Consider the following 43,201-nt stretch of genomic DNA (forward strand, 5'->3'; position numbering starts at 1 on the left):
CGCTTCTACCGGTCGAAGCTGTACCGGCTCCTGACACGCATCAACGCCTATCTGATGCGCTGGGTCCGCTCGAAGTACAAACGGCTGCGGGCAAGAAAGAAGGCCCACCAGGCGTGGCTGAGGGTCACCAAGCAGTACCCGAGGCTGTACGCGCACTGGCGCTGGATCGTCACCATGCCCGCTGTCTGGTGACCAGGGTGACAAGAGCCGTATAAATCGAGAGGTTTACGTACGGATCTGTGGGAGCCGGGAGGTGAGATTCCTCCCGGCTACCCGACCGCATGAAGCCGGTTTGGTGGCGGCGGTTGACCCTAGGCGGCCCCCGCTGCTTCCCCATGCGCAGGAGGCAGACTCGGTGTAGCTGCTGTGGCGTGCCGTTGAGGCAGATTGCCAAACGCGATCAGCAGGTAGCCTGCGGCCACCCAGGTGAGTAGCACGACGAGAGGACGTGTCAGGCCGACGCCGTGGAAGTAGAGAAGGCTACGGTCCGGTGGCGATGAACGCGTTCGGCGGGAGGATCGTCCCGATAACCCCCATCCAGTGGGGCAGAAACCAGCCCGGTGTGCTCGCGCCGCTCGTGGCGTTGCCCAAGGTCATGGTGGTCAGTGCGACAACGCCGATTCTGGGCATGCCCAGAATGCGCACCATTCCCAGCCCGGCGGCGATGATGGCGGTGAGATAGAGCGCCGCCAGTGCGGTCATCTGCCAGAGGTTTCCTGATAGCACCGCCGCGGCGATGCCCACCGCGCAGGAGCGCTATAGAGGTTGATGGACCGGCTCAGTGAGCAGGTCGAAGACCTGGTTCTCACCGCTACCACACAGGCATGGATGTCATGTCAGAAGCAAGGTCTTGCCGGTGAAGCGGCGTGCTTCGATGTCGGCATGTGCGGTGGCGGCCGCTGCCAGCGGATAGCTCTGACCGATGACCGGAGTCAGCCGCCCTGCGGCGGCTTCACCCAGCACGTGCGTCACCCGCCGGTGGTTGTCCGGCCAAAACTCCGGCAATTGCGACATGTCCACCACCGTGAGCCGCCGCCGGTCCGCGTCACTGATCACGGTCTGCGCGCCGCTGGTCATGCCGTACCCCGAGAACCGGCCCCCGTCCGCGAGCAGGGACACTGCTGTCGCGCCGGTTTGGCCGCCGATTCCGTCGAACACCACATCCACTCCGTGCCAGCCGGTGAGCGTGCGCACCTGGTCGGGCCAGGTCGGCATGGAGTAGTCGACCGCCTCGGCGCCCAGCTCCACCGCGACGGAGCGCTTCTTCGCTCCATGGACGGCGGCGATGACCGTCGCCCCTGCCGCGAGAGCAAGCTGCACGAGGAGATTGCCGAGACCCCCTACCCCCGGCGCTACCAGGACCCGCTCTCCCGTCCGCACCGGGGTCTTTTCCAGCAAGGCCATAGCGGTGCTGCCATCGTCCATGACGGCCATGGCGCTGCGCAGGTCGAGACCCACTGGCACCGGGAAGGCGGTCTCGAGCGCGGCGACCACCGTTTCGGCGTAGCCTCCGCCGTACCCGTCGCTCGCCGCTCGGGCGACCAGCCTGGCACCCAGCCAACTGCCGTCCACCCCAGCCCCGACCGCGGCGACCGTACCCGCAACCGCACCGCCAGGAACATATGGCGGGTCCACCGCGAACACCTCGGGACCGTTGCCGGCGCGAATCAGGGTGTCCATCCAGGTCACACCCACGACAGCAACATCGATACCGAGTTGTCCTGCTCCCGGCGAGGGTGTGGGCAGGTCTACCAGTTCCAGAACATGAGGGGCGCCGAATCGGGTTGCCGTGATCGCTCGCATGGGTTCAAGCATCCAACCTCAACTCGACTTGAGGTCAAGCACACAAGGGGATCGACGACCTGGCGATCTGGCCTGGCTTCTTCACCAGCTGGTCGGGGGCATCCTGAATCAGCACCCTCATCCATATGTGAGCGACGCCCTGCCCCGGCTTATGACGCGGTTGGCCATGCTGGAGGGCGTGGCCCGTCGAGCAGGATCAAAGGGCGGCTTTCGTCGTATCCTTCCGGCCCCACGGCCTCTTGGGCCGGCGGCACTCTCAGGCGGCTCGCGGAGCCACCGCTGGCTTTCGGGTCCATGCCTGCGGCCTTGTCCTGGTCAGCCGCCTGGTCATGAGCGTGATCGAGGCAACGGCCAGGTGTGCTTCGCTGTGCGAGGGCTTGCGTTCGAAGTCGATCACATAGCGTCGGGCATTCATCAGCCAGGACAGAGACCTTTCGACGATCCACCGACGCGCAAGCACTTTGAATCCCGTCCGACCAGGCCGCTTGGTTACGATCTTCAAGGTGAGGCGTAGGAAACGGCGTTGCGGTCAAAAGGAGCGAGCGGGTGGCCCTGCGACTCATCCTCGGACTCGAACCCGGCAAACCGTGGGGCATCGCGGCCGGCCTCGCCTTCCTCGGCGGCCTGGTCTGGCTCGCCCGGCACATCCTCGTACAGCGCGGCAAAGAGTAGGTAGGCGCCCGCAGGTCGACTAGGGAACCGCCATACACGCTTCTACGCTCCGCTCGTGGCGGACATCAGCTACCTCGAGGGCTGGGGCATGTGGCTGGACGGCAGGTCCACGCTAGGTAACGACTTGTTCGGCGTACCCATGGTCTGGTGGGGCCGCGGAGGGAAGATCGCGACCTTCGCCGGCGGCTTGACCGTCGTGCTCGACCTGATTGGGGCGGAACGTCTACGAGCAGCGGGCCAAGCGATGCGTCTCCGTAGGCAAAGAGTGCGGCGCAGGTCCTTGTTCGGATCCGAGGACCTGTTCAACGCGATTCGCGGGCTGATAATGCTCGGCGCGTTCGTCGCCTTGCTGTTCGGTCACAGGATCAAGGGTTCCTGGGCCCACGCCATCAGCTTTCTCGGCGCCGCTGTAGTCTGCGTTGTTGTCTATCCGCTGGTCTTCATGGCCGTGCAGGCTGGCATGGCCGCGATCGCGGCCACCCTTGACAGGCCTATGCCAGCTCACTGGATCAGGGTGGCGGCTGTTGCGACAGTCGTCCTGGGCTTCCACTTCGACCTGCTCGCCTCATAGCCCGGTTCAAATACGCGTTCGAGCGCTGGGTAAGCTCGCCGCATGTCCAACCCGCCACCCGTCCACCTCCCCGGGCCGCTGGTGCGACACGGGCTCGCTCCTTGCCTGGCGAATCACCGACGGCAAGCGCGAGTACTACGTCGGGAACCCCGCACCGAGTGGCTACCCGCCAGTGGCGTCGAGCAGATCGAGGGGCCAGGACTACACCCAGGTGCCACGCGAGCAGTAGCTGCGGGAGGTGGCCATGCCACGCTTCCGCCCATCCGGCCAACCCGCCAAGAGCCGCCGACAGACCAGTCGGCTCTGCACCGACAAATGGGGCGAAGGTTGCCCCGCACACGGCGGTAAAGAATGCCGTTGCACCCCGCCTGGCGTCACAGCGGGAACTGTGAGCGCGAATGCGGCTCAACCCGATGAGCTACACGGTCGACGGCGGCGCAGGAGCCGACTGCGTGGATGTCGGCTGAGCTCCGTTAGGGACGATTGACACTTCGGGATCTTGAGGGGGCGGAGTCACATGGCGACGGCCACCGCGTGATCATTCGTGGTTTGTGAAGACAACAAAAGACCGTGCGGTGGCCGCGAGCCACAGCGTAGATCCTGATGGCTGGATGGTCATCTTCAACGAGATGATGACCCGGATCGCCGGCCGGTTCGGCCGCGTCGAGCCCCGCCGGGCCGCGACCGCGTACGTGCGCGGACTACTGGCGCGACCTCGACCGTAAGAACTGCTGGAACCTGGCCGAGCACGCCGGACCCGGCCAGGCCCCAGAGGCTGCAACGGTTGCTGCGCACCGCCCGGTGGGACGCCGACGCCGTGCGCGATGACGTGCTGATCGTGGATGGGACAGGGTTCGTCATAAGGCACCGGCTCGGCTGGAGTGCAGCGGCAATACAGTGGCACCGCGTGCCGAATCGAGAATTGCCAGGTCGGGGTATTCCTGGCCTACGCCACCCCGAGTGGGCGGGCGCTGCTGGACCGGCGGCTCTACCTGCCCGAGCACACCTGGCTGGCCGACCCGGACCGCTGCCGGGCGGCCGGTGTCCCGGACGAGGTCGGCTTCGCGGCCAAGCCCGCCCTGGCCACCGCCATGGTGCTGGCCGCGCTGCAGGCCGGCGTGCTTGCTCGCTGGGTGAGCGGCGATGAGGTCTACGGCCAGGACCCGCGCCTGCGCGCCGCGCTGGAGCAGCGCCGGATGGGATACGTGCTGGCGATCGCGGGCAACCGGCGCGTCGAGCTCGAGGGCGCCCAAGTGAGCGCGGCCGAGGTCGCCACTCGGGTGGCCGACCGGCGCTGGCACCACTACCGCGCCGGGCAGGGCGCCAAGGGGCCACGCTGGTACGCCTGGACCCGCATCGACGAGACCGGCGACCACAGCCAGGGGTATCGGTGGCTGCTGATCCGCCGCAACCTGACCACCGGCGAACTGGCGTTCTACCGCTGCTACGCCCCTGCCCCGCACCCGCTGATGGCCCTGGTCAAGATTCGCATGGATTCGCTGGGCTGTGGAAGAATCTTTCCAGGCAGCCAAGGGCCAGGTCGGCCTGGACCACTACCAGGTGCGGGGCCGGACAGCCTGGCACCGGCACATCACCCTGGCCCTGCTCGCCCTGGCCGTGCTGACGGTCGTCGCCACCGCCCAGCCACCCAGCACCACCGACGACCGCATCCCACTGACCCTGCCCGAGATCCGCCGGCTGCTCGCCGCTCTCGTACTAATCCGGCACCGCCCCCTCACGGACATCCTGCGCTGGTCACACTGGCGCCGACGCCACCAAGCCATCGCCCGGCACTGCCACTACCAACGCAGATCCGACCCATGATCGCGAAATGTCACTGGAGTATCAGCCGAGCGGACCGTCCCCGGGCTCGCCGGCACCGGCGGCCCTGGGGGCGAGCCCTGGTACGGCGGGGGACCTACCCGGCCCTCCGCCCAGCGCTACGAGCGTGAATCCGCGCACGGGAAGGAAGCCGATGAGCGACGACTGGCGACCGCTTCGGCGGGCCTGCTGGCGCTCCTGATCCAGGCGTACCTGGCGTACGTCCCCTGGCTCCTGGAACACGTCGGCGGGGCCTGGTGAGTTACCACCGGATCCCGGCCGAGATGCCCGGCCCGGCGGCCGGGCACCGGTCGTCGGGTCACTTGACGATGATCTGATGGGTGGCCTGGGCCGGTCCGGTCCCGCCGTCCCCCGCATAGCTCGCGAGGTAGCTGTACCTGCCGGCGTTGGCGGGCGTGTCGGTGAACGTGTACGTGCCGTCGGCGTTCACCCTCACCGGCGGGAGCTTGACGGTCTTACCGCTGGTGCCCTTGACGTACAGGGTGCGCTGCACGGTGAGCGTGGACCCCGGAGAGGGCGGCCTGTCGCCCGCCGTCAGGACGCCGCTCAGCTCCACGGCCGTGCCGGCGACGCCGGACTGTGGCCCTGTCAGGGTGAGCGTGGCTTCGCGCTTGACCGTCACGGTGACGGAGGCGCTGCTGCGGCGGTGGCCGTCGTCGCCGTCCCAGAACACCCAGTAGATCACCTCGCCGATGTACGGCGGCAGCTCGAAGACGGGCGTGTCCTGGAAGGTGAACGTGCCGTCCTGCCGCGTCGTCACGCCGGTGATCGGCAGTTTCGTCCAGCCGGGCAGGTACTGGATCACCGTGAGCGGCTTGAGCCCGAGCGCCTCGCCGTCGGCGCGGGTGAGCCGCCCCTCGACGGTGATCGGCGAGCCGGCGCACGCGTCCGCGGGGGCCGTCACCGTGAGCTTGGTGGCCGGTAGCGCGACGCCCGTCACCCGCCACAGCAGCAGCCGGTCCGTGGAGCTGCGCAGCAGTGCGAAGACGTCCGTGCCGGAGAACGCGACGCCGTCCGGGAGCAGTTCGGCGTCCGGCTGGTCGGCCGCGAACAGCTCCGCGCCCGTCGCGGCGTCGTAGAGGGTGAGGTCGGTGCTGCCCCACTGGCGTCCGGCTGCGACGTACGCGCCGTCCGAGCCGAGCGCCACGGCGGACGGGTACCCGTCCCAGCCGTCGCCGTAGGTGCCGGTCGCCGCCAGGGTCCTGGTGTCGTACCTGGTGAAGTGACCGGGGGTGTCGGCCGCGCTGAACAGGGTGCCGCCGTCGGAGCTCAGGGTGAGGTCGCGCAGGGAGTCGATGCGCCACTCCTCGCCGTCGATCGTGCCGCGCAGCGCGGGGGCGCCGTCGCCGAGGTCGTAGACCAGTATGTCGGCGTGGTGCAGGGCGGTCTGGCCGACCACGAGCGTGTCGCCGGCGGCCGCGAGCACGGGAGGCCGCAGGTGCTCGCCCCCGACCGCCACGGGCGCCGGGGCGCTCGCGCTGAGATCCAGGCCGACGACGCCGCCGGGGCCGTTGTCGCATCCGTGCCCCACCCACAACCGCTCGCCCAGCAACGCCAGAGTGGACGGGCAGGGGTGGGCCGACAGGTCGATCCGGCGGGTGACGGCGAGGCTCGCGGTGTCGATCTCGGCGACCTCGTTCGAGCCGGTGAGAGCCGCGTACAGGCGGGTGCCGTCCGCGTTCACGGCCAGCTCTTGGACGCCGGGCAGGCCGGTGACGACGCCGCTGGTGAGGTTTCCGTCAGTGTCGGCCACGATGATGCGGTCGCTGGCGGGAACGAACACCTGGCCGCCGCCGACGGCCAGGTCGGCGGTGTAGGAGTCGGTGACCCCGAGGTCGGTGGTGGTGCCGGCCGCCGAGGCGGCGGGGGCCGTGACGGTGAGCAGGCCGGTGATCAGGCCGGCGGTGCCGCAGTAAGCGGCTAATCGGCGAAGCAGGGATGGGGACACGAGAGCCTCCTGCCGGGATGTGAACATGTGTTCTAATAACGTCTCATGGGTGCTCTTACGTCAAGATCATTCGGTCGCGCGACACCAAACCGTGATCAAGCACCCTCCGGCGTTCGAGACCGGGACGATTGTCGGTGCCCGCTGACATAGTCGTCGCCATGACGATTCCCCTCACGTGGGTCCGCGTCCGCGGCCACGAGCTGGCGCTGGACGGGATGACCCTGCGCTGCCGGAAGACCGGCGGCCAACTGCTGGGGTCCGTGCCCAGGGCCGTGCGGTCCAACCGGGTCGGTGAGCAGTTCGCGGCGCTGCTTGAGCACCTGGACGGGCACGAGAAGGAGTGCCGCGCCACCCTAGAGTCATGGATGCTGAACGGGCTGCCGGGCTCCTCGCCGGGTGTGGCCCAACCCCTGATGGCGGGCCTGCCTGCGGCACCTGGTGGTCCGCGTAGAGGGGCGGGCCGAGCTGCTGGAGGAGGTGTCCGAGGACGGGCGGGTGAGCGTCAGGACGGCAGACGGCGTCCCGTACGAGTCGCCGCCCGGCGCCCTGGTGACTTCGGCGCACCCCCTCCTGCTGGACGACCAGAGGCCGTGGCGGCGGCTGCTGGCGGAATGTGACGCCGTTCAGGGCATTGAGCAGGTGAGCCGCCGGGTCCATCGCGGGCGGGAGGGCCATGACCCCGAGCCATGTGACCCCGACCCCTCAAGATCCCGAATTGTCACTGGAGTACTAAGAGACTCCTATACCGCCCGGGCTGGTGGGCTCGCTGTACCGGCTGGCCGTCGAACCCGGGGAGACGCTGCTCTGTCAGCATGGTCGTCGGAACTGATGTTCGTCCGCCATCTCGCGAAATCACTGGCTGGACGCCAACTGCCCTTTCGCATCCTGTGACGTGAGGTCGCGCAGCTCATCCAAGTACGCACGCACCTCCGGCTGGTCGGCATGCTCTTTGCCGACCGCGCACGAGCTCCCTGGACGACATGATCAGGTGCGGGACAGATCTTCGCTCGGCCTGGAGCGATCGGCGGCCATAGCCCACCGCTTGCTCGACATCGCCGCGCCGGGCAGCGATCACCCCGAGTGTCAGCCGTGCCTCCGAGATCCGCATCGGCGCGAGTTTCTCGCCGTCGGCGCTCGTGTGCGCCCGGATCACCTCGCTCGCGTACAGTTCGGCCCGATCGTTCTCGCCCAGGATGCGGTAGGCGTCCATGGAGTAGCAGTCGTACTTCAGCGGGTCGATGTTGACGTGGTTGTCCAGGTTGTCCGGCACCGGAAGGCTTTCCAGGATCTTGCGGCCCTGGTCGAGTGCGACCTCCACTTGGCGCCGATCGCCGACCCGCGCCCACGCTTTCGCCTTCTGAGCGTGCGGCCACCGTGACGGTCGACGCCGCCGACGGCCCACTGCACGCGGCTCGGATCGCCAACGAAGAGACGTCCGGGCTCGCCGCCGCCATCGCGACCGCGCTTGGAGTCGAGCCACCACTCGTACCCGCGCGGGTGGGTGTGCCGGCAGCCGCAGCAGCTTGAAGCCGTCGAGGAGCCGGGTCGAGGAGCTCCAGAAGACTCCGGAGCCGGCGTAGGCGTCGATGAACTGCGCGGCGACGGCCGGGTCCTCGCAAGACGGCCCTGGTGCTGGAACACCAGAGGCCGCCGTATCCTGCCGGCCCGCCCGCCGCTCAGGCGCGAGCACCGACCAGACTTCGATGTCGTGCCGCTTACCGGGGTAGGGACTACTTTCGCGCAGCACGCCGTCCTTCGTCGTGCCGAGCCGCCGGGCCACGGCGATGCTGGCCTCGTTCGCCGCCGAGACCAGCCACTCCCCGCGGTGGATGCCCCGCTCCTCGATGGCCCAGTCGATGATCACGCGCGGGCCTGCTCGCCAGGCCCTTGCCCGCCGCCGACGGCGCCAGGCGGCAACCTGCCTCGGCGGTGCGCGCGCGACGTCCATGGTCCGGAACAGGACTCCGCCGACCAGCTTGCCGTCCGTCCAGATAACGCAGATACGCCCGGCGTCGGCTGCGGCCTTCTCCGCGTACGCCTGGAGGTACGAGATGATCAGGAATGTATGCCTGCGCCGTCCAGCAGGGCACCGACCGTCGCGACGGCGAGGCCGTCGAGTCCCTGTGCCTGCACGACCGCTCGCGCGCCGGCCCCGTCGAACACGATGGTCAACTGCCGTGCCAGCAAGGTCGGGTCCTTGGCCCCGGCGCGCTCGGCCTCCTGTTGGAAGAACGCGGTCAGCGCGTCCTTGCTCCGGCGGGCGACCAGGCTCGCCGGGTGCTCAGGCGACTTGACCTCCACCGCCGCCGCCACATACGGGCAACCCCGGAAGTCCGGTGCCGCCGCCGCCTCCTCCAATCGCTCGAACACATGCAGGATCCGCGCGCGCGGCGGCCGGTCGTCGGCGGCGGGCGGAAGCAGGAACGCCTGATAGGCGGGCGCACTGCGTTCGAGGCTCGCCGCCATCACCTCGTCCTTGCTGGCGAACAACTGGTACATCGAGCGCTTGGACACCCCCGCCCTGCGGCACAACGCCTCGATGCCCACGCCGACCCCCTCCCGGTAGAAGAGCTCTGCCGCGGCGTCGAGCAGGCGGTCGCGAGTCGAGGCAGGAGCACCCGGTGTCGTCGACGCTGGCATCGGTTTCATCATGTGCCCAGGCTACCCCTCAACTTGCGATCTGGAAACCGATCGGTTTACGGTGGCGGAAACCGATCGGTTTACGGAGGGAATGGCTCATGACCAGCATCAAAGGCTCGGTGGCCGTCGTCACTGGCGGCAGCCGCGGCATCGGCAAGTCGATGGTCGAGGAGCTCTACACGCGCGGCGCCGCCAAGGTGTACGCGACCGCCCGCGACCCGCGGACCATCACCCACGCGGACGCGGTCCCGCTGGCCCTCGAGGTCACCGATCCCGGCTCCGTGGCGGCAGCCGCCGAGCAGGCCCGCGACGTCACCATCCTGATCAACAACGCCGGTGCCTCGGTGAGCGCTTCGTACCTCGATTCCCCGATGGACGACGTACGCCAGGATCTCGAGACCAACTTCTACGGGCCGCTGCTGGTCACACGGGCCTTTGCCCCGATCATCGAGCGTAACGGCGGGGGTCACATCCTAAACGTGCACTCCGCCCTGTCCTGGCTGGCCGACGGCACGCCCTACAGCGCCTCCAAAGCCGCCTTCTGGTCGCAGACCAACTCCCTGCGTCTGCAGTTGCAGCCGCGTGGCATCGCGGTGACCGGGCTCCACATGGCGTACGTGGACACGGACATGACCTCAGGCATCGACGCGCCCAAGGCCAATCCCCGTGACATCGCGGTGGCCGCGCTCGACGGCATCGAGGCGGGGGCACACGAGGTACTGGCCGACGACACCACACGCTGGGTCAAGTCGCACCTGTCCGCCGACCTGGAAGCCATGTACGCGCAGCTGAAGAAGTAAGTAGCACGCACTCAGGGATTCCGAGGAGGTCCTTGTGGACAGGTCACCGCAGGAGTCGCCCGCCGAGGCCAACGCCGCACTCCTCGACTTCATTACCCGCATCGACGGCTCAGCTCCCCGATGACCCTACGCAGACCCCGCCTGGCCGGTGCCGTTCGGCTGGAGCAGGGCACTGGACTCACCCCTTGGTCCGCGCTTGCGGGCCCGCAACGCCACAAAGGCGGCTTGGAGGTTGGACGCATGGCACAGGTGACACAGCGACCGTCGGGGCAGCCGTCCGGCGAGGACTCCCCGACAGGTGAGTCCTCCGCAGGGGACCGTGTCCGTCGACGGACCGTTCAGACAGGCGGGCTGGAGGTTCCGATCCTTGAGGCCGGGAGCGGGCCGCTCGTCCTCTGCCTCCATGGCTTTCCCGACCATGCCGCCAACTGGGCGGGGCTTCTCGACCGCCTCGCACAGGACGGGTATTGGGCGGTCGCTCCCGCGCAGCGCGGATACTGGCCAGGCGGCGCGGCACCCGACGGCTCCTATCGCGCGTCAGCGACCGGGCAGGACGTCCTGGACCTTATCGAAGCGCTCGGGCGCGAGCGAGCGGATCTCATCGGTCACGACCTTGGTGCTCGGGCGGCGTACGCGGCAGCCAACCTCGACGCGGCGCGCGTCCGCAAACTTGTCGGCATGGCGGTCCCCTACGGCCCTCAACTGCGAACCGCCTGGCTCGCCAACGGTGACCAGCAGCGACGCAGCTGGTACATGTTCTTCTTCCAGACAGCCCTGGCGGAGCCGGCCATCGAGCTCAACGACTTCGCCTTCATCGACCGGCTCTGGCGAGAATGGTCACCCGGCTACGAGCTGCCGGATGCGCAGCGTTCCGCGCTCAAGGAAACTCTCCGCGGTCCGGGAGTCCTGACCGAGACCCTGGGCTACTACCGCCAGTTGTTCTCGCCCCCCGCGGACGAGGCGACCCAAGCCCTGGAAGCGCGGGCAAGCGGTCCGATCACCGTCCCGTCGCTCTACCTCCACGGGGCCGACGACACCTGCATGGCCGTGGAGTTGAGCGACGGCATGGACACCCTGTTCAAGAACGGCTTCGAACGCATCGTCGTACCCCGTGCAGGCCACTTCCTCCACCTTGAGCAGCCCAAGACCGTGGCCGACCACATTCTGGGCTTCCTGAACAACTGACCAACCCCCAACAGACCAAAGGACAAGTCGATGCCAGAACGCGATCCCATTCTGATCACAGGTGCCGGAGGCGAAGTGGGCTCTGTGAGTAGAGTGATGGTCCAGATGCTGCTTGCGCAGGGCAACCGAGTGCGCGCGTTCGTGCGACGCGACGACGAACGCGCGCACGCACTCCGCCGAGCAGGGGCGCGGCGTCGGCGCTTCCAGTAAGAACTATCGGTTCTCCGCGAATGTGCAGGTCATCATCGATGCCGACACCCGGCTCGTCGTCGCGACAAGCCGACCGGTGCCGGGCAACAAGGCCGACGCTCACGCGTGGCGAGACTCCGGCCTGCCGGCCCTCTGCGAGGGTGTCACGACCCTGGCCGACGGCGCCTACCTCAACACCGGCCTCGTTGTCCCGCACCGAAGACGGGCAGGAAGAGCTCTGCTGCGGGCCCAGGAGGAAGACAACGCCGAACACCGGCGCATCCGCGCCCGTATCGAGCACACCTTCGCCCGGATGAAGAACTACAAGATCCTGCGCGACTGTCGACAGAAGGGAACTGGTCTCCACCACGCCGTCCAGGCCGTCGCACACATGCACAACCTCGCCCTCACGGCATGAGCACGATTGCCCGAAAATCGTCCTGACCTGCCTGCACATAGATTTCTGCAACACCCTTTAGCGCGGCGGCCCTATGACCTGAGACACGCGGCGGTGTCGCTGTGGCTCAACGCTGGTGTGCACGCCCCCGAGGTCGCCGAGCGGGCCGGGCACACTGTGGACGTGCTCCTGAAGATCTACGCCAAGTGCATCGACGGCGAGCGCGAGGTGGCCAACCAACGCATTGAGAAAGCGCTGGGGGAATCATGATTCCCCCAATGCCTGCTGCGGAATCAGTACGGCATGATCATGTCGCTGAACGGCCTACCTCCTACGCAGACGCAGGTCAGAGGGCTCCTGGCTCGCCGGTCACGAAGACCAATGCGTGTGGTGTTGTCGACGTGGGGATCGCGCGGGGACGTAGAACCCTTGGCAGCACTCGCGGTGAGGCTGCGGGAACTCGGCGCGGAGGCACAGGTGTGCGCGCCGCCGGACGAGGAGTTCGCGGCGCTGCTGGCGCGTGTCGGCGTGCCGCTGGTGCCGCTGGGCCCCACGGTGCGCTCGGTGGTCGCCGGCCCGAAGCCGCCTTCGGCGCAAGCCGCGTTCCGGCTCGCTCCCGAGCTGGTCGCCGCGCGGTTCGACACGCTCACAACGGCCGCCGAGGGATGTGACGCGCTGCTGGCGACCGGCCTGATGCCGGCCGGTGCACGCGACGTGGCCGAGAAACTGGGCATCCGGTACGTGTGCGCCTGCTTCCATATTCTGGGACTGCCGTCGCGGCACTTCCCTCCGGGGGCGCGGCCGGGCAAACAGTCCCCGCCGGGCGAGACCGACAACCGGGTGCTGTGGGAGCAGGACGCCCAGCGGGTGAACGCGTTGTACGGCGAGGCGCTCAACAGCCACCGGGCGGCGATCGGCCTGCCGCCGGTGGACAACGTCCGCGACTACGTCCTCACCGACCGGCCGTGGCTGGCGGCAGACGCGACCCTGTGCCCGTCGCAGGGTATGACGGACCTTGACGTCGTACAGACCGGGGCATGGATCCTGCCCGACGAACGCCTGCTCCCGGAAGAGCTGCAGGCGTTTTTGGACGCCGGCGAACCGCCGGTGTACGTGGGCTTCGGCAGCATGGCCGCGTACGCCCCGAAGGACATCGCCCGGGTGGCCATCGAGGCGATCCGCGCGCACGGCCGCCGCATCCTGCTCGCCCGCGGCTGGGCCGACCTGGCCCTGATCGACGATCGGGACGACTGCTTCGTCGTCGGCGAGGTCAACCAGCAGGCACTGTTTCCCCGGGTGGCCGCCGTCGTTCACCACGGCGGCGCGGGCACCACGACGACGGCCGCCCGGGCCGGCGCGCCCCAGGTCGTGGTTCCCCAGATCGCGGACCAGCCGTACTGGGCCGCCCGGATCGCCGAGCTGGGCATCGGCGTGGCACACGACGGCCGGACCCCGACCGTCGAGTCCCTGTCAGCCGCGCTCACCCTGGCCCTGGCGCCCGAAACCCGAGCACGAGCCAGGGCCGTGGCGGGCACGATCCACACCGACGGAGCGATGGTGGCCGCGAAACTGCTCCTCGACTCAGCCAGCCGGTAAAGGCCGCCCGTGCCCGCGTGAACGCCCGGCCTGCCGGGCGTTGTGGCGGACAACGATCGGGCCCGCCGGCTCGCCCGCCGCCCTGGCCTGGAACAGCGCGGCGATCTCCCGCTCGTCGTGCGCCGTGCGGGGCCGGTCCCCGTGTCCGGGCGCGTCGATGGCGGCGACGTGGAAACCGCCACGGGACCGGGGACGTCTTCCTGTCCCGGCCGCCACCGTGCCCGATGAGCGCCAGGGGTGCGCGATCGGAGCCGGAGGCGGGCGTGTCTAGGCGCGGCCGGTCACCTCGTCGCCGGCGGTTCGGGGGAGAAGCAGGGTGGGGATCGCCAGGAGGGCCAGGATGATCGAGAGAAGGACGAACGCCACGCGGTACGGCCCGGCCGCGCCTGCCACCCCGGGTATCGTCTCGCCCAGCCGTACGAGCAGCGCGCCGATCGCCACGCCGAGGCCCGCGCCCAGCTCCTGCAGCGTCGACAGCAGCGTGTTGGCGTGGTTCATCCGGTCCTGGCCGACGTCGGCGAAGGCCACGCTGTTGTACGCGGTGAACCCCGTCGACCGTACGATCCCGCTCACCAGCAGCAGCACGAGGATCACCGGCAGCGGTGTCGTGGGCTCGAGGAACGCCATCCCGACCAGGCACGCGGCGCCGATCACGATCGACCAGAGCAGGACGATGCGGATCCCGAGCCGGCGCATCAGCGACGTGGTGGCGGGCTTGATCCCGACGTTCCCCACGAACAGTGCGATCACCACCAGCCCAGCCTGCGCCGCCGACCAGCCGAACCCCACCTGGAACAGCAGCGGCAGCACGAACGGGATCGCGATGATCACGCCGCGGTAGACCGACCCGCTCGCCGCCGTGACCCGGTACGTCGTCACCCGCAGGATCCGCAGGTCGACGATCGGGCGCGGAGCGCGCAGCAGGTGCCGTACCGCCAGCCCCAGACCTGCGACCGCGACCACCAGCGCCACCGCCGTCGACGGCCCGAACCCCGAGCCGAGCCCCTCCAGCGCCACGATCAGCCCCGCGACGCCCACCGCCATGAGGGCGAACCCGGCGCGGTCCAGCGGGTCACGGGCGTCGGCGCGCAGGTCGGGCACGATCCGCAGCGCCACGACCAACGCCGCGAGCCCGAGCGGCACGTTGATCACGAAGATCCACCGCCAGGACGCGTAGTCGGCCAGCAACCCGCCGACGACCGGCGCCAGCACCGGCGCGAGCAGGCCCGGCCAGGTCAGGTACGCGATCGCCCGGACCAGGTCGGACTTCTCCGTCGTCCGCAGCACCACCAGCCGGCCGACCGGCACCATCAGCGCACCGCCCGCCCCCTGCACCACCCGCGCGGCGACGAGCGCGGGCAGCGTCGGGGCGAGCGCGCAGCCGAGCGAGGCCAGCACGAACAGCACGATCGCCACCACGAACACCCGGCGCGGGCCGAACCGGTCGGCCAGCCAGCCGCTGATCGGGATCAGCACCCCGATGGTGAGCACGTACGCGGTGATCGCGACGTTCACGTCGATCGGCGCGATCCCGAACTCCGCGGCGATACGCGGCGCGGCGGGCGTGATGACCGTGCCGTCGAGTATCTCCATGAAGAACGTGCCGGCGACCAGTAAGGCCAGACCTCTCTGGAATTCCACGTCGGCAAGGGTATAGACGGCGCAAAACCGGATATTCGGCACCCTCCCCACGGCTTCCCCAGGCCACAGACGAACACCGTCCTTCGCCGAGGAGGCAGGCGACTCGAGCGAAGACCATGAGGTTGAACCCGGAGGGGATCGGCCAGACCCCAGGGCTGGGAACCTGGCTCACGCGCACGCAGCCGATCCCCCTGCACGTCGTCCCCAAGGAGACGCCCGGCTCCGTGAAGGTGGGATCAGTTGCCCGCCGATGGGAGCACGGCGACGGCTTCGACCTCGACGAGCTGGTCCTTGTAGCCGAGCACGGTCACGCCGAGCAAGGTGCTGGGCACGTCGTGCTCGCCCATGTACTCCCGATACACCTCCCACACCGTGCCCAGGTCACTCTGCTGGGAGGAGGCCACATAGACCGTGGTCTTGACGACATCGGTCAGCGACGCGCCCGCCCCTTCCAGCGCGGTCACGAGGTTGCGCATCACCTGGTGCGCCTGGCCGGCGTAGTCGCCGACCGCGACGGTCGCGCCGTCGAGATCGAGGGGACACGCGCCGGCCACCCAGACAGAACGCACCGGCGCGTCGGCGACCGCGGCATAGGCGTACTCCACCTGCTGCGTGAGCTGGTGGTTGCGGATCAATCTGACGCTGCTGCTCATGTCATGCTCCATTCCGAAGATTTCACGCGGGCCAGCTCGGCGAGCGGCCCAGGATTGCCACGATCTCATCCAGCCGCGACCCGCCCGACCACGGGAGCGCCGGTGCGAAGGCCGCCCCGGGCGCGAGGCGCGCCTGGCCAACGGGTACGGCTTGCGCCACGGCAAGGGCGGCGTCCAGCAGGTCCGGCGGGAAGTCGACCGCGACGCCCAGCGCCTTGGCGAGATCCCAGGAATGCACCACGTAGTCGATGAAGTGGAAGCTGATCGCCTGCGCCCCGGGGAAGGCGCTCCCGCTGGCGAACTCGGGCAGCGGGAACATGCGCTCCAGCACGCCGTCGGCGGCGAAGGCCGCCAGGACGTGTTCGGCGGAGGTCCGGTAGCTCGCCACGGGGTCGTCGCCGAGGGAACGCAGCTTCCACCGGGCGAGATCGCCGTCACCCCTGGACGCCGCGGCGAAGCCGTAGTGCTGGGTGGCCATGTGGGCGAGCAGGCCGTACACGGTCCATCCGAGGCAGGGCGTCGGACGGGACAGATCCTCGGGCCGCACTCGATCCGCCAGTTCGACGCTGGCGCGAACGGCCTGCGCGTCGAGTGCGACCATGAGGTCATTCATATGCATTCGCATATGATCTGAGGATGCATATGATCTGTCAACCGGATATCTTGGACCTGTGACGGCCCGCCGCGATCTCGCCGAGATGCTGCATCCTCTCCTGCAGTCGCTCATCGCGGCGGAGCTGCCGGTGCTGGCGGCCCATGGGGTCTCCATGTGGGGATACACCGTGCTCGGCGCCCTGGACGACGGCTCCGTACGTACGCAGGCCGCTCTGGCCGAAGCGATCGGTGCCGACAAGACCCGCATCATCGGCACCCTCGACAAGCTGCAGGCGGCCGGGCTGATCACCCGCGAGCCGGACCCGCACGACCGCCGCGCGCGGATCCTCACGATCACCGCCGAGGGCCGCGAGGTGCGCGGGTCGGTGCGGGCCGAGATCCAGGCGAACGAGGAGCGCCTGCTCGCCCGCCTGCCCGCGGCCGACCGCCACGGCTTCCTCCGCGCCCTGCAGGCGCTCCACCGGCTGCCCCGCGAACAGATCACCGAGAGGTCGCCGCTCGACCGGCGGCCCACCCAGCGATCGAACGCGACCCACGACAGTTGAGGAGCGGCCGATCAGCTGGGCTGGCCGGTCGGCATGATGGTGACCTGCTGAAGGTTCACCCGCGGCGGGAGGCTCGCGAGAAACCCGACGGTCTCGGCGACGTCCTGCGGCGTGAGCCACTCCATGGTCTCCTTGGCGCCCTCCAGCCACGCCCGGGCCCCCTCGTCGGTGACGTGGCTCTGCAGCTCGGTCGCGACGATGCCCGGCTCGATCGCCGAGACCCGCACCCTCTTCGCGCCCAGCTCGACCCGCAGGTGGCGGGAGAGATGGGTGACGTACGCCTTGGTCCCGGAGTAGACGGCGAAGTTCGGGAAGATGTTCTGGGCCGCGATCGACGAGGTGTTGATCAGGTCGGCCACTCCGCGCTCGGCGGCGGCCTTCACCAGCTGGGGAGTGAACGCGGCGATGGCGTTCATCAGGCCGGTGATGTTGAGGTCGATCTGGCGCTGCCACTGGGCGGTGGCCAGCTCCTCGATCGGTGCGGGGAGCATGACGCCCGCGTTGTTGAACAGCAGGTCGGCGCCGCCCAGCTCGGCCGCCACCCGGTCGGCGGCCGCCTGCGCCGCGGCCGCGTCGGTGACGTCGACGGCCAGGGCCAGCGCCCGGCCGCCGTTCTTCTCGATCCGGGCGACCAGGTCGTCCAGCCGCTCGGCGCGCCGCGCCAGGACGACGACGCGGGCGCCCAACTCGGCCAGGTGCTCGGCCGCCGCCTCGCCGATGCCGCTGGAGGCGCCGGTGACGACCGCGACGCGGCCGGTGAGGGGACGGGCAGAAGTCTGCGTGGTCATGGTGGATACCTTCCAAGGTGGGTGAAGTGACAGGTGGCCGCGGCTGGCATCGCCGCAAGCTCCCTCATCAGGACACCACCCGCCAGGCCCTCGCAGGCCGTCAAAATGGGCCCTCACCAGGCAGGTCTCCGCGAAACTGGTACTGTCAGGGCCACCCCGGCGAGGACCGGCCGTGCCAGGCTTGGCCACACTGGAGACATGGACCGAAGCAGCGAGATCGCCGACTTCCTGCGCTCACGGCGCGCCGGGATCACCCCCGAGGAGGCCGGGCTGCCCTTCGACGGGCGCACCCGCCGGGTGCCCGGGCTGCGCCGCGACGAGGTGGCCCGCCTGGCCGGGGTCAGCACCGAGTACTACACCCGGCTCGAGCAGGGCCGCGGCGGCTCCCCGTCGCCCGAGGTCGTCGAGGCCATCGCCCGGGCCCTGCGGCTCAACCCCTCCGAGCGCGAGCACCTCACCAACCTGCTGGTCCGCCCCGCCGACGCGCGCCGGGCTCCGGTCAGCCCGCAGCGGGTCAGGCCGGGCCTGCACCTGATGCTGCACACCCTCGACCACGTGCCCGCCTTCATCCTCGGCCGCCGCACCGATGTCCTGGCCTCCAACCGCCTCGCCCGCGAGGTGCTGACCGACTTCGACGCCCTGCCCGCGCCCCGGCGCAACCTGGCCCGCTACTACCTGCTGGACCCCGAGGCCCGCGAAAGGGTCGGCGACTGGGAGCGGATCGCGGCCGAGACCGTCGCCGTCCTGCGCCTGGAGGCCGGCCGCTACCCCAACGACCGCCAGCTCGCCGACCTCGTCGGGGAGCTCACCCTGAAGTCGCCGGAGTTCTCCACCTGGTGGAACGACCACCGCGTGCTGCGCCGCACCCACGGTGCCAAGACCTACCACCATCCCCTCGTCGGCGATCTCCACTTCTCCTACGAGTCCTTCCAGGCACCCGGCGACGTCGACCAGACCCTGTGCGTCTACAACGTCGAACCGGGCTCGGCGACCGCCCAGGCCCTCCAGCTCCTCACCAGCTGGACGGCGCCACAGCAGCAGGCGCACCCCCGGCCCGGAGCCTCCTGACGCTGCCCGGTGCTCGCCCGGCGGTTCGCGCCGAGCCCGGCCGTCGTCCGTATCAAGAAGGTTCGGCGGGTTGCTTGCGCAGGCGCCAGGCGGCCTGGGCGCCGAGGCTGGTGTCGATGTGCTCGCGCATCACGTCGGCGGCCGACTCCGCGTCGCCCGCGATCACGTACTCCAGCAGGGCCTCGTGCTCGGCGGCCTTGCGGTCGCGGGCGGCCTGGCCGCGCTCGACCTCCAGGGCGAGGCGGCGATAGCGGTCGGCCTTGTCCCACAGGCCGTCGAGGGTCTGGATGAGCAGGTCGTTGTGGGAGGCCGCGTAGAGGGCGGCGTGGAACTTGCGGTGGGCCACGAACTGCTCGTAGCCAGGGTTGCCGGGCAGCGGCTTGAGGCCCTCGTGCGCGGCGCGCATGGCGGCGATGTCGGCCTTGGTGCGCCGTTCGGCCGCCAGCCCGATCGCCAGCGGGTCGAGGGAGCGGCGCAGCTCCAGCAGGTCGCGGGCCTCCTCGGCGGCCAGGGGCGCGACGCGGGCGTCGCGGTGGGCGTCCAGCTCGACCAGCCCCTCACTTTTGAGCCGGCGCAGCGCCTCGCGCAGGGGAGTGGTGCTGATGCCGATGTCGCGGGCCAGCTGCGCCTGCGCGATGACGGAGCCGGGAAGCAGCTTCCCGGACAGGATCAGCTCTTTGACGCGCAGGTAGGCGAAGTCCGCCTTCGTCGTGTAGAGCTCGGCCGCTGATTCGCTCATCGCTGTCCTGTCTCGTCGGTGACCGTTATAACCTACACCGCCATTCAGTCTTGTCGGCAAGAGTCGGGACTGCCCGCCAGAAAGCCAGAGCGCCGGATCGTAGCCGCTATAAGGCATCTAAGAGGCTCTTCGCGTTACATTCCGGAAACGAGGGCTTGACGTCATAGGTTATAACGAAGCAGAGTGTGCGGCATCGCAGGCGACGGCTGGTCGGTCGCGCCTGGTCTAGGAGGAAGCACATGACCACCTTCCACCCCACGTTCCGCGCCCTGGGCGTCGCCGTACTCGCACTCGGCCTCCTCACGGCCTGCGGCGGTGGAGGCAGTAATGGAGACGGGGCGGCGAAACAGCCGCCGCCGAACACGATCGCGACGGGACAGGCCCCGTCCTACTACCCGAGCGACTACGCCCAGCTCATCGAGGCGTCCAAGAAGGAGGGCGGCACCCTCACCATCTACTCCAACACCGACCAGGAGAACTGGGCGCCGATCTTCCGGGACTTCGAGAAGAAGTACCCCTGGGTGACGAAGATCGCGGCCAACAACCTGGACAGCGACGAGGTGTTCCAGCGGGTGCTCAGCGAGCAGGCCACCGGCAACTCGCCGGCCGACCTGGTCGTGTCGAACGCCGCCCAGGCGTGGGCCGACTTCGCCGCCCGGCCGGGAACCCTGATGGAGTACGCCTCGCCGGAGAAGGGCAAGCTGCCGGACTTCGGCGAGCTGCTGCCCAACGTGTACGCCATGTCGGCCGACCCCATGTCGATCGCGTACAACACCTCGCTGCTGCCCGAGAAGCCGACCGGGCTGAAGAGCCTGGCGACGATCCTGGCCAAGGACCCCGCCCAGTACAAGAGCAAGATCACCACGCGGGACGTGAGCGGCGCGTTCGGCTTCACCGTCTCGCACGCCTTCGCCGAAGCCCGCCCCGACTCCTGGACCTCGCTGCAGTCGGTGCTGCCGCTGGCCAGGCCGGAGACGTCGTCCGGAACCCAGCTGGAGAAGATCACGTCCGGCGAGTACGTGGCCGGTTTCTTCGTCAGCGCCGCCCCGGCGTACCCCGTGGTGGAGAAGAGCGGCGGCCTGCTGGCGATCTCCTTCCTCGACGACGGCACGGTCGTGCTGCCGCGCGGCGTGGGCATCGCCGCCAAGGCGCCGCATCCGGCGACCTCGAAGCTGTTCGTGGACTTCGTGCTGTCGCAGGAGGGCCAGCGGGCGGTGGCCGAGGGCGGGCTGACCTCCTACCGCGACGGCGTCGCGACCGGCGACGGCCTGCACACCTACCAGGAGCTGGTCAAGGCCGTGGGCCAGGCCAACATCATCCTCGCCAAGTACGCGAAGGTCCCCGACGCCGAGGTCAAGTCGTTCACCGCCAAGTGGAACGGCCTGCTCGGCCGCTGAGAGGAACCCGATGACCACCCTTTCCCCGCCGCGTCCGCCGGCACATCCCCCGCCGCGCTACCGCAGGCCGCTGGGGCTGGCCCGGGAGAGCTGGCTGCAGTACGCCGTGCTGCTCCTGCTGGCGGTCCTGGTGCTGGCGCCGGTCGTCCCGACGCTCTACCAGTCCTTCCTCGACCGCCCCCTGTACGAGGCGGGCGGCATGCTCGGCGCCGGCAACTACGTGCGGCTGTTCACCGAGGCGGGATTCGGCCGCGTCGTGCTCAACACGGCGCTGTTCGCGGGGCTGACCACCGTGCTCAGCCTGCTCATCGCGGTGCCGATGGCCGTGGTCGTGGTACGCACCAAGCTGCCCGGCGGCCGCGTCTTCGCCGCCGCCATGCAGTGGCCGTTCTTCATCTCCTCGCTCATCCTCGGCTTCGGCTGGATCACCATGTACGGCCCGGCCGGGTTCGTCAGCGTCGAGGTACGCCGCCTGCTCGGCTTCCTGCCGTGGAACCTGTACTCCATCCCCGGCATGGCGCTGACCGAGGCCGTGGCGCTGGCCCCGATCGTCTACACCTTCTGCGCCAACGCGCTGCGCCAGAGCGACGCCTCGCTGGAGGCCGCCGCCCAGGTGTGCGGGGCCGGGCCGCTGCGCATCCTGCGCTCGGTGGTCCTGCCGCTGCTGCGCCCGCCCGTCGTCTACAGCTCGATCCTGGTGGTCAGCATGTCGGTGGAGACGCTGAGCGTGCCGCTGCTGTTCGGCCAGCCGGTACGCATCGACGTCTTCTCGACCTTCCTGTACCGCAACGGCCTGCAGTCCATCAATCCGGACTACGGGGTGCTGGGTGCGGCGTCGGCGATCATCCTGCTCGTCACCGTCAGCCTGGTCGCGCTGCAGGCCAAGCTGCTGAAGAACGCCCAGCGGTTCGTCTCCGTCCGCGGCAAGGCGACCCGCCCGCGACCGCTGGACCTGGGCCGGCTGAAGTGGATCAGCATGGCCGCCATCGCCTTCTACGTGGTGATGGGCGCCCTGGTGCCCATCGGCGGGCTGGTCTTCCGCTCCTTCACGCAGGTGTTCACGCCGCTGCAGTCGCCGCTCAAGACCCTCACCGGGGACAACTACGAACGGATCTTCACCTATCCGGTGTACGTGCAGTCCATCGTCAACAGCCTGCTGGTCGCGGCGATCGGCGCGGTCCTGGTCAGCGCGCTGTCGCTGCTGGCGGTCATGGTGGCCAGGCGCTCGACCTTCCGCTTCGCCCGCGCGGTGGAGTATCTGGCGCTCGCCCCGCAGGCGATGCCCGGCATCATCGTCGGCATCGGCCTGTTCTGGGCACTGGCCTTCGCGCCGTTCGGGCTGGGCACCCTGATCCAGGGCACGCTGTGGGCGCTGATCATCGGTTTCGGGCTGCGCGCGCTGCCCAGCGGGTTCGGCTCTATCTCCCCGTCGATCATGCAGATCGGCCGGGAGCTCGACAACGCCGCCCGGGTCTCCGGCGCCGACTGGGTGCGGACGTTCACCCGCATCCTGGCGGCCCTGCTGCGGCCGGCCTTCGCCGGGGCGCTGATCCTGACGTTCGTGACCCTGCTCAAGGAGTACTCGCCCGCGGTGTTCCTGGGCTCGGCGGACTCCAACATCATCGGCACGACCATGCTCGAGCTGTGGGTGCAGGGCAACACCGGCTCCGTGGCCGCGCTGGCCAGCCTGCAGATCGCCATCACGGCGACCTTCGTCGGGCTCGCCGGACTACTTCTCAAGGGGCGTACAGATGCCTGAGGTCAAGGTCGCCAACCTGTCCAAGCAGTTCGGGGACAACGCCGTCCTGCGTGACATCTCCTTCACCATCGCCGACGGCGAGTTCTTCACGCTGCTCGGCCCCAGCGGCTGCGGCAAGTCCACCACCCTGGCGTGCATCGCCGGCCTGGAGCGGCCGAGCACCGGCAGCATCGCGGTCGGCCCGGCCACGTTCGTCGACGCCGGCACGTTCGTGCCGCCCGAGGGGCGCAACCTCGGGATGGTGTTCCAGTCGTACGCGCTGTGGCCGCACATGACGGTCGCGCAGAACCTGGCCATGCCGCTCAAGATCCGCAAGGTCGACCGGCGCACGCAGGACGAGCTCATCACCGAGGCCCTCGGCAAGGTGGGCCTGGCCGAGCTGAAGGACCGCTACCCGCACCAGCTGTCCGGCGGCCAGCAGCAGCGCGTCGCCCTCGCCCGTGCCCTGGTCTACTCGCCCAGCGTGCTGCTGCTGGACGAGCCGCTGTCCAACCTGGACGCGCAGCTGCGCGAGCAGGCCCGCGCCTGGCTCAAGCGGCTGCAGGAGGAGCTCGGCATCACCACCGTGTACGTCACCCACGACCAGGAGGAGGCCCTGGCCCTGAGCGACCGCATCGCGGTGATGTCCAAGGGCGACATGGTGCAGATCGGTACTCCGAAAGAGATCTACGAGACCCCCGCGACCGCCGAGGTGGCCGCGTTCGTCGGCCGCTGCAACTTCCTCACCGGCACGATGACCGGGCCCGCGGAGGTGCGGCTGGACTGCACCGGGCAGACCATCGCCGTCTCGGAGGGCACGCCGGGCCCGCGCGTCACCGTGGCGGTGCGCCCCGAACGGCTGGAGATCCTCCCGCCCGGCCGCACCGCCCCCGCCGACGTGAACGTGCTCACCGCCGAGGTGCTCACCAGCTCCTACATCGGCTCCCGCTACGAGTACGACCTGCGCCTGGGCGACCACGTCATCCAGGCGGAGACCGCCCGCCCGGAGCTGAGCGGCGAGGTCACGCTCGTCGTCGAGCCCGCCGCCTGCCTGCTCTACCCGACCACCGACGCCCTGCCCGAGGACGTCGAAGCACTCGTAAGGACGTAAATTTCGTGACTTCCTACCGTCTTGGCGTACTCGAAGGCGACGGCATCGGCCCCGAGATCGTCCCCGCGTCCGTCCTGGTCGTGGACGCCGCGCTCGCCGCCGCCGGAGCCGCCCCCGTCGAGTGGGCCGAGCTGCCGCTCGGCGCCTGCGCCATCGACAGCCACGGCGACGCCGTACCGGAGGAGACGCTCGCCGCCCTCGCCGAGGTGGACGGCTGGCTGCTCGGCCCGCACGACAGCGCCGCCTACCCCGAGCCGCACCGCTCCAAGCTCAACCCCAGCGGCACCATCCGTAAGCACTTCGACCTGTTCGCGAACATCCGCCCGGCCAAGTCCTTCGACGGCGCCGACGCCGTCGTCCCCGGCACCGACCTGGTCATCGTCCGGGAGAACACCCAGGGCTTCTACGCCGACCGCAGCACCTACAAGGGCAGCGGCGAGTTCATGCCCAGCCCCGACGTGGCCATCGCCATGGGCATCATCACCCGGCCCGCCGTCGAGCGGATCGCCGTCGAGGCGTTCGAGCTCGCCTCCCGCAGGCGCGGCAAGCTCACGATCGTGCACAAGGCCAACGTGCTGAAGCTGACCACCGGCATGTTCCGCGACGTCTGCCGCGAGGTCGCCGCGCGCTATCCGGACGTGGCCGTGGACGACTTCCACATCGACGCGATGACCGTGCACCTGGTGCGGCGGGCGAACGACTTCGACGTGATCGTCACCGAGAACATGTTCGGCGACATCCTGTCCGACCTGGCCGGCGAGATCGCCGGATCGCTCGGCATCGCCCCGTCCATCAACGCCTCCCACGAGCGCGCCATGGCCCAGGCCGCGCACGGCTCCGCCCCCGACATCGCCGGCCAGGACGTCGCCAACCCCATCGCGATGATCCTGTCCAGCGCCATGCTGCTCGACTGGCTCGGCGCCCGCCACCAGGACCCCGCCCTGGTCCGGGCCGCCGCCCTCATCGAGGCCGCGGTCGCCGGCACCGTCCAGGGCGGCACCCGCACCCGTGACATGGGTGGCACGGCGGGCACCCGAGCGTTCGCCGAGGCCGTCGCCGCCGGTGTGAAGCGATGAACCCGACGATCGCGGTCGTCAACGCCACCCCGGCCTCCATCCGGCCCGCCGCCGACGGGCTCGGCGAAGGGTTTCCCGAGGCCAGGGCCTGGCACCTCCTGGACGACCGGCTCGTCACCGAGGCCGACGCGGCCGGCGGCATGACACCCGCGCTGACGCGTCGCATGCTCGCGCTCATCGACTACGCGGTCCGCGGCGGCGCCGACGCGGTGCTGCTGTCCTGCTCGATGTACGGCCCGGCCGCCGGGCTGGCCCGGCGGCTGCACGAGGTGCCGGTGACGGGTTCGGACGAGGCCGTGTTCGCCGACGTCGCCCGGCGGCGGTCCGGCACCGTGCTCGTGCTCGGCTCGCTCGACTCCGCGGCGGCGGACTCGGCGCGGCGGCTCAAGGAGGTGGCGGACGGCGTCGAGGTGCGCGCGATCGCGGCGCCGGGAGCTGCGCCCGCGGCCGCCGCCCGCGACTGGCCGGACCTGACCGACGCGCTCGCGCGGGCCGCCGCGCCTCACCTTGACGGCGTCGAGCTGGTCCTGCTCGGGCAGTACTCGATCAGCCCGGTGCACGCCGAGCTGGCCGACCGGCTCGGCCTGCCGGTGCTGAGCCCGCCGCTGGCGGCGGCCCGGGCGTTGCGCGAGGCGCTGGCATGAGCGTGCTGCTGGGCTGCGTGGCCGACGACTACACCGGAGGCACCGACGTCGCCGCCGCGTTGCGCCGGTCGGGCCTGCGTACGGTGCTGATCTTCGGCATCCCCGGGCCCGCGACGGTGCTCCCGGACTGCGACGCCGTCGTCGTCGCGCTCAAGACCCGCTCGATCCCGGCCGGGGAGGCGGTCGCCGCGTCGCTCGCCGTTCAGCGGTGGCTTCACGAGCGCGGGGTCCGGCGCCTGTACGTCAAGTACTGCTCCACCTTCGACTCCACCGACCAGGGCAACATCGGCCCGGTCGCCGACGCGCTGACCGAGGCGGGCGGGGCCCGCCTGACCGTGGTGTGCCCGGCCGCTCCCGAGCACGGCCGCACCGTCTACCAGGGGCACCTGTTCGTCGGCGACCGGCTGCTGTCGGAGTCGTCGATGCGCCACCACCCGCTGACGCCGATGACCGACCCCGACCTCGTCCGCGTCCTGGGCCGGCAGACCCCGCACCGCGTCGCGCTGGTCGCGCACGAGACCGTCCGGCGCGGCGCCGACGCGGTGCGCGCGGCGCTCGACGCGCTGCAGGCCCAGGACGTCCGGTACGCGGTCACGGACGCCCTCGACGACCGCGACCTCGACGTCATCGCCCGCGCGAGCGCGCACCTGCCCGTCATCACGGGCGCGGCGGGGCTGGCCGGAGCTTTGGAGACCGCCCGGCACGAACCGGCCACGCCTGCCCTTCCCACGGGGCCAGGGGTGGTGCTCGCGGGCAGCTGCTCGGCCGCCACGCTGGAGCAGGTGGCCCTGGCCCGCCGGCACATGCCCTCCTACCGGCTGCGCGCCGAGCAGGACGGGCTGGTCGAGGAGGCCATCGGCTGGCTGGAGGCCAACCTCGAGGCGGAGGGCCGCGCCATGGTCTACTCCTCGGCTCCTCCCGAGGAGCGCTCGCCCGGCGCGGCCGGGCTGCTGGAGGGGGCGCTGGCGACCGTCGCCGCCCGCGCCGCCCGGCTCGGCGTCCGGCGCATCGTCGTCGCCGGTGGCGAGACCTCCGGCGCCGTGGTCAACGCGCTCGGCGTGACCGGCGCGGTCGTGGGCGCCGAAGCCGACCGGGGAGTCCCCTGGCTGCTCACCACCGGACACCCGAGCCTGGCCCTGCTGCTCAAGTCCGGCAACTTCGGCCGTCCCGACCTGCTCGTCACAGCCCTGGAAGCACCATGACCGATATTTCCTCACAAATCGCTGAGCTGGGAGCGTCCCTGTTCCACCGGCGGCTGACGCACGGCCGTACCGGCAACCTCAGCGCCCGCACCGGCGACGCCTTCCTCATCACCCCTACCGGCGGCTCCCTCGGCGACGTCTCGCCCGATCAGCTGTCGCTGGTCAGCCTGGCGGGCGAGCACCTGGACGGGCCGCGCCCGTCGAAGGAGGCATTCCTACACGCCGCCTTCTACCGCGCCCGCCCGGACGCCGGCGCGGTCGTCCACCTGCACAGCACCTACTCCGTCGCCGTGTCCTGCCACGACGGCCTCGACCCGGACGACGTGCTGCCGCCGCTGACCGCCTACTACGTGATGCGCGTCGGGCGGCTGCCCCTGCTGCCGTACCACGCGCCCGGCGACCCGGCGCTGGGGCCGATCGCCGAACGCGCCGCCCGCACCGCGCACGCGCTGCTGCTGGCCAACCACGGGCCCATCGCCGCCGGCGCCGACCTCGCCGCCGCCGCGGACGTCGTCGAGGAGCTGGAGGAGACGGCGCGGCTGTGGCTGCTGCTGCGCGACCGCCCCGTCCGGCCGCTCACCCCCGACCAGGTCAGGAGCCTGTCGTGATCCCTGCCTCCGAGCTGATCTCCTTCGGGATCGAGGTCCTGACCTCGCTCGGCGTCCCCGAACCCGACGCGCGACTGGTGGCCGACAGCCTGGTCACGGCCGACGCGTGGGGCCACCCCTCGCACGGCATGCTGCGCCTGGAGTGGTACGCCGACCGCCTGCGCTCCGGGGCCATGCGCGCGGTGACCGACGTGGCCACCGTGCTCGACGGCGGCGCCGTCGCCGTCCTCGACGGCCGCGACGGCATCGGCCAGGTCGTCACCGCGTACGCGGCCCGCGACGCCGTACGCCGCGCCGGCCAGCACGGCGTGGGCGTGGTCGCGGTGCGCGACAGCAACCATTTCGGCACCGCCGCGTACTTCACCCGCATGATCGCCGCCGAGGGCTGCGTCGCCCTGCTGACCACCAACGGCAGCCCCGCCATGGCCCCGTGGGGCGGCCGGGAGAAGAGCGTGGGCGCCAACCCGTGGTCCATCGCGGTGCCCGGCGGCCGGCGCGGCCCGGTCGTGCTCGACATCGCCAACACCGTCGTCGCCCGGGGCAAGATCTACGCCGCTCTCGAACGCGGGCACGCCATCCCCGAGGGCTGGGCCCAGACGGCGGACGGCGTCCCCACCACCGACCCGGCCCTGGCCGTCGACGGGCTCATCCTGCCCATGGCCGGGCACAAGGGGTACGGCATCTCGTTCATGATGGACGTGCTGTCGGGCGTGCTGACAGGCAGCTCGTACGCCACCGACGTGGCCGGCCCCTACGTGCCCGACCGCCGCAGCGGCTGCGGCCACCTGCTGCTCGCGCTGCGCCTGGACGCCGTGGCCGACCCCGCCGGCTACGCCCGCCGCCTCGACGACCTCATCGACCGCACCAAGGCCGTGCCGCTCGCGCCCGGCTTCGACGAGATCTTCTATCCCGGCGAGATCGAGGCCCGCAACGCCGCCGAATCCGCCGTGGCCGGAGTGCGCCTGCCCGGCAAGACCCTGCAGGGCCTGCGCCGGCTCGCCGAGGCGTGCGCGGTCCCGCAACCCGCCTGGATGAGCGCATGTTCGTCGTGATCGTCCAGCTCCAGGTGCGGCCCGACCGCCTGGAGACCTTCCTCGACGGCATCCGGGCCAACGCCCGCGCCACCCGCGACGAGCCCGGCTGCCTCCGCTTCGACGTGGTGCGCAGCGACGACGACCCGCACCGGTTCGTCCTGTACGAGATCTACCGGGACGAGGCCGCCTTCTTCACCGAACACCGCGCCGCGCCGCACTACGCCGACTGGCGCCAGGTGGCCGAGGCGTGCGTGACCGAGCACCGCAACACCTTCTGCCATCCCGTCTCGCTCCAAGGGCAGGCCACGTGACCGACTTCCTCACGGTGGGATCTCGCCGTTACCGCATCCACACCGTCGACGCACCCGCGCGCCTGCCGTACAGCCTGCGCATCATGCTGGAGAACCTGCTCCGGCACGCCGCCCCCGCCGAGCAGGTGCGGGCCCTGACCGGGTGGCGGCCGCACGCCGGCCGGACCGCCGCGGTGGACCTGCATCCCGCCCGGGTGTTCCTGCACGACACCAACGGCGTGCCCGTGCTGGCCGACCTGGCCTCCATGCGCGACGCCATGGCAGCGCTCGGCGGCGACCCCGCCTCGGTCAACCCGGCCATCCCCGCGGAGCTGGTCATCGACCACTCCATCATCGCCGACGTGTTCGGCCGCCCCGACGCGCTGGCCCGCAACGCCGACCGGGAGTACGAGCGCAACGCCGAGCGCTACCGCTTCCTGCGCTGGGGTCAGGCGTCGCTGCGGGGCTTCACGGTGGTGCCGCCGGGCAAGGGCATCATGCACCAGATCAACGTCGAATACCTGGCCCAGGTGGTCATGACCCGCGGCGATGAGGCGTACCCGGACCTGTGCCTGGGCACCGACTCGCACACCACCATGGTCAACGGGCTCGGCACGCTCGGCTGGGGCATCGGCGGCATCGAGGCCGAGGCGGCCATGCTGGGCCAGTCGGTGTCCATCCTCGTGCCCGACGTGGTGGGCGTGCGCCTGCACGGCGAGCTGCCGGTCGCCGCCACCGCGACCGACCTCGTGCTGACCCTCACCGAGCTGCTGCGCGAGCACGGGGTGGTCGGCAAGATCGTCGAGTTCCACGGGCCGGGGGTCACGGCGCTGCCGGTGACCGACCGGGTGACGATCTCCAACATGAGCCCGGAGTTCGGCTCCACGGCCGCGCTGTTCCCCGTCGACGCCGAGACGATCCGCTACCTGCGCTTCACCGGCCGCGACGGCGACCACGCCGACCTGGTCGAGGCGTACGCCAGGGCGCAGGGGCTGTGGCACGAGCCGGACGCGCCGCCCGCGTACACCGCCGACCTGGACCTTGACCTGGCCACCGTCGTCCCGTCCGTCGCCGGCCCGCGCCGCCCCCAGGACCGCATTCCCCTGGAGGGGGTGAAGGCCGCCTTCCGCGCGCAGGAGCGGCGGCCCGTCGCGGCGGAGCGGGAGATCACGCACGGGACCGTCGCCATCGCCGCCATCACCTCCTGCACCAACACCTCCAACCCTTCGGTCATGGTCGCCGCCGGGCTGCTCGCCAAGAAGGCCGCCGAGCGCGGGCTGAGCGCCAAGCCATGGGTGAAGACCACCCTGTCGCCCGGCTCGCGCGTCGTCATGGACTACTACGGCGAAGCGGGCCTGACCCCCTACCTGGAACGGCTCGGCTTCACCCTGGCCGGGTTCGGCTGCATGACGTGCATCGGCGCCTCCGGCCCGCTCGTCGAGGAGGTGTCGGAGGCCGTGGCCGAGCACGACCTCGACGTGGCCGCGGTCCTGTCGGGCAACCGCAACTTCGAGGGCCGCATCCAGCCCGAGGTGCGCTCCAACTACCTCGCCTCGCCGCCGCTCGTCGTCGCCTACGCCCTCGCCGGCACGATGGACCTCGACCTCACCACCGAGCCCCTCGGCACCGACCCCGGCGGGCGTCCCGTCTACCTGCGCGACCTGTGGCCCGCCCCGGAGGAGGTGCGCGCGGTCATCGAGCGGGTGATCAGGCCGGAGATGTTCGCCCGCGCCTATGCCGACGTCCTCGACGGCGACGAACGCTGGCAGCGCCTGGACGTCGCCGGCTCCGCCACCTACCCCTGGGACCCCGCCTCCACGTACGTGCGCCGCGCCCCCTACCTCGACGGCATGTCGCCCGAGCCGCCGCCCGTCACCGACATCACCGGCGCCCGCGTCCTGGTCAAGCTGGGCGACTTCATCACGACCGACCACATCTCACCCGCTGGGGCCATCCTCCCGTCCAGCCCCGCCGGCCGCTACCTCACCGGCCTCGGCGTGCCACGCCACCAGCTCAACACCTACGCCTCCCGCCGCGGCAACCACGAGGTCATGATGCGCGGCGCGTTCGCCAACGTGCGCCTGCGCAACCAGCTCGCCCCCGGCACCGAAGGCGGCCTCACCGCCGACTTCCTGGACGGCGGCACGATCACCACCGTGTACGAGGCCGCCCGCGCCTACCAGGAGGCCGCCGTACCGGTCGTGGTGCTGGCCGGGGAGGGGTACGGCGCGGGCTCCTCCCGCGACTGGGCCGCCAAGGGCCCCGCGTTGCTCGGCGTGCGCGCCGTCATCGCCAAGTCGTTCGAACGCATCCACCGCTCCAACCTGGTCGGCATGGGCGTCCTGCCGCTGCAGTTCCTGCCCGGCCAGGGCCCGGACGAGCTCGGCCTCACCGGCCGCGAGGTCATCGACGTCACCGGCCTGGCCGCGCTCGACGGACCGCGGCTCCCGCCCACCCTGACCGTCACCGCCGGCGGCGTCACCTTCCAGGCCCGCCTCCGGCTCGACACGCCTCGTGAGGCCGACTACTACCGGCACGGCGGAATCATGCCCTATGTCCTGCGCGGCCTGCTGGCAGCTGCGCGCCGATCCCGTTGAGCACCCGATCCAGCCCGTGCCGGAAGCGCTCGGCGGGGGAGAGGTGCGCGGTCCTGGATTCCTGTACGGATCGGCCGAACAGGGGGTAGGCGCCCGACCCGACGATCTGCCGCACGTACGGCCCGATGTAGTCGCGTTTCCAGCGCTCCGGGTCCAGGCCGGTGCGGCGGGCCTCCTCCAGCCAGCCGATCTCGCGGCGGATCGCGCTGTGGACGTAGTCGTTCACCATGCCGACGAAGCCGGTCATCTCGTCGATGTCGAGACCGAGCCCGTCGAGCGCGCCCAGGGCGAACTCGTGCACCCGCAGCAGCTGCGGGCCCAGGGTCGGGCGGCCGCTGAGCAGCGGGGTCAGCCAGGGATGGCGCAGGCCGGCGGCCCGGGTCTCGCAGGCGACCAGGGAGAGGTCGCCTCGCCAGTCGCCGGACGGCTCGGCGGGGAGTTCGAGCTCGCCCATCGCCAGGTCGATCATGAGATCGAACAGATCATCGCGTTTCGGTACGTAGCGATAGAGCGACATGGCGCCGGTGCCCAGTTCGCCCCCGATCCGGCGCATGGTCGCGGCCTCCACCCCCTCGGCGTCGGCGATCCGGACGGCCGCCCGGGTGATCTGCCCGCGGCTGTAGCCGGGCCGCCGCCCGGGCCCCGAACGCTCCAGGCGCTCGGGCCGCATCCAGATGCTGATCAGTTCCTCGTCGGACATCCTGGCCTCTCCCTAACTTGCGTACACAGTACTCGAATGGCTAGGGTCCCATTTCGAGTACGAAGTACGCGAAATAAGGGAAGGCGTGATCAGCAATGACGACCTTGACCGGCAAGACGGCGCTCGTGACCGGTGCCAGCAGGGGGATCGGCCGGGCCGTCGCCACCCGGCTGGCCCGGGAGGGGGCCCGGGTCGCCGTCCACTACGGCAGCAACGAGGCGGCCGCCAAGGAGACGGTCGCGGCCATCGAAGCGGCCGGCGGGCAGGCGTTCGCCGTACGGGCCGAGCTGGGCGTGCCGGGGGACGCCGAAGCACTGTGGGCCGGCTTCGACGCCCACGCCGACGGCCTGGACATCCTGGTCAACAACGCGGGCATCCTCGGCGACCAGGATGAGATCGACGGCGTGACCAGGGACGGCTTCGAGCGGCTGTTCGCGGTCAACACGACCGCGCCGTTCTTCATCACCCGGCTCGCCCTGCCGCGGCTGCGGGACGGCGGCCGGATCATCACCATCGGCACGATGCTGACGCGAGGCGCGGCCATGCCGCGGGCGATCGGCTACGCCATGTCCAAGGCCGCGCTCGACGTGCTGACCACCGCGCTGGCCAAGCAGCTCGGGCCGCGTGGCATCACGGTCAACACCGTGGCGCCCGGCGTCATCGACACCGACATGCACCAGGGACGCCTGGTCGGCGAGGCCCTGGCCTGGCTGTCGTCGCAGTCGCCGCTGGGCCGGCTGGGAACCCCGCAGGACGTCGCCGACGCGGTGGCCTTCCTGGCCGGCGACGACAGCCGTTACATGACCGGACACCGCCTGGACGTCTCGGGCGGAACGACCATGTGACCCGAGGCGATGAGTTTCGTGCCGCCGGCCGGTCTACCTGTGTGACCGCCATGCCGCACACGCCGTCCGGAGGTTCCGATGACCGACCAGCTGCCCGTCGAGGTCACCAATCTCGACCGCTACGACCACGACGTGCTGCCGTGGGACCGCGCCCACGCCGTGCTCAGCAGTTCGTCGGGGGCGGACATCACGTGGTTTCTCGGCACCGTGCGGCCCGACGGCCGGCCGCACGCCGCGGGGGTCGGCGCCGTCTGGTACGACGGCGCCCTCCATTTCACCACCGGCCCGGGCGCCCGCAAGACCCGCAACCTGGAGGCCGATCCGAACTGCACGATCTCCGTCAGGCTCGACGGCATCGACCTGAACCTCGAGGGCACCGCGCACCGGGTCACCGACGCCGCCATGGTCGAGCGCGTGGCCGCCCTGTACGCCGAGCTCGGCTGGCCCGCGACCGCCGAGGGCGACGCGATCACCGCGCCGTTCAGCGCGCCGAGCGCGGGCCCGGCGCCGTGGCACCTCTATCGCTTCTCGATGCGCGTCGCGTTCGGCGTCGCCACCGCCGAACCGCACGGAGCCACCCGCTGGCGGTTCGCCTGAACGCTTGCCGCCGCGACCGAGGTCGGGCCGGACGGCGGCCGATGCCGCGGTCCGGCCCGAGAAGGGGTTCAGCGGGCGCCGTTCTCAGGGCCTGCCGAAGCCCAGGACCGCCGCGTAGTAGACGGCCGCGATCTTCCTGCAGGCGCCCCGCACCAGGAAGAAGTAGCCGCCGCACACCTTGTCCTTCAGGGTGATGTAGAACCGCGTGTCCACATCGAGCTTCCGGAAGACGGTGCGGTCGAGGTAGTACTTGTACTTCATCCTCTGGTTGGTCATCAGACCGTACCCGTAGTCGTGGGAGTCACAGGCCGGCCGGAAGTCGAACCCGGCGGGGCGGTCCGCTCCCGGCTTCGTGCAGTGGTCGTGAACGATGCCCCTGACCTTGAAGCCGCTGGCGGTCCGCTTCCAGTCGGGCTTCTTCCAGCTGCCGCCGTGGTAGGCCCAGGCCGAGCAGCCCGACTTCGTGTACCACATCCAGGTCTTGGCCGAGTCGCACTTCTTCGGGTAGGACTGCGGGGGGTCCACGCCGTCCGGCAGGAAGTCGCCGGCCGGCGGCTCGGTGGCGTTCGGGTCGTCGAGCCCGGCCGCGCCCTCGGTCGGCCCGCCGTTGGCCGGCATGTCGGTGCCGGTGGCGACCACCTGGGGAGCCGCGGCGCCCTCAGGGAAGGTGAGCTGCCAGTCGCCGTTGCTGACGGACTCGATCGACGACAGGCGTCCCACGGAGTCGTAGGCGTAGGTCCCCTGGACGGCGCCGAGGCTGGGATCGCTCGCGGTGCGCAGCAGGCCGTTCAGGTCGTAGGCGTAGCTCGCCTCGGTCTGCGGCGCGTCGGTTCCGTACGCGACCTTGATCTCCTTGAGCCGGCCCGTGTAGTCGCCGTTGGAGGTGCCGGTGGCCGTGGTGGCCGTCGCGTAGGTGAACGTGGTGACGCTTGCGGGGCTCTCGCCACGGGTCGGTTCCTTGACGCTGCTGACGCGGCCCTGGGCGTCGTAGGTGATGGCGGACTTGCCGAAGGCGACGGTGCCCACGCTGGTCACCCGCCAGGGGTCGGCGCCCGGCGCCCCGGCCGGCCGGGCCCAGGTGTAGGTGAGCTGGAGGTCGGCGTTGCTGATGGGGGTGCCGTCGGCGTTGGTCAGGGGCTCCTTGCCCGGGTCCAGGGGACCCAGATCCGTCACGAACGTCTCGGTCGTCGTGGTGCGCATCGCCCCGATGACCGCGTCCCACTTGGTGGTTTCGGTGATCTTGGATCCGTCGGCGGCCTCGTACGTCTGGATGCCGCCGCCGTCGGGGAAGGAGACGCTGCTCTTCAGGGGATAGCTGGTCGACGTCCCTTCGTCGAGTTCCGTGACGACGATGGTGCCGTTCTGGTTCTCGAGTTTCCGGTTGATCTCTCCGCCGGCGAACTCGGCCTGCCAGCCCGGCCCGAAGACGCCCAGCTCGGGCCTGGTGGCCGGGGCGGACTGCGGCCGGGCCAGATCACCGGCGGTCAGGGCCACGCCGTGCTTGCGGCTGATCGCGCCCGCGGACACGTCCAGTTCGGTGAGCTTGAAGGTCTTGGTGTCGGAGGAGTACTGGCCGGGACCGACCTCCTGGACGTTCGCCGGCGGCGGGTCGTCGAGCGCGGCGGCGGAGACCTCCGGGGCGAGGAAGGGGAGAAGCATCGCCGAGACGGCGACGGGGAGCGCTAATCGGCGCAAGGGGTGCCTCCAGGTGAAAGGAGAAAGTGATTTGATCACCTGGAGAGTAAGGGCTGACAATCCGCTCGACAAGAGCTGGACAATTTTCTTGAACGGTGCTGAAATCGCCTACGAAGCCATGCCTCGGAGATAATTTATTGATGCATTCATGCAGGTGAGAGGCTAGGCGGTGAATTTGTAGAGCATTTGTAGCGGTGTTGTAGAGTCTTCCCGAATAATGACTCAGCAAAATGACGTGAAGGCATATTCGGTGTTCCAGAAATCGGCGTAGCGGCCGCCGTGGCGCAGCAGTTCGTCGTGGCCGCCTTCTTCCACGATCCGGCCGCCGTCCAGAAAGACGATGCGGTCGGCGCGCCGGACGGTCCGCAGCCGATGGGCCACCATCACGACCGTCCGGCCCGCCATCAGGCGCTCGATGCCTTCGTGGACGGCCGCCTCGTTCACCGGGTCCAGCGCGGAGGTGACCTCGTCCAGCAGCACGATGGGCGCGTTCTTCAGCAGCGCCCGCGCGATCGAGACGCGCTGGCGTTCGCCGCCGGACAGCAGCGCGCCGCCCTCTCCGACATTCGTCGCCCAGCCGCCGGGCAGCCGCTCGATCACCTCGTCCAGCCGCGCCGCGGCCGCCGCCGCCCGCACTTCGGCTTCGCCGGCGTCGGGACGGCCAAGACGTACGTTCTCCTCGATCGTGCCGTCGAAGAGATAGACCTCCTGGACGACGATGGTGATCCGCGCCATCAACGCCTCGGTGCTGACGGCACGTACGTCCGCGCCTCCCACGCGTACCGCGCCCGCGTCCACGTCGTAGAACCGTGCCGCCAGCTGCAGCAACGTGCTCCTGCCCGCCCCGGACGGTCCGACGACGGCGAGCCGCTGCCCCTCCGGCACGGACAACGACACGTCGTCCAGCACCGTACGGTCCCCATGCCTGAACACGACGGAGTCGAACTCCAGGGCATGGCCCGCCGGCTGGACCGGTTCGCGGGGTTCCGGCAGCGGCTCGGTACGCAGCAGCGTGTCGAGCCTCGCCAGCTCGGAACGCGCGCCACGGAGCCGGCCGCCGAGGTCGGCCAGCGACAGCAGCGGATCGGCGCAGCGGGCGGCGAGCACCAGGATGGTCAGCACCTCCGCCGCGCCGATGCCCCCGCCGAGCGCCAGGTAGGCGCCCAGGACCAGCAGCGCCGTGAAGATCGCCTGCACGGTTAGTGCCAGGCCCAAGGTGCCGGGCAGCGCCGACAGCACGGTACGGCGAGAGGCGCGCCGGACTTCCCGCAGCGAGCCGTCGAGCAGCTCGAAGCGTTCGACGGTCCGGCCGCCGGCCCGCAGTACCGGCTGGGCCTGGAGATATTCGATGACCCGCCCGATGGCCTCGTGGTCGCGTTCGTGGCGGTCCGCGTCGGCGGCGGCCATCGAGCGTCCCGTCCAGATCTGGACCGCCGCCACGACCGGGACGGCGACCAGCGCGGCCAGGCCCAAGAGCGGGTTGAAGGCGAGCATCACCGCGACGATCGTCAGCGGGGTCACGCAGGCGGAGACGAACGGCGCCAGCAGATGCGCGATCACGCTCATCGCCTGCAGGACGCCGCGGCTGGCCGGCACGGACACCTCACCGACCCGGCCGGCGCCGTACCAGCCCAGCGGCAGGCGGGCCAGATGATCGCCGAGCCGGTGGTACATGCCGCGCAACAGCACCGTCCCGACGCGGAAACCGGACAGATCACTGCGATAGCGCAGCACGGCGTAGACCGCGACCGCAGCCCCGAACGCGACCAGCCACGGCCCGGCGTCCGCGGGCGCGCTCCCGAACAGCGCCCGCAGCACGGGAACGAGCAGCGCGTAGGACAACCCCTCGGCCACCGCGGTCGTCGTCATCAGGGCCACGGTGCGACGCACCGGCCGGGCGTACTCGTCTCCGAGCACGCGCAGCAGCATTCGGATCATCGGGGCTCATCTCCCTGCGGTACGGTTTCGACCTCGCCGGCGACCGCCGACCGGTGGGATCTCCAGAACGCGGCGAACTTTCCGTTCCGCGCCAGCAGCTCGGCGGGCGTGCCGCGTTCGACGATCGACCCGTTCTCCAGCATCACGACGGTGTCGGCGTCGGCGATCGTCTCCAGGCGATGGGCGATGTCCAGCACCGTGCGATCGCCCGGCGGCGTGACCAGGGTTCGGCGTACGGCCTGTTCGGTGTGCGGGTCGGCGAAGGCGGTCGCCTCGTCGAGCACCAGGACGGGCGTGGCGGCGAGCAGCGCGCGTGCGATCGAGATCCGCTGCGCCTCGCCGCCCGACAGCCCGGCCTCTTCATGGAGCACCGTTTCGTACCCGCGCGGCAGCTCGAGAATGCGCTCGTGGACATTCGCCAGCCGGGCGGCGCGAACCACGTCATCGTGGCCTGCGTGCGGCACCGCCAGCGCGATGTTCTCCGCGACCGACGCGCGCAGCAGGCGGACGTCCTGGAAGACGAAGGAGACCAGCCGATACAGGTCCTGGCTGCCGAGCTCGCGCAGATCGGCACCGCCGAGGACGACCGAGCCGTGGGTCGGGTCGAAGAACCGCGGCAGCAGCTGAACCAGCGTGGACTTCCCGCTCCCCGACGGCCCGACGACCGCGGTGACGGTCCCCGGTTCGAGCACCAGGTCGATCCCGCGCAGCACCTCATGATCGGCTTCGTACCCGAACCGGACGCCACGCAGCTCCACCCGGTGGCCCCGCGGCGCGACCGGACGCGCGGGCTCCGGCAGCGACCGCACCGCGAGCACGTCCCGGATCCGGCCGACCGCCCGCCGGGCGGCCTGCATGTCGTCGAAGCCGTGGCCGAGGGCCGCCACGGGAGCGGTCAGGCCCAGCCCGAGCAGCAGGAAGGGCAGCAGGTCGGGCGGGGTCAGGCCACCGTTCATGATCAGGGCCGCACCGCCGATCAGCACGACCAGCAGCACGAACGGCGGCGACAGCGCCAGCTGCATCCCCGCGGCGATCGCGGAGACAGCGCGCACCCACCGGAAGAAGGTGCCGGCGAAATCGTCCGCGGCCGTGCGGAACCTGCGGTGGGCGCGCTCGGATCCGCCGAACGCCTTGACCACCGAGATGCCCTGCACGAACTCGACGGCCGAACTCGCGATCCGTCCCATGGCCGCGTCGAACTCCTCCTGCTCGCGCAGCCGGGCCGGGGTCATCATCAGGGGGACCAGCGCCACGGCCAGCACCACCGGTATCAGCGTGATCAGCGTGAGCCGCCAGTCGACGGTGAACAGGTAGATCAGCGGCACCACGAACGCGGCGACCAGGTCGCCGGGGGTGTGGGCGATGAACGGGTGCACGGCGCTCACGTCCTCCCCGACCACCTTCGCCAGCTCGCCGGTCCGGCGCCGGGAGAACCAGCCGATCGGTACGCGTCCCAGCCGCGCTGCCAGCTGCCGGCGGAACGACAGCTGCACCTGGCCGTCGAGGACGTGCCCGATCCCGGACGAGGCGGCCGTGAACAGCAGCCGTACGAACAGGCCGGCCGCGCCCGCGATGACGACGGTCCAGACGTGACCGTGATCGGGCGGGCCGGGCGACAGCAGCGTACGACCCAGTTCGACGACCGCCAGCAGCGGCGCCAGCCCCGCGACGGCGCCGATGACCTGCAGGATCACAACGGCGGCGAAACTCCAACCGTAGGGGCGCAGCAGCCTTGCCATGCTCGGTCCCGCCACGGGACCGGGTGGCGCGGACCGGTCAGTGGTGCTCATCGGTGCGTCGATGCGCTGGCTGGGGCTCTCATGACCGGAAATTCTCGTCCGGCTGCGGTTCCATGGCGTCCCGCAGACGGAGTCATCTGCCACTACCGCACCGGGATCACCGACCGGCCGGACTACGACGCCGGGAGCAGTCGCGCGACAGGAGGGCTGAGCGCTCCGCCCAGCTCGCCCTCCCACCCGAAGACGGCAACCGGCGCGTCCTGGCGCTCCTCACCCACCCCCGAGCGGGCGGGTAGATCCCTCGGGGCCGCCGGTCACAGGTCGGCGACGAAGTCCAGCGCGATGGCCCAGGCGCGCTCGGCGGCCTGTGCGTTGTAGTCGGGCAGGTCGGGGTCGGTGAACAGGTGGCCGACGCCCGGATAGCGGAAGACCTCCACGTCGGTCCGCGCCCGGCGCATCCGGATGTACCAGGCGTTCAACCAGTCGGCGGGTTCGTAGGTGTCGGGATCGGCCACGTGAAGCTGGACCGGCAGGTCGTCGGCCGAGAGGTCGTCGGCCATGTCGGAGGTGCCGTGCATCAGCAGCAGCCCTCGAGACCGCTCGTCACCCAGGGCGAGGTTCTGGGCGATCGCCGCGCCGAGTGAGAAGCCCGCGTACACCAGGCCGTCCGGGGACAGCGGGGCCGCTGCGGTCACGGCCCGCTTCAGCAGCTCATCGCGGCCGATCTCCTCCTTGATCGCGGTCCCCGCCTCGGGTGTGTCGACGACCCGGCCGTCGTACAGATCGGGAACGTGCACCTCGTGGCCGGCCGTCCGCAACCGGTCAGCGGCCTGGTGGACGGCGGGCCGCAGGCCGTACATCGAGTGCAAGAGGAGAATTCGTGCCATGCGCCGCAGCTTAGCCAGCGCTCAGGGTGGTGCTGACGCAGCCTTCCCGGCATTGGCGACGGGTTCCACGTGACGATCAAGCTGATCTCAGGGTTCATCCGCTGCCGCGCCGCCTGGGCGCAGCGCCGTGGAGGGCGGGTCGGGCGCATGGGCGGGCCGGAGGGCTGGGGCGCTTGGCTTGGACTGCCGGACATCGGCCCGCACGACGACCGGTCCGGGACCGTCTCGTCGTGCGGCGCCTGCCGGGTTGCCGATGGCTGCGAGTGAGGACAGCATGGCCCGGGTGCCGTGGGGAGGGATCGTGGACGACGAGGCGATGCGGGTGGTGGCACGAGCGTACGGGCTGGGGGAGCCGGTCGGGCCGGCCGTGTACGCGGCGCGCGGCGAGCTGGGCCGGATCTGGCGGCTGGACACCGGGCGCGGATCGTGGGCCGTGAAGGAGTTGCTCGTGCCCGCCGAGGAGAGTGCCGCCCGGCAGGACGCCGCGTTCCAGTTGGCCGCCGGGAAGGCGGGGGTGCGACTGCCACGGCACGTCATGACGGCCGAGGGCGACGTGCTGCTCGACGGGAGGTGGCGGGTCTACGAATGGGTGGATCTGGTGCCGGGCGAGACGGTCACGGCGGCCGAGCTCGGCATGGTGACGGCCGGGCTGCATGGGGTGGGGCATCCGGCGACGGGGGCGGTGGCCCCATGGTTCTCCGAGCCGGTCGGCCGGGACGCGTGGGAGGAGCTGGCGGCGGCCGGGGGTGAGTGGGCGCCGACGCTGGAGCGGGCGCTTGCCGATCTCGTCGCGCTGGACTCCCTGGTCGCCTCGCCCGGCTCTTCGATCACCACCTGCCATCGCGACGTCAACGTGGAGAACGTGTGCCGGGCAGCCGACGGCGGCGTGATCGTGCTGGACTGGGAGAACTGCGGGCCGGCGCGCCCGGCGTTCGAGCTGGCGGGGATCCTCGTCGATCTGCCCCTGGAGGAGGCGGTCGCGGCCTACCGGGCCTATCGGGGCGCGGGCGGGCCTGCGGTGGTGGCCGAGCCGGCCGACTTCTCGATGGCGATCGTGGTGCAGGGGCATTTGCTGGAGTTCTACGCCAGGCGTGCCCTGTCACCTGAGGAGTCGGAGGAGAATCGCGGCAGGGCCCGGGCCCGGCTGCACGCGATGCTCGACCGGCCGCTGACACCGGAGAGGATCGACCGCATTCTGGCGGCGCTCTGAGCCTCTCCCGGCTCTGACTGCCCGCGCGCCCCGCTCGTCTGGCGCGCTCCCTGCTGTCCTCAGTTTCCCGAGACGGTGACGCTCCTGAAAGGCGACGTCGGTACCACCATGGTCGCCACGGTCACACGCTTGATCGTTACGGCAGCGGCGTACTATCGCGATCTTAAACGATCTGTTTAAAACAGTAAGTTGACATCGGTTTGAGTGTTGCGGCATCGTGAGCACATGCCCACAGATGCCGATCACCACCTTGACCCCTTCACTCCTCCGCATCCGGAGCAGGCGCGCGCGCAACGCGTGTACGCGTCCCTGTTCCGGATCGCCGAGCGGCACGCGGTCACCGATGAGCAGCGCGGCCGGCAGGTCCATGCGTCGGCCATCGGCCCGCACGAAGCCGTCAGGCTCGTGACGTTCCTGCTCAGCGGAGCCGCACGGCTCGATGACGGCGAGCCGGAGGTCGACCACGCCGACATCACCGCGGCGTTGAGCCTCCTCCCGCTGCTGCGCGGGGAGCTGGACGCGCTGGAGGTCAGCCTGCTGGAGATGGCGCGGGGGCGCGGCATGACCTGGCAGGAGATCGCGTTCGGGCTTGGGCTCGGCACCGCCCAGGCCGCCAGGCAACGCCACGAACGCCTCGCGGACCGTGTCGAAGACCAGGAGTAGCACGGACCTCCACACCCCTGCTTTGGAGGATGTCCGTCGTTGGTGTGGGTGTAGTGCTGGCGGCGAAGTTCGGGGCGGTCTCTCCGCGTCTGGATGAACGCGCCCCTGGGGCCGGCTTGACCTTGTCGCCAGCGTCAGCGTTTATCGTCGCGATATGAGCAGCTTCGATCGGGTCACCCTCCTCAAGCACGACCAGAGCTTCTTCGACGCCCTGGTGGCGAGCGATCTCGCCGTTCTGGAGGAGCTACTGGCCGACGACTTCGTCCTGGTCGGGGTCGAGGACGGGGCCGTCGCCGACAAAAGGATCCTGCTCGACCTGGTGGCCTCCGGCTCCCTGCGGTTCCCGCGGATCCACTCGTTCCCGGACGAGGCGATCGTCCGGGTCATCGGCACAGTAGGCATCGTCGTCGGGCGTACCGGCATGAACTTCACCAAGCCCGCCGGCACCACGTTCAGCGCCGGAAGCCGCTACACCCACGTTTACGCCGCCGACGCCCACGGCGCCTGGCGCCTTGTCTCAGCCCAGGGCACGGCGATCAAGGCTTGATACCCGGCGCGGGCGTCTGGGTCGCGGTCGCCGCGGGGTCAGCGTCCTTGCGAGCCCGTCAGCCGGGCGGGTCGGACCGGCGGGCGACGTACAGGATCCGGTCGTGTTCGTCCTCGTCGGCCGGGTCCCGTGCGGACGTCCCCACCAGCCCGTGGGTGGCCACGACGTGCAGTCCGGCCTGCTCGGCCACCTCGCGTACCGTCCGCTCGGAATGGTGCCGTTGCACGTGGCGCATCGACAGCCGCTCCCAGCCCGCCCCGTTCCGTTCGAACAGGTCGAACTGCGTGATCACGACCGCGTCGGCCTCGATCCGCGGGGACTCCGCGAACCAGGCCACGTACCGGTCGCCCCGGTCGGCGACCGTGGGGACGCTGAACATGCGGCGGTAGTAACCGATGGTGTTCAGGTCGAAGACCAGCACCCCGTCCTCGGTGAGCTGGTCGCGCGCGGCCGTCAGCGCCTGTCGCAGCTGCTCTGTGCCGGTCAGGTACGTCATCGGCACGTCCACGCAGGCGATCACGTCGAAGCCGGTCAGTCCGGGCGGGGGCTCCTGCAGCCGTCCCACCAGGAACCGGATCTCCTCGGCACCGGGCCGGCGGCGGGCCGTCGCGACCATCGCGGGGGACAGGTCGTAGCCGGTCACCTCGAACCCGCGCTCGTGGAAGGCCACGCTGCTGCGGCCGGTTCCGCAGCCGGCGTCCAGGAGCCGCCGTCCGCCCGACCCGTACCGATCGGCCGCCTCCACGAAGCGGGCCACCAGGCTGGAGGTGTCCAGCTGCGCGTTCAGCTCGTCGTAGCGGGCCGCGATGCTCTCGTAGGCGGCCAGCGTCTCGTCCACGTGCGACATGCGTGCCTCCTGGGTGCGGGTGTCCCGCCGCGGCGCGAGCCGTGGGGGGGGGGGGGGGGCCGGCCCGCGGGGGGGGGGGGGGGGGAAGAAGAACAAAACCAACAGGTTGTGCCGGCCGCCCGGGGCCCGCCGCCCCCAAAACAG

41 protein-coding genes and 2 pseudogenes are annotated in these 43,201 nt (G+C 70.6%); 27 read left to right on the forward strand and 16 right to left on the reverse strand.

The annotated features are described in order from the left end of the window. Nucleotides 1-192 (forward strand): hypothetical protein (locus tag ACIHFD_RS63080; protein ID WP_397375148.1); only part of this gene is annotated, 192 nt, incomplete at its 5' end. A gap of 288 nt (nucleotides 193-480) precedes the next feature. Here the strand turns inward: ACIHFD_RS63080 and ACIHFD_RS63085 are convergent. Both ACIHFD_RS63085 and ACIHFD_RS63090 read right to left on the reverse strand, forming a co-directional pair. Further along, nucleotides 481-702: a hypothetical protein gene (locus tag ACIHFD_RS63085; protein WP_397375149.1), complete on the reverse strand. Its 222-nt coding sequence runs from the start codon at nucleotides 700-702 to the stop codon at nucleotides 481-483. Between the two features lie 129 nt (nucleotides 703-831). Next, the gene (locus ACIHFD_RS63090) at nucleotides 832-1,803 is read right to left on the reverse strand and encodes a zinc-binding dehydrogenase (RefSeq protein WP_397375150.1); all 972 of its coding nucleotides are present in this window, start codon (nucleotides 1,801-1,803) and stop codon (nucleotides 832-834) included. 546 nt (nucleotides 1,804-2,349) lie between these two features. Here ACIHFD_RS63090 and ACIHFD_RS63095 point away from each other — a divergent pair. The 3 genes and pseudogenes from ACIHFD_RS63095 to ACIHFD_RS63105 all read left to right on the forward strand — a co-directional run bounded on the left by ACIHFD_RS63095 (nucleotide 2,350) and on the right by ACIHFD_RS63105 (nucleotide 4,870). Then, nucleotides 2,350-2,475: a hypothetical protein gene (locus ACIHFD_RS63095; protein WP_397375151.1), complete on the forward strand. Its 126-nt coding sequence runs from the start codon at nucleotides 2,350-2,352 to the stop codon at nucleotides 2,473-2,475. A 55-nt stretch (nucleotides 2,476-2,530) separates the two neighbouring features. Then, complete coding sequence (locus tag ACIHFD_RS63100) at nucleotides 2,531-3,046, forward strand: hypothetical protein (RefSeq protein WP_397375152.1); 516 nt, start codon at nucleotides 2,531-2,533, stop codon at nucleotides 3,044-3,046. A 632-nt stretch (nucleotides 3,047-3,678) separates the two neighbouring features. Further along, nucleotides 3,679-4,870, forward strand: a pseudogene (locus tag ACIHFD_RS63105) (IS701 family transposase). 316 nt (nucleotides 4,871-5,186) lie between these two features. On the opposite strand, the gene ACIHFD_RS63110 reads toward ACIHFD_RS63105, so the two are convergent. Next, nucleotides 5,187-6,836, reverse strand: coding sequence for a hypothetical protein (locus tag ACIHFD_RS63110; RefSeq protein ID WP_397375153.1), 1,650 nt, complete (start codon nucleotides 6,834-6,836; stop codon nucleotides 5,187-5,189). 477 nt (nucleotides 6,837-7,313) lie between these two features. Between ACIHFD_RS63110 and ACIHFD_RS63115 the strand changes: the two genes are divergently transcribed. Beyond that, entirely contained in the window at nucleotides 7,314-7,727 is a 414-nt protein-coding gene (locus ACIHFD_RS63115) for a DUF4132 domain-containing protein (RefSeq protein WP_397375154.1), read from the forward strand. A 16-nt stretch (nucleotides 7,728-7,743) separates the two neighbouring features. On the opposite strand, the gene ACIHFD_RS63120 is transcribed toward ACIHFD_RS63115, so the two are convergent. Next, on the reverse strand, nucleotides 7,744-8,700 hold the full coding sequence (locus ACIHFD_RS63120; RefSeq protein WP_397375155.1) for a GNAT family N-acetyltransferase: 957 nt from the start codon (nucleotides 8,698-8,700) through the stop codon (nucleotides 7,744-7,746). Between the two features lie 191 nt (nucleotides 8,701-8,891). Beyond that, on the reverse strand, nucleotides 8,892-9,488 hold the full coding sequence (locus tag ACIHFD_RS63125) for a TetR/AcrR family transcriptional regulator (protein ID WP_397375156.1): 597 nt from the start codon (nucleotides 9,486-9,488) through the stop codon (nucleotides 8,892-8,894). 86 nt (nucleotides 9,489-9,574) lie between these two features. Between ACIHFD_RS63125 and ACIHFD_RS63130 the strand changes: the two genes are divergently transcribed. From ACIHFD_RS63130 to ACIHFD_RS63150, 5 genes and pseudogenes are all read left to right on the forward strand, one after another. Further along, entirely contained in the window at nucleotides 9,575-10,276 is a 702-nt protein-coding gene (locus ACIHFD_RS63130; RefSeq protein ID WP_397375157.1) for an SDR family oxidoreductase, read from the forward strand. Between the two features lie 240 nt (nucleotides 10,277-10,516). After that, a complete protein-coding gene (locus tag ACIHFD_RS63135) occupies nucleotides 10,517-11,461 on the forward strand; it encodes an alpha/beta fold hydrolase (protein WP_397375158.1) in 945 nt (314 codons plus the stop codon). Nucleotides 11,462-11,573: 112 nt separating this feature from the next. After that, nucleotides 11,574-12,068 carry a transposase family protein gene (locus tag ACIHFD_RS63140; protein ID WP_397375159.1) on the forward strand — a complete coding sequence of 165 codons (495 nt, stop codon included), beginning with the start codon at nucleotides 11,574-11,576 and terminating at the stop codon, nucleotides 12,066-12,068. 54 nt (nucleotides 12,069-12,122) lie between these two features. Continuing rightward, a pseudogene (locus tag ACIHFD_RS63145) lies at nucleotides 12,123-12,317 on the forward strand (site-specific integrase); the annotation flags it as partial. Between the two features lie 174 nt (nucleotides 12,318-12,491). Then, nucleotides 12,492-13,643: a glycosyltransferase gene (locus ACIHFD_RS63150; RefSeq protein WP_397375160.1), complete on the forward strand. Its 1,152-nt coding sequence runs from the start codon at nucleotides 12,492-12,494 to the stop codon at nucleotides 13,641-13,643. Nucleotides 13,644-13,910: 267 nt separating this feature from the next. Here the strand turns inward: ACIHFD_RS63150 and ACIHFD_RS63155 are convergent, their stop codons facing one another. The 3 genes from ACIHFD_RS63155 to ACIHFD_RS63165 all read right to left on the reverse strand — a co-directional run bounded on the left by ACIHFD_RS63155 (nucleotide 13,911) and on the right by ACIHFD_RS63165 (nucleotide 16,556). Beyond that, nucleotides 13,911-15,284 (reverse strand): MFS transporter, encoded by a 1,374-nt coding sequence (locus ACIHFD_RS63155; RefSeq protein WP_397375161.1) that lies wholly within the window; start codon nucleotides 15,282-15,284, stop codon nucleotides 13,911-13,913. 236 nt (nucleotides 15,285-15,520) lie between these two features. Continuing rightward, the gene (locus ACIHFD_RS63160; RefSeq protein ID WP_397375162.1) at nucleotides 15,521-15,937 is read right to left on the reverse strand and encodes a RidA family protein; all 417 of its coding nucleotides are present in this window, start codon (nucleotides 15,935-15,937) and stop codon (nucleotides 15,521-15,523) included. A 22-nt stretch (nucleotides 15,938-15,959) separates the two neighbouring features. Beyond that, the gene (locus ACIHFD_RS63165; RefSeq protein ID WP_397375163.1) at nucleotides 15,960-16,556 is read right to left on the reverse strand and encodes a TIGR03086 family metal-binding protein; all 597 of its coding nucleotides are present in this window, start codon (nucleotides 16,554-16,556) and stop codon (nucleotides 15,960-15,962) included. 52 nt (nucleotides 16,557-16,608) lie between these two features. Here ACIHFD_RS63165 and ACIHFD_RS63170 point away from each other — a divergent pair, with 52 nt between their 5' ends. Then, nucleotides 16,609-17,097 carry a MarR family winged helix-turn-helix transcriptional regulator gene (locus ACIHFD_RS63170; RefSeq protein WP_397375164.1) on the forward strand — a complete coding sequence of 163 codons (489 nt, stop codon included), beginning with the start codon at nucleotides 16,609-16,611 and terminating at the stop codon, nucleotides 17,095-17,097. Nucleotides 17,098-17,108: 11 nt separating this feature from the next. On the opposite strand, the gene ACIHFD_RS63175 is transcribed toward ACIHFD_RS63170, so the two are convergent. Next, complete coding sequence (locus ACIHFD_RS63175; RefSeq protein ID WP_397375165.1) at nucleotides 17,109-17,885, reverse strand: SDR family oxidoreductase; 777 nt, start codon at nucleotides 17,883-17,885, stop codon at nucleotides 17,109-17,111. A gap of 198 nt (nucleotides 17,886-18,083) precedes the next feature. Between ACIHFD_RS63175 and ACIHFD_RS63180 the strand changes: the two genes are divergently transcribed. Next, nucleotides 18,084-18,953 carry a helix-turn-helix transcriptional regulator gene (locus ACIHFD_RS63180; RefSeq protein WP_350742449.1) on the forward strand — a complete coding sequence of 290 codons (870 nt, stop codon included), beginning with the start codon at nucleotides 18,084-18,086 and terminating at the stop codon, nucleotides 18,951-18,953. A gap of 52 nt (nucleotides 18,954-19,005) precedes the next feature. Here ACIHFD_RS63180 and ACIHFD_RS63185 read toward each other — a convergent pair whose 3' ends face one another. Further along, a complete protein-coding gene (locus ACIHFD_RS63185; protein ID WP_397375166.1) occupies nucleotides 19,006-19,692 on the reverse strand; it encodes a GntR family transcriptional regulator in 687 nt (228 codons plus the stop codon). A 239-nt stretch (nucleotides 19,693-19,931) separates the two neighbouring features. Here ACIHFD_RS63185 and ACIHFD_RS63190 point away from each other — a divergent pair, with 239 nt between their 5' ends. The 10 genes from ACIHFD_RS63190 to acnA are packed head-to-tail and all read left to right on the forward strand — an operon-like array spanning nucleotide 19,932 to nucleotide 31,389. Continuing rightward, complete coding sequence (locus ACIHFD_RS63190) at nucleotides 19,932-21,089, forward strand: ABC transporter substrate-binding protein (RefSeq protein ID WP_397375167.1); 1,158 nt, start codon at nucleotides 19,932-19,934, stop codon at nucleotides 21,087-21,089. 10 nt (nucleotides 21,090-21,099) lie between these two features. Continuing rightward, nucleotides 21,100-22,848 (forward strand): ABC transporter permease, encoded by a 1,749-nt coding sequence (locus ACIHFD_RS63195; protein ID WP_397375168.1) that lies wholly within the window; start codon nucleotides 21,100-21,102, stop codon nucleotides 22,846-22,848. Then, on the forward strand, nucleotides 22,841-23,938 hold the full coding sequence (locus ACIHFD_RS63200; RefSeq protein ID WP_397375169.1) for an ABC transporter ATP-binding protein: 1,098 nt from the start codon (nucleotides 22,841-22,843) through the stop codon (nucleotides 23,936-23,938). The genes ACIHFD_RS63195 and ACIHFD_RS63200 overlap by 8 nt, the downstream gene beginning before the upstream one ends. 5 nt (nucleotides 23,939-23,943) lie before the next feature. After that, nucleotides 23,944-25,014 (forward strand): isocitrate/isopropylmalate dehydrogenase family protein, encoded by a 1,071-nt coding sequence (locus ACIHFD_RS63205; protein WP_397375170.1) that lies wholly within the window; start codon nucleotides 23,944-23,946, stop codon nucleotides 25,012-25,014. Continuing rightward, a complete protein-coding gene (locus ACIHFD_RS63210) occupies nucleotides 25,011-25,658 on the forward strand; it encodes an aspartate/glutamate racemase family protein (protein WP_397375171.1) in 648 nt (215 codons plus the stop codon). The genes ACIHFD_RS63205 and ACIHFD_RS63210 overlap by 4 nt, the downstream gene beginning before the upstream one ends. Continuing rightward, complete coding sequence (otnK, locus tag ACIHFD_RS63215) at nucleotides 25,655-26,860, forward strand: 3-oxo-tetronate kinase (RefSeq protein WP_397375172.1); 1,206 nt, start codon at nucleotides 25,655-25,657, stop codon at nucleotides 26,858-26,860. Before ACIHFD_RS63210 ends, otnK begins: the two co-directional genes overlap by 4 nt. Beyond that, nucleotides 26,857-27,468, forward strand: coding sequence for a 3-oxo-tetronate 4-phosphate decarboxylase (gene otnC / locus ACIHFD_RS63220; protein ID WP_397375173.1), 612 nt, complete (start codon nucleotides 26,857-26,859; stop codon nucleotides 27,466-27,468). The genes otnK and otnC overlap by 4 nt, the downstream gene beginning before the upstream one ends. Further along, on the forward strand, nucleotides 27,465-28,520 hold the full coding sequence (locus tag ACIHFD_RS63225; RefSeq protein ID WP_397375174.1) for an Ldh family oxidoreductase: 1,056 nt from the start codon (nucleotides 27,465-27,467) through the stop codon (nucleotides 28,518-28,520). Before otnC ends, ACIHFD_RS63225 begins: the two co-directional genes overlap by 4 nt. Continuing rightward, nucleotides 28,508-28,813, forward strand: coding sequence for a putative quinol monooxygenase (locus ACIHFD_RS63230; RefSeq protein ID WP_397375175.1), 306 nt, complete (start codon nucleotides 28,508-28,510; stop codon nucleotides 28,811-28,813). The genes ACIHFD_RS63225 and ACIHFD_RS63230 overlap by 13 nt, the downstream gene beginning before the upstream one ends. Continuing rightward, the gene (gene acnA, locus ACIHFD_RS63235; RefSeq protein WP_397375176.1) at nucleotides 28,810-31,389 is read left to right on the forward strand and encodes an aconitate hydratase AcnA; all 2,580 of its coding nucleotides are present in this window, start codon (nucleotides 28,810-28,812) and stop codon (nucleotides 31,387-31,389) included. Before ACIHFD_RS63230 ends, acnA begins: the two co-directional genes overlap by 4 nt. On the opposite strand, the gene ACIHFD_RS63240 is transcribed toward acnA, so the two are convergent. Further along, the gene (locus ACIHFD_RS63240; protein ID WP_397375177.1) at nucleotides 31,337-32,089 is read right to left on the reverse strand and encodes a TetR/AcrR family transcriptional regulator; all 753 of its coding nucleotides are present in this window, start codon (nucleotides 32,087-32,089) and stop codon (nucleotides 31,337-31,339) included. The genes acnA and ACIHFD_RS63240 overlap by 53 nt on opposite strands. Nucleotides 32,090-32,184: 95 nt before the next feature. Between ACIHFD_RS63240 and ACIHFD_RS63245 the strand changes: the two genes are divergently transcribed. Next, on the forward strand, nucleotides 32,185-32,934 hold the full coding sequence (locus ACIHFD_RS63245; protein ID WP_397375178.1) for an SDR family NAD(P)-dependent oxidoreductase: 750 nt from the start codon (nucleotides 32,185-32,187) through the stop codon (nucleotides 32,932-32,934). 78 nt (nucleotides 32,935-33,012) lie between these two features. Next, entirely contained in the window at nucleotides 33,013-33,531 is a 519-nt protein-coding gene (locus ACIHFD_RS63250; RefSeq protein WP_397375179.1) for a pyridoxamine 5'-phosphate oxidase family protein, read from the forward strand. 84 nt (nucleotides 33,532-33,615) lie between these two features. Here ACIHFD_RS63250 and ACIHFD_RS63255 read toward each other — a convergent pair whose 3' ends face one another. The 4 genes from ACIHFD_RS63255 to ACIHFD_RS63270 all read right to left on the reverse strand — a co-directional run bounded on the left by ACIHFD_RS63255 (nucleotide 33,616) and on the right by ACIHFD_RS63270 (nucleotide 39,790). Further along, on the reverse strand, nucleotides 33,616-35,226 hold the full coding sequence (locus tag ACIHFD_RS63255) for a phospholipase A2 (protein ID WP_397375180.1): 1,611 nt from the start codon (nucleotides 35,224-35,226) through the stop codon (nucleotides 33,616-33,618). A gap of 222 nt (nucleotides 35,227-35,448) precedes the next feature. After that, complete coding sequence (locus ACIHFD_RS63260) at nucleotides 35,449-37,164, reverse strand: ABC transporter ATP-binding protein (protein WP_397375181.1); 1,716 nt, start codon at nucleotides 37,162-37,164, stop codon at nucleotides 35,449-35,451. Then, entirely contained in the window at nucleotides 37,161-38,903 is a 1,743-nt protein-coding gene (locus tag ACIHFD_RS63265) for an ABC transporter ATP-binding protein (protein WP_397375182.1), read from the reverse strand. The genes ACIHFD_RS63260 and ACIHFD_RS63265 overlap by 4 nt, the downstream gene beginning before the upstream one ends. 314 nt (nucleotides 38,904-39,217) lie before the next feature. Further along, entirely contained in the window at nucleotides 39,218-39,790 is a 573-nt protein-coding gene (locus ACIHFD_RS63270; protein ID WP_397375183.1) for a dienelactone hydrolase family protein, read from the reverse strand. 253 nt (nucleotides 39,791-40,043) lie between these two features. On the opposite strand from ACIHFD_RS63270, the gene ACIHFD_RS63275 reads away from it, so the two are divergent. The 3 genes from ACIHFD_RS63275 (at nucleotide 40,044) to ACIHFD_RS63285 (ending at nucleotide 42,210) form a co-directional block, all read left to right on the forward strand. Further along, nucleotides 40,044-41,000 carry an aminoglycoside phosphotransferase family protein gene (locus ACIHFD_RS63275; protein WP_397375184.1) on the forward strand — a complete coding sequence of 319 codons (957 nt, stop codon included), beginning with the start codon at nucleotides 40,044-40,046 and terminating at the stop codon, nucleotides 40,998-41,000. Between the two features lie 225 nt (nucleotides 41,001-41,225). After that, complete coding sequence (locus ACIHFD_RS63280) at nucleotides 41,226-41,663, forward strand: DNA-binding protein (RefSeq protein ID WP_397375185.1); 438 nt, start codon at nucleotides 41,226-41,228, stop codon at nucleotides 41,661-41,663. A gap of 154 nt (nucleotides 41,664-41,817) precedes the next feature. After that, nucleotides 41,818-42,210 carry a nuclear transport factor 2 family protein gene (locus ACIHFD_RS63285; RefSeq protein WP_397375186.1) on the forward strand — a complete coding sequence of 131 codons (393 nt, stop codon included), beginning with the start codon at nucleotides 41,818-41,820 and terminating at the stop codon, nucleotides 42,208-42,210. A 58-nt stretch (nucleotides 42,211-42,268) separates the two neighbouring features. Here ACIHFD_RS63285 and ACIHFD_RS63290 read toward each other — a convergent pair whose 3' ends face one another. After that, entirely contained in the window at nucleotides 42,269-43,057 is a 789-nt protein-coding gene (locus ACIHFD_RS63290; protein WP_397375187.1) for a class I SAM-dependent DNA methyltransferase, read from the reverse strand. Between the last annotated feature and the right edge of the window lie 144 nt (nucleotides 43,058-43,201).

It is taken from the genome of Nonomuraea sp. NPDC051941 (assembly GCF_044593615.1).

Excerpts from the sequence above, each read along its gene's own strand:
- ACIHFD_RS63180 (WP_350742449.1), top strand. The coding sequence starts at position 18,084 with ATGGACCGAAGCAGCGAGATCGCCGACTTCCTGCGCTCACGGCGCGCC.
- otnC (WP_397375173.1), top strand. The coding sequence starts at position 26,857 with ATGACCGATATTTCCTCACAAATCGCTGAGCTGGGAGCGTCCCTGTTC.
- ACIHFD_RS63185 (WP_397375166.1), bottom strand. The coding sequence starts at position 19,692 with ATGAGCGAATCAGCGGCCGAGCTCTACACGACGAAGGCGGACTTCGCC.
- ACIHFD_RS63135 (WP_397375158.1), top strand. The coding sequence starts at position 10,517 with ATGGCACAGGTGACACAGCGACCGTCGGGGCAGCCGTCCGGCGAGGAC.
- ACIHFD_RS63160 (WP_397375162.1), bottom strand. The coding sequence starts at position 15,937 with ATGAGCAGCAGCGTCAGATTGATCCGCAACCACCAGCTCACGCAGCAG.
- otnK (WP_397375172.1), top strand. The coding sequence starts at position 25,655 with ATGAGCGTGCTGCTGGGCTGCGTGGCCGACGACTACACCGGAGGCACC.
- ACIHFD_RS63290 (WP_397375187.1), bottom strand. The coding sequence starts at position 43,057 with ATGTCGCACGTGGACGAGACGCTGGCCGCCTACGAGAGCATCGCGGCC.
- ACIHFD_RS63270 (WP_397375183.1), bottom strand. The coding sequence starts at position 39,790 with ATGGCACGAATTCTCCTCTTGCACTCGATGTACGGCCTGCGGCCCGCC.
- ACIHFD_RS63240 (WP_397375177.1), bottom strand. The coding sequence starts at position 32,089 with ATGTCCGACGAGGAACTGATCAGCATCTGGATGCGGCCCGAGCGCCTG.
- ACIHFD_RS63260 (WP_397375181.1), bottom strand. The coding sequence starts at position 37,164 with ATGATCCGAATGCTGCTGCGCGTGCTCGGAGACGAGTACGCCCGGCCG.
- ACIHFD_RS63195 (WP_397375168.1), top strand. The coding sequence starts at position 21,100 with ATGACCACCCTTTCCCCGCCGCGTCCGCCGGCACATCCCCCGCCGCGC.
- ACIHFD_RS63210 (WP_397375171.1), top strand. The coding sequence starts at position 25,011 with ATGAACCCGACGATCGCGGTCGTCAACGCCACCCCGGCCTCCATCCGG.
- ACIHFD_RS63090 (WP_397375150.1), bottom strand. The coding sequence starts at position 1,803 with ATGCGAGCGATCACGGCAACCCGATTCGGCGCCCCTCATGTTCTGGAA.
- ACIHFD_RS63085 (WP_397375149.1), bottom strand. The coding sequence starts at position 702 with ATGACCGCACTGGCGGCGCTCTATCTCACCGCCATCATCGCCGCCGGG.
- ACIHFD_RS63125 (WP_397375156.1), bottom strand. The coding sequence starts at position 9,488 with ATGATGAAACCGATGCCAGCGTCGACGACACCGGGTGCTCCTGCCTCG.
- ACIHFD_RS63245 (WP_397375178.1), top strand. The coding sequence starts at position 32,185 with ATGACGACCTTGACCGGCAAGACGGCGCTCGTGACCGGTGCCAGCAGG.
- ACIHFD_RS63175 (WP_397375165.1), bottom strand. The coding sequence starts at position 17,885 with ATGACCACGCAGACTTCTGCCCGTCCCCTCACCGGCCGCGTCGCGGTC.
- ACIHFD_RS63280 (WP_397375185.1), top strand. The coding sequence starts at position 41,226 with ATGCCCACAGATGCCGATCACCACCTTGACCCCTTCACTCCTCCGCAT.
- ACIHFD_RS63230 (WP_397375175.1), top strand. The coding sequence starts at position 28,508 with ATGTTCGTCGTGATCGTCCAGCTCCAGGTGCGGCCCGACCGCCTGGAG.
- ACIHFD_RS63285 (WP_397375186.1), top strand. The coding sequence starts at position 41,818 with ATGAGCAGCTTCGATCGGGTCACCCTCCTCAAGCACGACCAGAGCTTC.
- ACIHFD_RS63200 (WP_397375169.1), top strand. The coding sequence starts at position 22,841 with ATGCCTGAGGTCAAGGTCGCCAACCTGTCCAAGCAGTTCGGGGACAAC.
- ACIHFD_RS63130 (WP_397375157.1), top strand. The coding sequence starts at position 9,575 with ATGACCAGCATCAAAGGCTCGGTGGCCGTCGTCACTGGCGGCAGCCGC.
- ACIHFD_RS63275 (WP_397375184.1), top strand. The coding sequence starts at position 40,044 with ATGGCTGCGAGTGAGGACAGCATGGCCCGGGTGCCGTGGGGAGGGATC.
- ACIHFD_RS63190 (WP_397375167.1), top strand. The coding sequence starts at position 19,932 with ATGACCACCTTCCACCCCACGTTCCGCGCCCTGGGCGTCGCCGTACTC.
- ACIHFD_RS63265 (WP_397375182.1), bottom strand. The coding sequence starts at position 38,903 with ATGGCAAGGCTGCTGCGCCCCTACGGTTGGAGTTTCGCCGCCGTTGTG.
- ACIHFD_RS63250 (WP_397375179.1), top strand. The coding sequence starts at position 33,013 with ATGACCGACCAGCTGCCCGTCGAGGTCACCAATCTCGACCGCTACGAC.
- ACIHFD_RS63165 (WP_397375163.1), bottom strand. The coding sequence starts at position 16,556 with ATGCATATGAATGACCTCATGGTCGCACTCGACGCGCAGGCCGTTCGC.